The following is a 57671-nucleotide window of genomic DNA, read 5'->3' as shown; positions in this document are numbered from 1 at the left end:
TTGAGTCTTTATTTTTGTAGCACTAAATCTAGAACTACAAAATTATTCTATCAAATATCAACACTTTTCTTTGTTGTTGCATTGTATTTAACAGGATCTCGTGGTGCTTTTATTGGCCTATTATTTGGGCTTTTCATTTATTATCTTCTTAAAGGTAATAAAAAAGATATATGGCTGTTTATAATAATATTTACACTTACAGCTTTAGTTACGTTTATGCCATCACAGATTTTAGAAAATGTAATTGGACATAACCTTGATGGTTCATTTACTAGTCGCTTTGGAATATGGAATGGATGCTTAAAAATGATAAAGCTTAAACCTATTACAGGGTGGGGGCTTATGGGGATTACTGACCATGGAGCATATTTTATGAAAGATTTCTATTATGAAACATTATATCATGGCCATAATATTTGGATTACTATTATGACTTCATTGGGAGTTATTGGGATGCTTATATATGCTTATATAAAGATTAATTTATTCAGAGATTTAAAAACACTTTACCTGCAAAATTGTAGGCTGGTTCCAATGCTAGCGGGTATTCAATTTGTGATAATAGGGCATGGGTTAGTTGATTTTACAATGATTGCACCACAAACTGGGTTATTATTTATAGCTAGCTCGGCTATAATAAGTACTCTTGCAAAACAACATAAGAGGCTATAGGCATATGTACTATTCACCTTTTTATTATTGTCAATAGAAGGAGATATTTTATTTGCCTTCACTGGTGCGTTAGTATATAATTGTGCTATATTCTTATACAAGGAAGTGATGTTATGCCAGAAGATAGACTAAATAAAGTTAGTTGCAGTTCCTATAGGTGTGAGATTGAGGTAACCCTGGAAATATTAAGTGGCAAATGGAAAGCTCTTATTATTTGGAATCTCAACATACATAAAGTTATAAGATATAATGAACTTAAAAGATTAATTCCAGAAATAACTCAAAAAATGTTAAGTCAACAATTAAAATATTTAGAACAAAATGGACTAGTTCATAGAACTGTTTATTCTCAAGTACCCCCCATGGTTGAATATTCACTTACTGAAATGGCGGAGGACTTAATTCCTATTTTGGAATCGATGGATAAATGGGGAAAGCATTTTGTAGATAATTTTAGACAACCCAATCATACAACTTAAAATCTATCTTTCCATATAAAAATCAAAAGGTATAGCTAGTTATTAATTAGCTATACCTTTTGTATAAACTTAGAAGTTTACTTCTGTTCCATAATAAGTAGCTTCAAATAATTTCTTCATTTCTTCTACAGATATTTCTCTTGGGTTTGTGCCTGTACAAGCATCACCTACTGCGCCCACAGAAATTTTATCTAAGTTAGACTTGAAGTCTTCTTCTGATACTCCAAATTCTTTTAAAGTAGTAGGCATATTCATGGAAACTCTAAAATCTTTAACTAGCTCTATTAATGATTGAACTAGTTCATCTGTTGTTTCTCCTTTTAATCCTAATCGCTTAGCTATATCAGCATAATCAGCTGCAGCTCTAGCTGTTTTAGCATTAAATTGCATAGCATATGATAAGTATATTGCATTTGCACATCCATGAGGAATGTTGAATATTTTACCTGTTTTATGAGCCATAGAATGAACTATTCCTAGTATTGCATTTGAGAAAGCCATTCCAGCTAAAGACTGAGCTATATGCATGTCTTTTCTAGCTTGTTCTTCTCCTTCAAATGATTTAACTAAATTATCAACAGTCATTTCTATTGATTTCATAGCTACTGCATCAGTTATTTGATTTTTAGCTTTTGAAACATAAGCTTCAAAGGCATGAGTTAAAGCATCCATTCCAGTATTAGCAACTAATGTTTGAGTCATGCTTTGTACTAAATTAGTATCAACTATAGCAACATCAGGAGTTATGTTATAGTCAGCTATTGGGTATTTAACACCTGTTTCATTATCAGTTATTATTGAAAATGAAGTAACTTCTGAACCAGTACCACTTGTAGTAGGTATAGCTATAAATTTAGCTTTTTGTCTTAACTCTGGTAAGTTAAATGGTTTAGCAGCCTCTTCAAAAGTGAATTCTGGATACTCATAAAATATCCACATTGCTTTAGCAGCATCTATTGGTGATCCACCACCGATACCAACTATTAAATCAGGATTGAATTGATTCATAGCTTCAACCCCTCTCATAACTGTTGCAACTGAAGGGTCATTTTCAATTCCTGAAAATATTGAAGTCTCAATATTAGCTTGTTTCAATAATTCTTGTATTTTTGGAACTGTTCCATCTTGTATTAATCTTTGAGAACCAATGACAAGCATTGCCTTAGTTCCTTTTACTGATTTTAAATGATCTATTGCATTATCACCGAAATAAATATCTCTTGGTATAGTAAATCTTTGCATTTGTAGTTCCTCCTCTAAGTAATTGTTTTTAATTATTAACAAATTTATTTTTTAAATTTTGTTTTTTTGTTTAATTCCTTGCTACGAGTATTAGTATAAACCTACTAAGTTCAAAAAAAAAGAAGCCACTTTTCGGTAGGGCAGTTACAAAAGGGTAGGAAATATGGTGATTCCAATGAAAAAATTATCAATTATATTTTAACATCCATGTATTTTAGAATATAACATAAGGATATGTTACGAAGAATTCAGGTTGGTTCCAATGGAAGAACGGCAAGGTTACTTATGAATTTAATCTTAATGAGCAATGGATACCCGTTACGGTTATAAAAACAGAGAATAATGATAAATAGGGTGTCCTAAAAGATAGTTTTAGGACACCCTATTTGTTTAAATCTTTCCGTCTTCTATAATTTGATTTGCTACCCATCCTGCAACTTTTCCAGTAATTTTTATGCAGTGATTTTTTCTTTCAGGACTTTTAAAGTTATCTCCAGTCCACTCTCTTGTTATTACTCTGCAGCAGGTCGAATTGTATTCATCCTTAATGTAATCATGCAGTTCTTTAGACACTTCAAACATCTTATCCTGCATAGGCTCACCTTCTACTCTTCCATAGACCATGCCAAGTGCCATTTGGCCACCTGAAACTGCACCGCATAAACAACCTGATTTGCCCATTCCTATAGGGAAGCCACTTGCTAGCTTGACCACATTTTCTTCATATGGTTTGCCTAGGAATTCATTAATAACTTGAACTACAGCTTCACTGCAAAAAAAAGTTCCACTTCTAAACAGCTCTTCTGCATTAGCTTGTATTTTAGCAATAAGTTTTTCTTTTTCAAATTTATTTGTATTAATTGATTCCATCAGTTACCTCCATAAATTAAATAATTTTGTAATTTTATTATAAGTTATGTATTTCCAACAATCCAATTAAAAAATCAAATACTCAATGATTTAACTATAGAAAAAATCAATAGAAGCAATTGTTATATAAATCTTTTAGTATGTTATAATTTTCATTGTAATCTTATATATTAATTAAACTTTTGAGTATATTTTATTTATGTAAATGGAGGAATTATTTATGGGACAGATCTTAAAAAAATATCCCGTTCCTGCAGCAGGTCTTATGCTTGGATTAGCAGCAGTGGGAAACCTAGTTCAATCTTATGGGGAAGTTTATCACAGTATGTTTGGTGCGCTATCTGCAGTATTGTTTGTTTTAATGATAGCGAAGATTATTAAATATCCTAAAGGTGTTACGGAAGCTTTGGACAACCCTGTGGTAGCTAGCGTATTCCCTACATTTTCTATGGCAATTATGTTATTATCAACTTATTTAAAGTCATATTCACAAACATCTGCATTCATAGTGTGGATTATTGGTTTTGCTTTTCATGTTGCACTGATTATATGGTTTACCAAAAAGTATGTGTTGAATTTTAAGATTAAGCAGGTATTTCCATCCTGGTTTATAGTTTATGTTGGTATAGTTGTTGCCAGCGTAACAGGTCCTGCGTTTAAGATGAATGCTATAGGACAATTAGCTTTCTGGTTTGGACTTGCAACTTATCTAGTACTTTTAGTAACAGTTCTTTATAGAGTTATAAAGATTAAGGAAATAGCAGAGCCAGCTCGGCCAACTCTTGCAATATTTGCAGCACCTGCAAGCTTGCTTTTGGCAGGATACATTAACTCATTTCAAACAAAAAATATGGCAATAGTTTGGGTTTTAATGGTACTATCACTTGTTATGTATATAGGAGTTGTTATTACTATGTTTAAACTTTTAAGGTTGGAGTTCTATCCGAGCTATTCAGCATTTACATTTCCATTTGTTATAAGTGGTATAGCGATGAAACTTACTAATGGATTTTTAACTAAATCTGGTCAGGGAATTTCAGTATTAAGATACTTAATAAAGTTTCAAGAAGCTGTAGCTGTTGTTTTAACTCTATATGTATTAGTAAGGTATATTCAATTTGTATTTGCAACGGAAAAGGAGGTAATAAATACAAATTTAAAAACATAATAAGTTATATCTTTAAATATATAGAGAGGAGGAGGTTGTCTAAAAGTAGATGACCTCTTCTCATTTTTGAAGACTCGCCACTAACTCGTGACTTCAGTCATGAGTTAGTGGCGAGGTATTGATAATGTAATAAGAGAGCTTTAACTAAAGTACCTTTATTACATTGAATAATGAATTTTGAACGAGCCATGCCTGAGGGAAGTACCTTCCAATAGTCCAATAGCTAACTCCACCTAAACCATATTGGTGAGCAGTACGAAGCTTAGCGTTCATGCTTCTAGCATCTTCGAACCAAACCTCATGTTTTTTTCCAGCAGAGTCATAATAGTTAAAAAACGGTGCTTGAGCAGTATAATCATACTTAATAGATGCGTGTACTTTTCTTGCAAGATCTACAGCTGCTACATTACCAAGTGCAACTGCTTTGCTTCCTTGCACAAATGGCAAAGTCCAATCATACCCATAGTTAGGGATTCCCATAAAGATTTTTTTTCTTGGAATTACTGTTACAGCATAATCAAGTACTTTTTTTACTAAATTGAGTGGAGCTACTGCCATTGCTGGGCCAGCAGTATACCCCCACTCATAAGTCATTAGTATAACATGAGAAGCAAGGACTCCATGGACTGGATAATCGTGAGCTTCGTAAAGTAATCCCTTTATGTCAGCAGAAGGCTTAGGAGCTAGGGCTGTAGTAACAATATAGCCTAAAGGTTCTAGTCTATTTACAGTTTTGCGTAAAAAGTTATTATAATTTTGTCTATCTTCGGGGAAGATATATTCTAGGTCAAGAGCTAAACCATAATAGTTTTTGCTTTTTAATATATTAATTATGTTATCTAATAATGTGTCTTGAAGGGTTTCATTTGCAAGTATTGTGTGAGCTAAGTTACTATCAAAGCCCCCACCTGTCCTTAAGTTTGTAACCACCATCATTGGAGCTACTTTAGCTTTTCTTGCAGCTTCTATTAAGGGAACGTCATTAATACCTGTTAAGGTTCCGTTAGGCAATATTTGATAACTAAATATACTAAGGTAAGTTAGGTTTGGAAGAGTCTTTGCAAGAACCTCCATATTTGTACCAGGGAAAGCATAGCCATTAACTTCGATAGAACCTAATTTTTGCGAAGATGATGGTATATTTATAATTTGGCCAGCATAAATTGGCGTAGAACTGCTAAGTCCTGGATTTGCAGCATATAAACTTGCGAGAGTTATACCATACATTCTAGCTATGCCGTATAGAGATTGGCCTGGAAGAACTCTATGTTGTCTTGTTCCTTGTAGGATTACAAGTGTTTGACCTACAACAAGTTCCGATGGGTTTGTAAGTTCATTATCAGAAGCAATTTTATTGTATGAAACACCGTATAATTTAGCAATTTCATATAGGCTTTCACCACTTTTTACAACATGAATAATCAAAAAAATCACACCTCTTATAGTAATATAATTCAGTATATGCAACACAATGACAGGGAGTACATAATATATTTTAAAACTTGATTTATTTAACTCTATAAACTAAAATTATCCTATATTGATTTATTAGGGTGACATGCAAAGGGTTAAGGGTTCATAACTTTTATTTACAGAAGGGTATAAACAAGGAGGGTATTATTAATGAGAAAGACTTTATCATTAGATCTAAGCAAAGTAGTCCCATATTTAGGAGAGCATGAAGTTTCTTATTTTGAGCCAATGGTAGCTACGGCTCACAAGATGCTTAAAGATAGAACAGGTGCGGGTAATGAGTTTTTAGGATGGGTGGACCTCCCTTTAAATTACGATAAATTAGAATTTGATAGGATTAAAAAGGCCGCAGAAAAGATAAGAAGTAATTCACAGGTCTTAATTGTTATTGGAATTGGGGGATCATACCTTGGTGCTAGGGCAGCTATAGAAATGTTATGCCATAGCTTTTATAATAGTCTCTCAAGTGAGAAGAGAAAATCTCCAGCAATATTTTTTGTTGGAAACAATATAAGTTCTACATATATGGCAGATTTAATTGATGCTATAGAAGGAAAGGACTTTTCTGTAAATGTAATATCAAAATCAGGAACTACTACTGAACCAGCCATTGCTTTTAGAATATTTAAGGATTTATTGGAAAAGAAATATGGAAAAGAAGGAGCAACTGAGAGGATTTTTGCCACTACAGATAAGTCGAGGGGTGCACTGAAAAAATCAGCAGATGCAAAAGGCTATGAAACTTTCGTGATATCTGATGATATAGGAGGAAGATACTCAGTTCTAACTGCTGTAGGACTACTTCCAATAGCAGTCGCAGGCATTGATATTGAAGAAGTTATGAAGGGCGCAGCAGATGCAAGAGAGACCTATAGCAAAGAAGATTTAAATAGCAATGATTGCTATAAATATGCAGCGGCTAGAAATGCACTATATAGAAAAGGTAAAGTTACAGAGATTTTAGTCAATTATGAACCAGCACTTCAGTATTTTGGAGAGTGGTGGAAACAATTATATGGTGAAAGTGAAGGAAAAGACCAAAAGGGAATATTCCCAGCAGCGGTTAATTTCTCTACTGATTTGCACTCTATGGGGCAATATATTCAAGAGGGAGTACGAAACATATTTGAAACTGTTATAAATGTTGAAAAACCAAGAAAAGAAATTATAGTAAAAGAAGAAGCAGAAGATTTAGATGGATTAAACTTTTTAGCAGGCAAAACTATGGATTTTGTTAATAAAAAAGCTTTCCAAGGTACCGTTCTTGCACATAATGATGGAGGAGTGCCAAACATCATTTTAAATGTACCAGAATTAACACCATATTATTTTGGCTATATGGTTTACTTTTTTGAAAAAGCTTGTGCAATAAGTGGATATTTATTAGGTGTAAACCCATTTGATCAGCCTGGAGTTGAGGAATACAAGAAAAATATGTTTGCGCTTCTTGGTAAAGCAGGATATGAAGAAATAAAAGCAAAACTCGAAAAGAGAATTTAAAGAAATGAGAAAGATTATATGAGAATTATTGTTGATGCAGATGGGTGCCCTGGAAAACACCTAATAGAAAAAGCAGCTAAGGAAAATTCTATAGAACTTATTATGTATTGCGACATTAATCATGTTTTAAATAGTAATTATGCATCAATAAAATATGTAGATAGTGGGTTCCAAACAGTTGACATGAAAGTAGCCAATGAGGCGAAACTTAAGGATATAGTAATTACCCAAGACTTTGGCGTGGCTGCAATGGTTTTAGCTAAAGGCGCGTATGCTATTGGCACTAAAGGCCATATATACGATGATGACAATATAGATAAACTATTATTTGAGCGCCATATATCTGGTAAAGCAAGACGTAGTGGAGGAAAAACCTTTGGACCTAAAAAAAGAACAAATGAGGATGATGAAAGACTTTATAATAATTTAATTAAACTCATTATAAAAGCTCAATCATAACATTACCTATTAATATGTAACATGCATAACAGATAAAACAGTTAGTAATTTTTATTACTAACTGTTTTATCTTATTTTAAAGGCCTAAGCAAATATTGATTATTTAGATTTTAAACAATAACAAATTTATTACATAAAACAATATAAAGTTTGAGAAATTGTTACTTTAAGTCAAGATTATGAGAATTTATGTCTATAAATAAAGTTAAAAAAGGGTACTACAACACTATTATAGAGAATAGCACTATGGTATAATATACCATTATAGGCACATTTTTATGATCGTAGCTTATTTATAAGGGTAGGTGAGTTTAGGTGAATGAAATGAACATATTATTTAATTTAGAAGACACTGAGGAAGAATTTAAAGAAATTCAAATAAGTGTTGAAAATAAATTAGAGGATAATTTAAACTATAAATTTCTTGTTGGGCAAGAAGGAACATGGACGACTATAAAAGAACTAAGTGAAGACAGTGTTACTACATGGAAGCCAGAGGCAGAGGGCAAGTACTCTATAATGGTGCAAGCTAAGAGGAAAGAGAGCAATAGATCTTTTGACTTTATATCAAAAACGGATTATATAGTAGGTGAAGTTTGCAAAGGGTTAATAGATGGTGATTTTAATGTACAAGCCGTGCAGTCCTTAGAGATTACGGCATTTAAATGCTTGACTGAAGATTTGTTAGTGGGCAGAGAACTAGTTTTTGAGGTAGAAGCAAACCATGAGGATAACAGAATGGTTTTATACAAGTTTGTAAAAATAAATCTTCAAGGAGAGAATACCTGCATACAAGATTATTCGACTAAAAAATTAGTTAGTTATGTAGAAGAAGATAAAGGGGACTATAAGCTGCTGTGCATGGCAAAGGATATGTATTCCATTAATGAATTTGATGACAGAGCGTTAATTCATTATAGTATAGAACTTTATGAAGAAATAAAAATACATAGTTTCACTAGTGATTTGAGCTCGCCACAGCTATGTGGTACTCCTATTAGTCTAAAGTGTATTGCTAGGGGTGGAAAAGAATTATTATATAAATTTAAAATTCAAGGAAATTGCTCAGAGGATTCTAGTTATAGCACAAAGGATAATTATATATGGACACCAAAAGAAGCAGGTACATACAAGGCTATCTTATGGGTTAAGGATGAAACCTTTAAGGGGGAATATGAAAAGGAAACTTTTATAGAATTTATAATTGATAATATAAGTAATGAAAATGTAATTATAGGGGATGTAATTTTAGATAAGAAAAATCCGGTTCTATTAGGAGAGGCTATTCATGTGAAGGTTAAGGCCACCGGTGGAAATTCTCTACGGTATAGCTTTGCAGTACTTAAAGAAGGTAAAGAATTGGAAAAACTAGAGTTTGGAAAACATGATTTTGTAGATTTTACTCCAGAGGGAATTGGAAATTTCAAACTAGAGGTAAGGGTAAAAGATAAATATTCTAAAAGAGAATTTGATTGCCATGAAGTGAGATATATTGAGGTTTTAGAATGTATTCCAGCTAAAATAAACTATGTTTTAATGCCACCTAAAGAGTATTATATGGTGGGAGATACTGTTTCACTAGAGGTTATTTCTGAAAACACAAGAGAGACCCTTGTGAATTATGTTTTAAAAATAAATAATCGTCTAGTAGAGGAAACTGACTTCTTAGAACATAAAAATGCAGAACATAAAAAGTATGAGATGAAGCCTAAATGCAGTGGAACTTATTTAATAGAGATTCAAGCAAAAAATAAATTTAGTACAAAGCAATATGATTGTAAGAAGGAAATAAAAGTAGAAGTACATGATAGCTTGCCTATAACGGATACAAAAATTTTATGTGATAGGACAAGCTTTATAGTTAATGAAGCAGTAACAGTTATTGCAGAAAGTAAGGGAGGCGCTGCAGTTATGTATGAGTTCTATCTTATGGAAAATGGAGATTGGAGCCTCATGCAAAAGTTTAGCAGAAAAAATGATTATACCTTTATGCCTTTTACTAAAGGAATTTATAAGATGTTAGTGTTATCAAAAAGTTTTTATAAACGCATTTCCTATGAAGATTATGCTATAATGGACATTGAAGTAAAAGAATGAACTTAAAACAGCCTTTAAAAGCTGTTTTTTTTATGAGTAAAAAACATATTTAGCATACATACTTTACTATATAAGTTGAAGCCATTAATATTGTAGATAAGAGTAGAATAAACTGATGTGTATTTGAAACTTTAAGAAATAAATAAGGAGATGAATGTAAATGGAAAGAATAGACAAGATATTATCAAATTTAGGTCATGGAACAAGAAAAGAAGTAAAAGCTTTATTAAAGAAAGGTAAAGTTGAAATTGATGGAGTGATAGCATCAGATAGTGCAATGAAGGTTGATCCAGATAAGGCTGTAATAAAGGTATCTGGTGAAGAAATTAAATATAGAAAATATATATATTTAACAATGAATAAGCCAGCGGGTGTGATTTCAGCTACTGTAGATAACCATGACGAAACTGTAATTGGTTTATTAGATGATGAGTACCAAGCTTTTAAACCATTTCCCATAGGGAGACTAGACAAAGATACAGTAGGATTATTGCTAATAACTAATGATGGTGAATTAAACCACAAATTGATAGCACCTAAAAACCACGTAGATAAGGTATACTATGCTGAAATTAATAGACCTGTAGATGAAAAAGACGTGGATGCATTTAAAAGAGGAATTGAAATAGACGGTGGATATAAATGTATGCCAGCAATCCTAGAAGTTTTAAAGGCTGATGAAAATGGATCTGAAGTAATGGTTACAATCCAGGAAGGTAAATTTCATCAGGTAAAAAGGATGTTTGAAAGTGTAGATAAACAAGTTGTATTTTTAAGAAGAATTAGTTTTGGACCACTAAAATTAGATGAAAATTTGTCAGAAGGTCAATATAGAGAGCTCTCAGAAGAAGAGGTAAATTTATTAAAACAGATTTAATTTAATTAACAATATAATAATACAAGGGTAAGATGAACAAAATGTGAATGAAATAGCATCATGTTATAAATTAATTTACAATAAACTTTGCAAATAATACTTGCATATTTTATTTAAGTTTAATATAATTAAGGTGTTAAGATAAATAGAGAGATAAATAGCCCCCTTTTTATTTATTACGAAACAGCCCAACCCCAAGGGCTGTTTTATTTTGCATAAAAATGTCTAATTTAAAAGAAAAATGTCGAAAATCATAAGGAAATTGAATTTCGACAAAATGTCATATTAAATGATTACATTTAATATGGCATTTTTTATTGGATAATTGGAAAGTATATAACTACATAGTATATACTAGATGTGTTTTTTGGACTATAATTAAGGTGTGTAAATATAGAATCACATGAATAATTTAGTATAATATTTAGCGATAAATATGTAATATAAATATTTTCAACAATTTAGATCAAGATTTAAGCAAGAATTTGATAGGAGGGAATCTTATGGTGATAAAAGAGATTTTAATAAACTTTATGACAGAACAAGCGTATAAACCTATGAACTTAAAAGAACTATCTAGGGTATTTGATATTAAAAAAGGTGAAATGGAGAAGTTCACTAATTTATTAAAGGATATGGAAAAGAGCGGTGAAGTAGTAAAAACACGTACTGAGTTTTATGGTATTCCAGAGAGAATGGGCCTTGTAATTGGTAAATTCCAAGGGCATCAAAGAGGTTTTGGATTTGTTATAGCAGATGAAGAAAGACCAGATATATTTATTCCGGCAGACAATGTAAATGGAGCAATGAATGGTGATAAAGTTCTTGCTAAGATATTAAAAGAACAAAACAAAGGTAAGAAATGTGAAGGTGAAATTGCCAGGATAATAGAAAGATCTAATAACACAATAGTAGGAACTTACGAGGATAGCAAAAACTTTGGTTTTGTAGTGGCTGATGATAAGAGGATTGCTCAAGACATATTTATCCCTAAAGCAGAAAGAAATGGTGCGCAAACTGGCCAAATTGTAATTGTTGAAATAACTCAGTGGCCAGATCAAAGAAGAAACCCTGAAGGTAGAATTGTTGAAATTCTCGGAAATAAAGGGGATTTAGGTATTGATATATTAACTATAATTAAAAAGCACAATCTACCAGAGGAGTTCCCAACAAAGGTTGAAGCTTATGCTGAGAGCATAGTTGAAGAAATCCCAGAGGAAGAATATGCCAGAAGAAGAGATTTAAGAGATTTACGTATGGTAACTATAGATGGTGAGGATGCTAAGGACTTAGATGATGCAGTATCTATTGAGATTTTACCTAATGGAAACTATCGTTTAGGAGTTCATATAGCAGACGTTTCAAACTATGTTAAGGAAAAGAATATTTTGGACGTAGAAGCTTTAAAAAGAGCAACTTCAGTATACTTAATTGATAGAGTTATACCGATGCTTCCTAAGAAGTTATCTAATGGGGTTTGTAGCTTAAATCCAAGAGTAGATAGATTAGCACTTACTTGCTTTATGCAAATAGACAAAAACGGAAAAAGTGTAGATCATGAGATAGTAGAGAGTATTATAAAAACTAATGAAAGAATGACCTATACTGAGGTTACAAAGATACTTAGAGATAAGGATGAGGAAACAATCAAAAAGTATGAATACTTACTTGAAGATTTCAAACATATGGAAGAACTCTGTGGAATTCTTAATAAAAAGAGAATGGGTAGAGGAGCCATAAATTTTGATTTTGTTGAGGCTAAAATAAAGTTAAATGAGTTTGGAAAACCTGTAGACATAGTACCTTATGAAAGAGCTATCGCAAATGCCATTATTGAAGAATTTATGTTAACGGCTAATGAAACTGTAGCTGAGCATATGTTCTGGCTAAATGTACCTTTTGTATATAGAATTCATGAAGACCCAGACGAGGAAAAGTTAATGCATTTTAGTGAATTTGCACATAACTTAGGATATCCAATAAAGTGGGGAAATGAAATACATCCTAGAATGCTTCAAGAAATAATAGAAAGAGTAAAAGGTAAGAAGGAAGAAATAGTTGTTAGTACATTATTACTTCGTTCTATGATGAAAGCAAAGTATTCTCCAGAATGTAGCGGACATTTTGGTCTGGCAGCTAAGTATTATTGCCACTTTACCTCACCAATTAGAAGATATCCTGACCTTATGATCCATAGAATAATTAAAGAAGTTATAAATGGAGGATTAAGTGAGAAGAGAACAGAGAAATTAGTAAAAGAAGTAGAAATAGCATCAAAACAATCATCAGATATGGAAAGAGTAGCTATGGAAGCTGAGAGAGAAGTGGATGATTTAAAGAAAGCAGAGTATATGAGCGAAAGAATTGGCCTAGAATTCCAAGGTATTATTTCTTCAGTAACCAATTTTGGGTTATTTGTAGAATTACCAAATACAATAGAAGGTTTAGTTCATATGAGCAGCTTGGATGATGATTATTATATATTTGATGAAAGACACTTAACTCTTATTGGTGAGAGAACCAAAAAGATGTATAAATTAGGTGAAGAAGTTAAGATTATAGTTAGTAAAGTTGATTTGACTTCTCATGAGGTTTATTTTGATATAATTAAAGAAGATGAAGATATAGAAGAAGACATAAAAGAATATTCAACTTCTGACTTGAATCAGCTTATTATAGACGATGTGGAAAAAGAATAAGGTCACGGAGTAGAATAATTTAAGGCTAAGATTAGGTGGAGCTAAAGCATAAGTGCTTTTATGCTAATATTAAAAAAAACAGAAGGATATCACTTTGAAGTGTCCTTCTGTTTATATTGCAGCATCGCAGGTGATGATTTAGTGATAACGGGAGATAAGAAAGCATGTATCATTGAAAGGGAATAAATTGTATAGTATAATTATAGTAATATATTATATACTTTTGTAATACCTTAATAAGAATGAAGTAGGTGAAGTTATGGCAAAGGAAAAAACAAATAAAACATTAGTAGAAAATAGAAAAGCAAGGCATGATTATTTTATAGAAGATGCAATGGAAGCTGGAATAGAGCTTGTTGGTACAGAAGTGAAGTCCATTAGAGCTGGAAAAGCAAACTTAAAAGATAGTTATGCAGAGGTTAGAAATGGTGAAATTTTTATTCGTAATATGCATATAAGCCACTATGAACAAGGAAACCAATTTAATGTAGATCCACTAAGGAGCAGAAAGTTATTGCTTCATAAAGAGCAAATAAACAAGCTAATAGGATTTACAGCTCAAAAGGGATTTACTCTAGTTCCGTTATCTTTATATCTTAAAAATACAAGAGTGAAAGTTAATCTTGGTATTGTTAGAGGTAAAAAGGATTACGATAAGAGAGATTCAATGCTTGAAAGAGATGCTAAGAGAGATATGGATAGACAGATGAAGGATAGAATGAATATCTAGATAAGGTTATAGCAATATAAATATATTATATATTTATATTACTATAACCTTTGTTGTTTCTACGTTTATGTATATCTATAACTTTATTACGAAGGTATAGAAAAGGGATGTAGAGTGATACATAATAGAAGATAATAAGTACTGATGCTAAAAGTGAAAAAGAGAAGGACTGGAATGCTTATCAGATAAGGTTAAATATATCTATAACTTTATTACAAAGGCATAGAAAAAGAGATGTAGAGTGATATATAATAGAGGATTATAAGTACTGGTATTTAAAGTGAAAAAGGGTAGGTCTTGGATGGTTAGCAGAGGTATAGTTAGAAGTGGAGTATGTAAGGGAAAATAGAGCGAGTTCAATGGCTAGCAATATGGGTAAAAATACATAAATGTCCCTATGGTGTTGACAGTAAGGCAATAATTATTCGTAAATATTTTAATAAAAACTGTGAGTTTTGAGTTCGATAGAAATACTTAATGAATGATAGTGAGGGAAATAAAATGATTGTTTATATGCCAAAGATAGTATCTATGGTTGACTTTGAGGGAAGAGAGCCAAAGAGAATAAAGAACATACTGATAGTTCAAAGAAATAGCGATAATAAAAATGTTTGGATCCCTAGTTCTATGACCCATTACCTGTATAATTATCATGCAAATGACTCCAATAATACTAGGATTAAGAGTGCTCGTGCAATATGTGGATTTCTAAATTACTTAAATAATCAAGTAGAGCTAGGTGAGGATGAATGCTTTAATAATCTTAAACAGGAAGGTTTATTTGGCTTGGGACATATACATTTAGCAAGGTATATTAACTATATATCTAACAAAGCAGAAATAAAGAACAATTTTACTACAGTAAAAGAAAAAGAAGCTATATTGCTTAACTTTTACAATTTTCTATTCGAGAAGAAAATAATTGGTAAAAATGGGGAAATACAAAAGAAGCTGGCATATGTAAATTCTAAACATAAACTCGGAAGAAAGTCCAAGAAAAGGGGGAGGATGGTTATGATATCACCCTTGGATGATAAGACTAGGTTTCGTATTAAATATCCATATAAGAATAATGAGCCAAGCACTCTCCTTAAGGATATGGAACAGGATGTATGGGAATCATTTATCGAATTTGCTGAGGAACATTATCCTAATATTGCTTTAGGAGTAGCATTTCAATGTATGGGAGGGATTAGGTTAGGAGAAGTTGTAAATTTATTAATTGATTCAGTAGAGGTTTATAGAAAAAAGAAGCACATGCTTTTACATATAAAAGATAGACAATCTGAATTATTTATAGCACGAGGTGTAAACACATTAAAATCGGAAGTTAAGGTCCCGCGAACAGATCAGCCAGTGTTTGATTTTAATGCAGAATTATTTAATCTATGGGACAGGCATCTTAATATGTTAGCTAAAAACCCTAAAATAAAGTATAGATCAGCTCTATTTGTTAATAGTTATGGCGAGCCAATGACTGGTGAAGTGTATGAAAAAGAATTCTATAGTTTAAAAGAAAAATTCCTACAGTATATAGGCCAAACGAAACCGACTTTGGAGATGCATTTAAGAAATCATAGATGGGGAACGCATATAGGAAGACATATATTTACGAACCACTTAATTAAAAGGGGATATATTAGCAATGACGAAGGGAAGGTAAATTCCAAACTTTTGATGGTTCTTAGGGGCGATGGAAGCGAACAGTCCGCAAATGAATACTTGGATACGAAAGCTGTAGTTGAAACAGTAATTCAGCATTTAAATGTAATTAGTGAGGTTGCTATGAGCATCAAATAAAAAAGGAGGATATTAATTGGACAATTCTGAGAGTATAGATAAACTGTCTATTGAAGAAAAGAAGAATTACGTGAGTAGAGGAGATTATATAAGTAATATAGAAGCTTGCAGGTTGCTTTGTATTTTATTTACAAAAAGAGCAGTTAATAAGCTTCATGTTATGAATGATAGTGGTTATCTTAGACTCATAAAAATTTCTTACAATTGTTTTTATAATCGAGAGGATTTATACAACCTAATCAAAGAAGCAGAGAGTTTTTATGACGAACACTATACAAGAGAGGAAGCACTTAAACTCATATCTATGACTAATTTTAAAAAGCTTATAGCAATTAAAGTCCCAAGTAAATATGTAAGCATATCAAAAAAACAAGCATTTGTTTACAATAAGAATGATATTATGGAATTCATTTCTTTGCCAGGGAAAATTAAAAATGAGACACAGGTGGATTACAACCTTGAAGATTACATGAATAGAGAAGAACTCATTAAATATCTTGAGATGCCAACTTCCGAAATAAAACAGAGTGCTTCAACAAACATATTACGAGAGGAATGGAATGTTAGAATTGTAACAGTTAGAAAGCGTATACTTTTCAATAAAGAAGATATTAAAAGGGTTAAGGAAGAAACTGATAGGTTTTACAATTCTCACTATTCAGTGAAAGAAACAGCAAAACTTGTAGGTGAATTTTATACGATGTACCATAAAGGAATGCGAATACCACGAAAATACTATAGTTTTCTTTCCATGACTTATAATTTAAATCTTATAAACAAGGTTGTGTATAGTAAGGAAGAAATTGATTATATAGTGAAAGAACAGAATAAAAGTTCAAAATTAATAAGGGATAAGTTATATATTTCTAATAATCCAGCGAGGAAAATTTTAAACTTGAGTCCACCCATTTTTGAAAAGCTTATAAAAGGTTATGAGATAAGACAAATAATTTATCATAAATCAGTTTATTATTACCGGGAAGATTTAGAGAAAATACAGGAAAAGCAGAGCAAATATTTTGAAGTGTACATAGACCATGCTTCTTGTACACGCATTTATTTCGGTGGTTACAATTCTTGGAATGATGCTAAGGTTGTAGCATGCCATGAAGTCCCTTTGTATGCATATATAAGTAGTAAAAGTAAGAGTATCACGGCTGCCAATGGGTGCTATAAGATACTTGATGTGGAAAAGTTTGTAGCAAGTATGAATGGTTACGTGAGAAAGTCGAGAGTAAATTCAGATTTAACAGGAAGGGATGCCTTTGAAACCTTTAAAGTTAGATTAAATAGTTATCAAGATTGGGATGAGTTTGACAAGGAATCGAAATATACCGAAAAAAAATGGTTTGACTTTGTTAATAATACATTGACTAAAACTATATCTAAAGAATCGGTTCTTTCGGACTTGATTAATAGATATGTAAGAAGCACTATTCTTGTTAAGGAAATCTTGATTAGAAATAATAAATCAGAGATATACTTAGTTACAGCAAGTGAAATAAATTTATTTTTTAGAACTATTGATTCGAAAATGAGAGCAATCGACATATATAATTTCTTAAGAAGTGTAGATATAGATATTAGAACTATTGCACCAACAAAAAGAAGTGGATTTAAAATGTTGGAGATAGAGCACCCAAATGATTTCTGGGTGTCAAAGGAAACATTAGAAGATGAAGAAAAAGGAGACGTAATCTATGACTTTAATGTTTATTCAAAAGTATTTCAATACTGTACAAACATAGAATTACATATTGTAAAATCAATGGAGGAAATCCAAACGAACTTTACAGCTACTTATGCATCGTCTTGGCTATATATTTTGCTTCATATGAATAATGCATGGAGACATGGTGATGTACAAGGATTTCCAGAATTGGAGCTGAATGACCTTTTAGAGAAACTCAAGATTTGTGATATTGACTGGTTTAAGGTTAATAGAATAGACCTTCCAGTTTCTAGGGCTATCATATTTAGAATAAACCAATGGGAACTCAAGATATCCAAAACGCAAATGCGTGGTTCATTTTTCTGTTCAGATGAACTTGCTCCAGCAATAGCTACAGCAATAGTATTATTGACTCTGTTTAATAATAGGTATGGTATAGTTGCTAACGAGAAGTTAATGAGATTTGAAACAAAATATAATGAAATAAGCAACAATCAAGTGAGGGATTTCTTTGATGAGTTTGAAATGAAAAACTTCAAGTTTTACTCGAGAAAATTCAATAAGACTATAATGACATATTTGTATTATATGGCTAACATATCGGGGGATTCAAAAGCATTATTATATGCGCAAAAGATGAGGGAGCATGCATCGACATCTTCAACACTTTATTATATAGATTTAAATGTGGAAGAAATTGAATCGTTAAGTAGACAACTATTTTCAAGAGGAGAATTCGGATTTATCCCAGCTCTTTTGGTACAGAAGATAAACGGTGGAACTTTAACCTTTCAGGAAACAACAGAGCAAATATGTGCTGCGAATCAAATTTTTGGTGATAATATGAAGATTAATGCAACAGTAGGTTTTTTAAATACAGTTAGGATTGATAGAGAGTCTGTTGTGCAGATGATTTCTGAGAAAAGTTTAGAAGAATGTCAGATGCTTCTGACAGACATATTTACAAGAAAACTTCCTTCTAAGAATGGGACCGATATTCAGTGTATCTACAGTAAATTAGGATGCCAAAGAACAGATCTGAATAGTTGCTTTGAGTGTTCTTACCATATTCCAACGATTTATGTATTGTCGAGGTTGTGTGATAGTATTCTAGATGATATGGATATGTATTTGAGTACTATAAATAAAGCTAATAAGTTCAAATTATCATTAAGAATATCACGAAAAAAAATTGTGGTTCTTGAAGCAATTAAAAAGTTCGGAAAGGATTATGTGTATGGGTGCATAGGGATGCCAAGAGAAGACTTTATAGAGCGGTTAGCTTTAATTGATAATCCAATTTAGATAAAGTATTAGTGTCATTTAAAAAAGTATCTTTAAATGTTAAAATATAATCTTAAATTAATATTAAGAATGAGGTTTATAAATGGAAAACTTACAACTAATCGATATAAATTTAATATCAGAAGTGAAGGTTGATATTGGCAAATACATTGATGAATATAAATGTTGGATAGATGATAGCGAGTTACTTCATAAGGAAGGGATTAGATGTACCTCTGAAGGTGAATTTGAATCTGATACTTGGATGTTTTTCGGTGATCTTGAACAAAATTTCTTTAATTTGGACTTTTCAAAGTATCAAGAGTTGTTAAACACTGAGATTATTTCCAAGGATGATATTGCCTTGGTTAAGTGTTTTATTGCAGATTGCCTAATGGATGGTTATGCTCCTGCAACAACAAAAACAATATTTAATTCAATTTTGCGCATTATCCAATTAACGAATAATTTTGATAAGAATATAGTCAAAGGCAGAAGAGGAGATACTATAAGAACATTTGTCAATGAGGTGAAGGAAGGCAAAAAAATCTCCAAAGGTTATGTTATACAATACCTTGAATTCTTGGATAGCATAGGTTTAGCTAATGATTGCCACTTGAAAGTACTATCAACTCTAACGACTATCGGTGAATTAAAAGGCAGAGAAGTTCGTCAATTGCCAGAAAATAAAGATATACTAGCTTTTCATTACTATTTAAAAAAGTTTTATAACGAGGAAAGAGATGAATTTACTAAAAATTTATTCAAACCTGTGTTATTGTGGTGGAAAATTACGAATATAATTCCTATGAGGCCGTCAGAATTTGCAAATAAAATTAAGAGAGACTGTATAAGATATGAAAATGATAGATACTATTTATATATCAACAGGGTTAAAGTGATAAAGGAATCAACAAAAGCAAAAAAAAATCCAACAATTCCAATTTTAAATAGAGTAGAAATAACAAAAGAAATATTTAATTTGATAGAAGATTATAAGAAGGTAACTGAATTTGACTCAGAGAGTTTGACTTTAATTTCATATAAGGCATATATTAAATATTATCATGAGTTTATTTCAAAATATAGGCCTGAAGTTATATCTACATTACATGAGAATAATAACAAAAAGTATACGAAAATGTTTACTAGAAGTACACTTAGTGGTATTCTCAAGGCTTTTTATAGAGAAATTATTAAAGGTATATATAAGGATAGTAGTATTACGAAAGAATTAAAACTTGGTGATACAAGACATTTAGCATTCTGCTCACTATTGTTGCAAGGTGTATCACCTATTGAAATCGCTATGTTGGGTGGACATACAACATTAGAAGCTCAATGCCATTACATGGGACATGCTAGTTATTATATTGATTCAGAAATAGTTGATTATGTTGGAAATGGGAATGTGAATAAAAGTATATCATCAAAGCGATTAAAAGAAATTATATTCAATATGCCACTGACTCCAAACAGGTACATAGGCGAATGCATTGCTACGGATGATGGTGTTGGATACTGCACTTTAAATTTAGAAAAAGATAAAAGCTTATGTGATAATGTTCTGCAATGCATTTATTGCTCAAAATGGTGGTGTGAGCCATCAAATGACAACTTCATTAAAATAAGATTATTCTTAGAGAATAATGCTATAGCACCCCTTCAACAAAGTATAAAAGAAGAAGAACAATTTTTAAAAAAATTGCTTTTACAAGCAAAGGTTGTAAATATTAGTGGGTTAATGGAATTGGATAAATTTATTGATGAAAAAATCAGGCAAACTGTCTTAGATATAAAAAGCAATGCTGATAGGATTATATTTTATAAGACATCACTAAGCGAAGCATTTGATTCAAGTACTCCAAAAATACGTTAAGGGAGTGTTTATAATGGCAAGACAAAAGAGAGAAGTAGATGAGGAAGAAATAGATGAAATTATTTCATTAAAGTTGAAGGAACTAAATGGCATTAAGCGAAAATTAACTTATAATTCAGTATGTACTTTTAATGAGAGGATAGCTAACAATCCTGAGTATAAGCGATTAGATGGGAAATTATTCAACAAGTATGGATATGATTTTTGGGCAACTTCATATAAAGGTGAAGACTATTTCGGTAAAAAGAAAATTGATGAAGTGAAGAATAGCAGGGATGTGATACTTGCTGGTGAAGTATTCAATCCTGAAATTCAAGATTTACTTGTTTTGGTGGATAATTATCACAAAAATCCTCATGAATTATCAAAAAGGTTAGTTAAGCTAATGGAAAGAGACAGGAAAAATATTGCTATGTTAAGGGAGCAGAACGAAAGATTAAATATTAGTTTAGCTAAAGCTAAGAAAAATTTGGAATTGTTTGAAGAAGGATTCGCCACAATGTTTTATAGCAGCTCTTCTGCAGATAACTCTTTATATGATGTAATGAGTCTTAAGCGCTCTGCAGATTCATTTGTATATGATGAACTTAGGAATATGTTTAACAGAGATGAAAGCAGATTGGGTAAGATTCTTAATCCTAAAGAAACAGAAGAAGGGGAAGATTCTAAAGTAGTTGATATGCAGGATAAACTGAGGAAAATTGAGGAATTGGAAGATAGCGGATTTTAGGAGCTTGCTGGTAGCAGTTAAGCATAGATAAAACACATAAATAACCTAATGACAGTTCTAAGGTGTTGTTGCAAGAAATTTCACATGCATGAATTTTTTCATTCAGGGTTAGTATAACATAGCGATTAAGACAAGAGAATTACATAAAAACGCTCCCCATTTGTAAAAGTAATATATGTCGAAAGATAACAGAAGGAAAAAGTAATCATGGAGATTACAAGTAATATAATAAGAAAAACTAATATCAGATGACTATATCGAGTCTTTTGCCAGAGAAAGTTTCTCGTATTTTAACAAGTGTAGTGATACAGCAAAAGTGTCTTAGATAAAAAGGCTACTAGTAGATTCCTGAATTAGAGAATAACAATTCCATTAGAAAATAAATAATACTACGTTAAATTTTTAGCTTAGCTAATCTAAGATAATAAAAACTAACACAATGCATAAGTGTTTTTACGCGTTGTGTTAGTTTTATTCTTTGAACAAATCTTCAATTGTAACACCTAAGGCAATAGCAATTGCTTTAATTTCATAATCTAATATTTCTCTTGTTTGTCTTTCAATCTTTGAAATCATAGGTCTATCAATTTCAATACCTTGGACATTTAATCTAGCAGTTAGTTGTTCTTGAGTGATTTCCTTACGCTTTCGTATTAAGTTAATATTTTTCCCGATTATATTTCTATTACCCAAATTAATCAACCTCAATTTATATATATTATGTATAGATTTTATAGGAAAGAAAATAATATAATGTGTGATAACCACACAAGTTAGTATTTTCTTCAAAAATATTTGAAGGCTGGTGTAATAAATGGAAGTATATAAACCACAGGTAAAAGATATATCACTTTTCAAAGAAATTGCTCAGAATATTGTAAATCCATTAGAAATTTTGCGTGAAGCTTTAAGTAATTCTAATGATGCTGGTGCAAAAAACATTTCAATTATTGTTTATAGAAACACTTATGGCAATTTTGTTATAGAAGTTCAGGATGATGGTAATGGTATGAATATCGAAGGTATACATAGATTTTTTAATTTAGGTGATTCAAACAAAGGGGTTATCGGCATAGGTGAGAAAGGATTAGGTACAAAAACTTATCTTAAAAGTAAAAAAGTAACTATGTGCACACAAACTAAGGACAATGTGGCATATAAAGTTACAATGGAAAATCCATGGGAATCACTATGTAGCAACATTCTACCAGAGTATACTGTTGAGAGAAATACTTCAAGGTCTGGAAATGTTGGAACATCTGTATTGATTGAGGATTATGCAATTAATAACCCGGAGAAATATTTTAATTTTGAAATTATAAAGGATTATATATTATGGTTTACTGCAGCTGGAAGCTTTAAGACCTATTTTGCAAATTATATGGAATTACATAAATATATAAATAATATGCAAATAGCACCAAGGATTTTTATTGAGGATAAAATCTTAAATATAAAAGAAGAAATTGCAGGGGTACATGAATTTTATCCACCACAAGAAAATCCAAAAGAATATTATGGAGAGCTAATTTATAAAAAGTCAGTAAATTATTGCAGACATTTTGGACCATATCACAAAGCTACAAATATTGATGGTCAATACGTATCATTTCAAATATATGGTACGGTATCAGGTGTTAATTGTAGGAAAAAGATTGCAAAGTTGAAGCAGGGCGAAAGCCTAAAATCAAGATTTGGAATATATCTAGCTAAAGATTTTATACCTTTTACAAAGAAAATAAGTTTGCTGGCAGATCCAAAATTTCATCATTTTCACTTATTGGTTAATTCACAGGCTTTTGAGTTAACTGCAGATAGAAATAATTTATCTAATTCTAATGATCCAAAAGTTAAATGGGTTTTGCAAGAGGCTAGAAAAATAATAGAAGAAAACATCCTTCCTCTAGCTAATGAATGTTATTTCAAACTAAGGAAAATTGAAGAGTTAAACTATCAAATAAAGGAAAAACACAAAAAAAATCTTGAGAGACTAGAAAAATTTAATGATTTAAATAACTTATCAATAAATGAAATCCCTATTGTTAAAAAACCTGACAATGAATCACAGGTTGCTTTACTATTTGTTGCAATAATATCTAATGAAAAAACAAAACATTTAATAAGAAGTATTAATAAAATTGGACATTATTCAAACCAAGCTACTACCGATATGATATGTTTAGATTGTGATAATAAGATAGTATTAGTTGAGATAGAGTATAAATTAAGTAGTTTGTTTAAACATGATCATCCATATGAAACTTTTGATTATGTTGTATGTTGGACTGTTGACCTAGACGTTAATGAGAAGAGAACATTAGGAGATGGCAATACTTTATGCCTAAAAAGAGAGAATGAAGAATGGTTACTAAAGTATGGCACTAGAAAGGTAGTTCCAATAATAGAGTTAAAGAGTATTCTCACAAGCACTAACAATATAAATAAAGTTAATGTGTAGAATTGATGTAATTATTTGCCTTCATGAGAATTTAGTTTGGTTTATGTAAATAAATCTAGCTAAATTCTTTTTTTTTCATAGATGTATGGTAAATTGAAATACCTGCCATTGATTTAGATGTAGATGTTAAAAATGTAAGGCCATGGAGGAGTTGGTTGGTAAAAATGGATTAATGTTAAGCGGCATCCTAAGCATTGCTCTAATCCATGCAATAAAAAATCCTATATTATTTTTACTAACAACTAAATTCAAATGAGTAAACATTAAAAAACTCCTCAAATATTTTAAAATGATACTATAATTAAGCCAATGCAAGATAAAGAGTTGGTTAGAATATAGAACAATAACTGGATCGAAAATATGACCAAAAATGACTGGCATTTTTGGTCGAATAACCATTTGAAATCGCGGTAACTTTATAAAAATTGTCAGAGAAAACTATTGTAAAAGTAAAAAAATGAATTTCAATGCATTTTTGAAAAGTATTAAAAAATACTCATAAATTATAGAAAGGAAAACAAAAGTATAGTATAATTAACTCACGATTAAACCCACAATTTACATCCATACTTAAAATAACCTAAATAATGATATAAATAATTAAATATGAAAACTATGACGGCTTAGGAGGGCTTATATGAAAAATATCTTTAAAGCATTTATAATTATGATTTTAGCTTTTGTATTATGTATACCTATGCAAATAATTGTAAAGGCTAGTACCTATACAAATTTGGGTTCTAAAAAAGATGTGGTAGTTACTAAACCTTGGACAGTAAGTTTTAATAAACCTTTAAGTGCTACTACCGTAAACACCACGAATATTAAAGTGATTGGGGAAAATAATAAATACGTAGATATTAAAGTTAGTTTAGCTAATAACAATAAAGACGTAATAGTACAAGCTATAAAAAATTATGAATATAGTAAACCATATACTTTGATAGTGACGGAAAAGGTTAGGTCTGTAGATGGAAAACCTCTGACAAGTGAAGTTAGAATGAATTTTAATACTCAAAGTGCACCTGTTTTAAAAATAGCTTCAGTACAAGATATAATGACTAATTTAGAAGAGGGTAGCAAATATACATTCCCTAAAACTGTACAAGCCACAATGAGCGATAATTCGAAAAAAGAAGTACAAGTGGAATGGCTTCAAGATTTCGTAAATCTAGATAAATCAGGTGCTTATACCTATGAAGGAACCATAAAAAATTATGATAAGAAAGTTAAAGCTATAATTCAGGTAAGCAAAAAACAAGCTTCAAAATTCATTGTATGTATAAATGCAGCAAGAGGCGGTAGTGACAGTGGTAGTGTTGGACCTACTGGATTAAAAGAAAAAGATGTTAATTTAGATGTGGCTTTAAGACTAGGAAAGCTTTTGCAAAAAGAAAATGTGCAAGTTGTTTACACTAGGTCGGGAGATAGTGTAACTTGGAATAGTAGCAATGAGATACAAGAAAGAATTAATATTGCAAATAATGCTAAGGCAGATTTGCTTATAACAATTAGTTGTAATAGCTACACTTCTGAAGCTACTAATGGTATAGAGACTTTTTACTTAAAAGGCAATGCAAAAGGCAAGCAATTAGCTGAATATATCCAATCGCAATTAATAAGTAAAACTGCAGCACTAGATAGAGGAATTAAAGAAAGTGATTTTAATAGTTTGAAACTCTCTAATGCACCAGGAGCTATGGCGGCATTAGGTTTTATAACTAATAAAAGTGAAGAAAGCAAACTAAAAACTAGCGAATATAAAGATAAGTTAGCTTTAGCTTTTACAGAAGCAGTTAAAAAATACATAAGTCTAAATCCCCAAAATGGCAGTGGAGATGGAAATACAAGTCCAGGTAACATATATATAAATGATATTACGGAAAACGTAAAAAAAAATGATAAATACACTTTGCCTTTAATAATTAAGGTAACTACAGATAGTGGCACTGAAAAAGAAGTAGATGTAGTTTGGGATATTAAATCACTAGATACAAACAAAGTTGGAGTGTATGCGTTTCAAGGAACTATTAAAGAGAGCACTAAAAAAGTTAGTTTGGTAGTAAATGTAATAGAAACTACTAAAACAAACTATAAAGTAGTTTTAGATGCAGGGCATGGAGGATTTGATCCGGGAGCAGCAGGACCAACAGGCATTAATGAAAAGTCTGTAACACTAGCAGTTACTTTAAAAGTAGGGAGTATATTAGCTAAGAATGGTGTTGAAACCATATACACAAGAACAAGTGACAATATAACTTGGTCCACTAATGAAACTCAAAATCTTCAAGCAAGATGTGATATTTCTAATAAAGCTAAACCAGATTATTTTGTAAGCATTCATGCGAATAGCGCTACGGCGGCAGCAGTTGGCATCGAAACTTATTATTACGGGGGTAATCAATCTGGAGCAAAGTTAGCTCAGGCTGTCCAAACTGAATTAATCAAAGAAACTGGAAAGTCGAATAGGGGAATTAAAACAGCAAATTTCTATGTTTTAAGAAATATGGATGCTACGGCTATATTGGTTGAAACATCATTTATTTCTAATCCGGTAGAAGAAAAGCTATTAGCTTCAGAAGATTACCAAAATAAATTAGCTAAGGCGATTTCAACGGGCATTCTTAAGAGTTTAGGTATAAGTAATATAGTATTTTAAAACTGAGAACGCTTTTAAAGAATGCGATTTGGGCATTTTAAAAGCCTGATCAATATAGTTTTTATAGTTATTTAAATTGCAAAAAAACCACTGTTAAAATTTTTTAACAGTGGTTTTTTGCACTAAAATTATCAAGTGTAATTTTAGTGTTTTTGTAAACAATAAGTATATGAAAAAATACTGAAAAGGAAGTAGATAATATGAGTCAAGGATTAATTTCGTTGTTTATACCTATTATAGTCATTATTTTAGCTATGACTACAAAGAGAATTATAGCTGCACTAGTAGTAGGAGTTTTAGCTGGAGGTATACTACTTGCTGGGGGGAATATAATTAATGGGTGTATTTTAGCTATTGAACATTTAGTAAAGTCTGCTGCAAATGAAGAAAGTGTATATATAATAATGTTTTTATTTTTATTTGGAGCCTTTGGAGAAATAATGAAGATGTCAGGAGGTATAAAAGGTTTTTCAGAATTAGCTAACAAATATGTTAAATCAGAAAAGGGTGCTTTAGGTACAGTATGGTTAGTTAGTATATTCACTTTCATTGATTGTTGATTTCATGTAATATCTACAGGTACAATAGGTAAAGCACTGATAGAAAAGACTAAAGGAAGTAAGGAGAAATTAGCTGTAGTAGTTAACGTAACTTCATGTCTTTTAATTATTCTAATACCATTTGGAACTACTTATGTAGGTTATATTATTGGGGTAATTAATTCTTCCTTAAGTAAGGCAGGTGTTAAAGAGTCAGCCTACAATCTATATTTAAGAAGTATTCCATTTAATTTTTATGCCATCATTATGATACTTATAAGTATAGGTATCATACTTTTTAATCTTAAATTTGATAAAGTAGTTAATAAGATAAAAGATTCAAAAGAAACTGATGAAGAGAGTGGTGATGAACATGGACATGAAGCTCATGAACAATGTGAATTTGAAGAAAAAGCACCACCACGTCCATTTAATTTGATTTTTCCTCTTGCACTACTTATTGTAACTACCTTCTTCTTCTTTTGGTATACAGGAAGAGGTAAAGGTCAAGGATTTTTAGGAGCAATAATGAATGCAGAATTTGAAAAATCAATTTTAATTTCAGGTGTAGTTTCTGTTGTAATCACTACAATATTTTACTTAATACAAAAAATACCTATGAAAGAAATTGAAGGTCATTTTCTATCAGGTGGAAATGAAATGATGCCTCCTATTATTGTTTTAGTTCTAAGCTGGGGATTATCAAGTATCATGGGAGATTTAGGCTTTGTAAAATTTATTACAAATGCTATTGGACCACAAGTCCCCACTATATTAATACCTGTTGTAATATTCTTAATAGGATGTGCAGCATCATACTTTATGGGTTCTGCTTGGGGTACATGGGCATTATTAATGCCAATTGCTGTTCCTCTTGCAGTAACTACAAATTCAAATCTGCCTTTAGTTATAGGAGCTGTGCTTGCTGGTGGTTCATTAGGAGATAATGCATCTCCGCTTGGAGAAACAGCAATACTTTCATCTACCATAGCTGAAGTCCCATTAATGAAACATGTTAAGACAATCTTACCCTATAGCATTGTTTCTATAATAATTTCTTCAATTTTGTTTATAGTATTTGCGTTTATAATTTAAAATTATCAGACAAAACTCCTATTAATTTTAATATTAATAGGAGTTTAATTGTATTAACGCAAGAATGATACTATTAGTATTCCAGCAATCATGCCTATCACATTTCCTATAGTAGATAATCTTCCTTTCCAAGTATCGCGCGCAGAAGGAAGTGTTTCTCTACAAATGATATATAAAATCATTCCACCAGCAAATGCAAGACTTATACAGATTATAATAGGTGATATTTTACTTATTATACCTCCTAGCAAGGACCCTAAGCCCATTGGTATAGATGTGAGCACTGAGATAAGTATAAGAGTAAAGGTCCTAGTGTTACATTCTCTCAAAAAAATTCCAACTGCTAGTCCTTCAGGAATCCCATGAAGAATTAAGGCAATAGCAAGGTGAAAGCCTTTTATTGGTGAAGTTGAAAAAAGTGAACCTAGAGCTATACCACTAGGGATATTATGAATACCTATTGCAATCGCCATAAAGATAGCAGCTTTTAAAAACCTATGATTTTCGTTATTTGATACAGTTATTTTATCATGATCTAATCGGCCATCAAGAATTACTGCTAAAATAAGTCCAAAAGTAATTCCAACCGTTGCTATGTAAATACTGCCTGCTTCAAAGGATTCAGGCAATAAATCAAAGCATACAATTGCAAGCATTAATCCCCCAATAAAACCTAATGTAGTACCTTTAAATCGCCTTCCTCTTCGTTTAATAAAAAAAGAAAATAAGATACCAATAAGAATACCTACCCAACCTGTGAGAAAGCCTAAAATTCCTGTAGCTATTATATTATTTAAAATCCCATTCATAATTTCTCCTAACATAATTGATATATATTATTAGTATTTTTAATACAAATAAAAAAGAACATTAATATATGAGTTATTATTACAATAAGATATTTACAATTATGAAGAGGGTATATATACTAATGTATATACATTTATATATTGAGGATTGATATTGATATTAAAACTACATTTGATATGAATATTTAATACATAGATTTAAAAACAATATATGATAAATAGTCTATCTACTATTTATCCTATATTGTTTTGCTATCCTAAAATATTTATTATGTGTTTTTATGTTTATAATATTATCCTGAAAAAGTAATGAAATTTAATCATATTAGTTAATTTCTATCCATGTAATGTTTTCCAATTGCGTAAAGGTGGACAATCTTCATAATAACTACATAAGTTTTTGATATATTTAATCTATGTTTTATAAAGTCGAAATAAGTAAAGGAGATATATTTATGAAGTATGCCTTGAGAAATTTCGCAGTTGTGATAACTTTAATTTTCACTTTAAATGTAACTGCATTGGCAGTTCCAACAAATGAGAAATTACAACAGCAAAAGAATTCACTAACGAAAATTCAAGCGGAGAGAGAAGAACTTGAAACGAAAATAGAACACTTTGATAATGAAATTGTAAAAATCATGGCTAAAACAGAAGAGAATAAAGGCAAAATATCTGAAACTGAAAAGGCAATTGAAAGCGCTACAGCGGAGGTTAAGCAGGTTGAAAAGGAGTCCCAAAAGGAACAAGAATTATTTAATAGTAGAATGAGAACCATGTACATAAACGGATTTGATGGGTATATGAGTATTATCCTTAATGCAGAGAGTTTTGGAGACTTTGTATCAAGAGTAGAAAACATAAAAACCATTATAGACTTTGATAAAAAAGTAATGGGTGGCTTTGAAGCAACTAAGAAAGAATTAGATGAAAAGCAGCAAAGCTTAAATAAGACAAAGGAAACATTACTAACTTTGCAAGTGGAAAATAAGGCGAAGCTAGCTACGATAATTGTCACTAAAGAGTCACAAAATAAATTGATAATGGAACTAAAGAGCAAAGAAAATCTTCTTGCAGGACAGATAAGTGATTCTCAACTATTAGTAAATAAAAGCATAACGAAAATAAATCAAATAAGAAAATCAGTGCCTAAATATACACCTTCAAGAGGTTCAGCGGCTATATCAGAAGATGCTATAATAGCCTATGCTTCTAACTTTCTTGGCACACCATATTTATGGGGCGGAACATCACCTTCTACAGGCTTTGATTGCTCAGGATTTACGCAATATGTATATAGGCATTTTGGAATATCTGTAGGAAGAACAACCTATGATCAGATAAATGATGGTGTACAAGTATCTAGAGATAACCTTAAACCAGGAGATTTGGTCTTCTTCGGAAGTGCTGGTAATCCTCATCACATGGGTATTTACGTTGGGGATAATACTTATATCCATTCTCCTCGTACAGGAGATGTACTTAAAATTTCACCTATGACAAGACCAGATTATCTAACAGGTCGACGGGTAAAATAAAAAGTAAATATATTGTTATAAGTACTGTTCTATAGTTTGTTCGATGCACACTCTACAATATAAGTTATTTAGGCACATATCATGTGACTAAATAACTTATATTTATATATTACGCTAAACCTTAGGGGAATATAATAGTAAGGAGAATTAAAAACAATATGGACAATCAGCTGGAACCAGTTTAACGGATAAAGACATATGTTCAGATTTATTAATGACAGAAAAATATGTTTCAGGAGCATATGATACTACAGTTTTTGAATTTAGAGATACCAGAGTGCGGGATGTATTAAATCATATACAAAAGGAAGAGAAAAAACACGGAGAAGCTATATTTCAATATATGGAGAGCAAAGGAATGTACAATGTTCAATAATGTTAATTAGTACATATTGAATATAAAGTAAAATAAACGGTAAAGCCTTGATTAAATGTTTAAAACGTTTTTTTTTTTTTTGAAAAAATTTCTTATATTAGTTGACAAAATTAAGCTATCTTCATATAATGAATATATGAACAGATATTCACATGTTCAGATGAAGGAGAGCGATATTATGGAAGAAAATAATAATATAGATAATTGTAGTTGTATTATTATACATGAAGACGTAGTTAACAAAGTTAAAGAATACATACCGAAAGAGGAAATACTTTATGACTTAGCTGATTTATTTAAGGTGTTTGGAGATACTACTAGGATAAAAATACTATGTGCTTTATTTCAAGCAGAAATGTGCGTCTGTGATATAGCTGCATTACTTGGAATGACTCAATCAGCTATTTCACATCAATTAAGAGTATTGAAACAAGCTAGACTCGTAAAGTATAGAAAAGATGGGAAAGTAGTTTATTATTCATTGGATGATGAACATGTTAAGGGTATTTTTGACCAAGGCTTAATTCATATATCTGAGAAAAAATAAATTTTATAGGGGGAAGAAAAATAATGGACAATGAAGTAAAAAAATCTAATGCAAAAGGTAATATTAAAGTATCAGCAAAAAATATTAAATCAATTAATGCTAATATGAAACCATTAGAAAGTAGTATTAAACCAAGTGCTAAACTTAGTGTAAAAAAAGAATTTATATTAGAAGGACTTGGATGTGCTAACTGTGCTGCTAAAATGGAACAAAAACTTAGTCAATTAAAAGGCATTAAATCAGCAAATATAAGCTTTGTAACTAAAACATTATTTTTAGAAATTGAAGAAATTAATAATACAAAGGAATTAATTGCAGCAACAAAAGAGGTTGTTAAAAGTATAGAAAGTCATGTAGAAGTGAAAGAAAAGGAATCTAAGAAAGCAATTAAAATGGAACTATTACTAAAAGGCCTTTGCTGTGGTAATTGTGCAGCAAAGATTGAAAGAGAAGCTAATAATATTGATGGGGTAAAATCTGCTATTGTGGATTTTGTAGCTACAAAACTAATTATGGAAATTGATAGTTTATCTAAAAAAAATAGCATAATTGAAAAGGTTAAAGAAATAGTAAAAAGAATAGAACCTGATGTAAATGTTATTGAAGTTGAAAAAAAGAGTAAAGCATCAAAAAATGAAAAACATGACCATGACCACGCACATGACCATGAGCACGAAGATGACCATGGACACAATCATGACCATGGCGAAAGCAACAAAAAAGATTTAATTAGATTAGGTATAGGTGCAGCAATATTTGCAGTTGCATCGATAATGACATTTTCTAATACTATAGAGTTTATTCTTTATCTTATAAGTTATGTTCTTGTAGGTGGTGAAGTAGTTCTAAGAGCAATAAAGAATATAAGTAGAGGTCAAGTATTTGATGAAAATTTCCTAATGGCTATAGCAACAATTGGTGCTTTTGCTATCGGTGAATATCCTGAAGGTGTAGCGGTTATGCTTTTCTACCAAGTGGGAGAGATATTCCAAGGTATAGCTGTCAATCGTTCAAGAAAGTCTATAACAGCACTAATGGATATAAGACCTGATTTTGCTAATCTTAAAATAGGGGATGAGCTTAAAAAAGTTGACCCTGAAGAAGTCAGCATTGGAGATATTATAGTAGTAAAACCAGGAGAGAAGGTTCCATTAGATGGTAAAGTAATTGAAGGGAACTCCATGGTAGATACCTCTGCTTTAACTGGAGAATCTGTTCCTAGAAAAGTAGGAGCAGGAGATAATATACTAGGCGGAGTTATTAATAAAAATGGTCTTTTAACCATTGAGGTAGAAAAAGAATTTGGAGATTCAACAATTGCAAAAATACTAGAACTAGTCCAAAATGCAAGTAGCAAGAAAGCTCCAACAGAGAAATTTATAACAAAGTTTGCTAGATACTATACACCAGCTGTTGTTTTTTCAGCATTAACACTCGCTGTAATACCACCACTTGTTATAGAAGGTGCGACATTTTCACAGTGGATATATAGAGCATTGGCATTTCTAGTAGTATCTTGTCCTTGTGCTTTAGTAGTATCTATACCACTTGGTTTCTTTGGAGGTATAGGTGGTGCTTCAAAAAATGGTATTCTTGTTAAAGGTGGTAACTACCTTGAGGCATTAAACAACGTTGAAATTGTAGTGTTTGATAAAACTGGAACACTTACAAAAGGTGTATTTAAGGTAACCCAAATAGAATCACAAAATAATATTTCAAAGGATGAACTTCTAACTTATGCTGCCTATGCTGAAAGCTATTCAAATCACCCAATAGCTACTTCAATAGTAAATGCTTATGGCAAGGAAATAGCTAAGGGATCAGTAGAAAATTATGAAGAAATATCAGGCCATGGTATAAAGGTTATTGTAGAAGGTAAAGAAGTATTTGCTGGTAACTACAAATTAATGGACAAAGAAAATATTGCTTATAATGCAGTAGAAACTATAGGTACAGTAGTTCATGTTGCTGTAGATAACGTATATGCTGGATATATAGTAATATCTGATGAGGTTAAAGAGGATTCAGCAAAGGCAATTAAAACTTTAAAAGCAATAGGTGTTAAGAAGACAGTTATGCTTACAGGAGATAATAAAACTGTTGGAACTAAAGTTGCGAATGAATTAGGACTAGACCAAGTTTATGCAGAATTACTTCCTGACCAAAAGGTTGAAATGTTAGAATTGCTGTATAAAGAAAAATCAGCAAAAGGTAAGTTAGTATTCGTAGGTGATGGAATAAATGATGCACCTGTTCTAGCAAGAGCTGATATAGGCATAGCCATGGGTGGAATAGGCTCTGATGCCGCAATTGAAGCCGCTGACATAGTAATAATGACTGATGAGCCTTCAAAGATTGCTACTGCAATAAAAATAGCAAAGAAAACAAGAACTATAGTTATGCAAAATATAGTCTTCGCTTTAGGTATTAAACTTATTTTATTAGTTCTTGTTGCATCAGGACTGGGTACTATGTGGGAAGCAGTATTTGGTGATGTTGGAGTTACACTAATTGCAGTGTTAAATTCCATGAGAGCTATGAAAACAGAAAATATATAATCATTCTTAGTGCAGCCATTAATATTGTGGTTGCACTTTTTTATAGGAGGTAATAGTTATGAATAATTCAAATAACAAGAGTTTTGTAAGTTTTTATTTAGTTTCTAAATGGCGGTTAGATGGAAACGCTTTGAAATGATCTATTGGTTATTATACTATAAATAGTAAATATAAGGGGGATGGGAAAATGTTTTTAGAAGTAAAAGCAATTGAAAAAAGCTATGGAAGTGGGGAAGGATATACTAAGGTATTAAACGAGATTTCAACCACTATTGAAAAAGGGAAAATATGTGTTATTTTGGGTCCAAGTGGTTCTGGTAAATCAACACTTCTGAATGTAATAGGTGGTTTGGATAGTGTGGATAAGGGCTCGATTGTGGTTGATGACTTAAATATATCAAAGCTAAAGCAAAACGAATTAGCTCTTTATAGAAGAAACTGTCTTGGTTTTATATTTCAGTTCTATAATCTGGTTCCTAACCTTACAGTAAAGGAAAACATTCAGGTATGTGAATATTTAACTGATTCGGCATTAAACATTAATGAATTGCTAGACACCCTAGGACTCACAGAGCACCAAAATAAGTTTCCGTCTCAATTGTCTGGTGGACAACAACAAAGATGTGCCATTGCAAGAGCACTGATTAAAAATCCTAAGCTTTTGCTTTGTGATGAACCCACGGGAGCACTTGATTATAAGATGTCAAAGGAAATATTGATACTTTTAGAGGAAATAAATCAAAAATACGGAACAACTATACTTATGGTAACACATAATACTGCCATTAAGGATATGGTGCATAGAGTCATCATTATTAGAGATGGAAGCATATACAAGGATTATAGTAATGAGATCGTAATTCCTGCCAAAGACTTGGAATGGTAGGTGATTGTAATGATATTAAATAAAAGAATTAAACGAGAATTAAAGGAAAATTGGTTTCGATACGGTGCACTTTTTTTTCTGATTGTGCTTAGTATTAGTCTTGTGGTGAGCATGGCATCAGCTACGGATTCTATTTTCTATACCATAGATATAAACCATGATAAAAATCATGTAGAGGACGGAGAATTTACGGTTTTTGTACCATATTCAGCAAAGCAGATAAAGGAAATAGACCAGTTCGGTACAATGCTTGAAGAAAATTTCTATGTGGATGTGGATATGGAGGATGGAAGTGCACTTCGTATTTTTAAGAACAGAGAATTTATTAATACCGTAGATTTAGACAAAGGCACATTGGCAAATGATTCTAATGAGATAGTGATAGAAAAACTCTATGCAATCAGCCATGATTTAAAATTAGGAGACACTATTGTAATAAAAGAGAAGGAGTATACTGTATCAGGTATCGGATCTGCACCAGATTATGGTTCAGTGAAAAAAAATCCATTTGATGTAGCAGCCGATACAGATAAATTCAGTATAGCATTTATTTCTCGTGATGCATTTGAGGAGTTGCTGAAAAAAAATGTAGATGTAGAATTGTGCTACAGTTATCGATTAAATGGAGATATTACAGATAAAAAATTGAAGGATTTTTTAGTAGATATGGACTTTGATGAATCCATGATTAAAAATCCATATATGAAGGAAATCGTCGACAAGGTAGAAGGCGAGAAGAATATGGATATGAAATATGTAAATATATCTTATTTTATTCCTAATGCAGAAAATCCAAGAATTAATGATGCAGAGGCTGATTCAAAAATTAATAAGCTCAGTGCACTTATTGCTGGAGTTATTATTTTGTTATTGCTTGCATATATGATTTCAGTATTTATTATCCATAATATTGATAAGGAAAGTGCAGTAATTGGAGCCCTGTATTCCCTAGGATACTTAAAAAAGGATCTATTAAAACATTTTATGATATTACCAATTGCACTTGTAACAGTAGCATCTATGGTTGGAACTACACTTGGATATTGTATGATTCCTTATATGGAATCAGCATCAACGTATTATTCATTTCCAGAACTTCAAACTGTTATAAAACCGTATATTATTTTATATGGACTTGTAGTACCTATGGTAATAGCTGTATTTATAAATTTCTTTGTTATTAATAAGAAGCTATCTTTGTCGCCATTAAAATTATTACGTAAGGAAAAAAGGCAGAATCGAATTGCAAATATTGATTTAGGTAACTTGAGCTTTATAAATCGTTATCGTATTCGTCAGCTTTTAAGGGAAATTCGAGGGAATATTACAATTGTTTTTGGTTTATTCCTAGCAATTCTGTTAATGGTATTTGGTTTTGGGATAAAAGGTACTATAGATAATTATGTGAAACACACAACAGATGATGCAAAATATAGGAATATGTATGTTTTACAGTATCCAGAGAATAAAATTCCAGCAGGTGGTGAGGAAGCTTACAGTGAATCCTTATATGCACACCTTGACATTATTGATACTGATTTAGAAGTTAGCATTCTTGGAATAAAAGAAGATAATCCTTATTTTGATTTTAAGGTAAAAAGGGATATCGATGATGTGTATATATCCAACTCTGTGGCTTATAAATTTGGTTATAAAGTTGGAGAAAATATTGTGTTAAGTGATCATATTGAAAATAGAAATTATAGCTTCCATGTTGCAGGTATTGTACCGTATTCCAATGGGTTATATATTTTCGCTGATATGGATAATATGCGCAAGGTATTTGGAAAAGATAAGAATTACTATAATACAATATTATCTGATAAGAAATTAAATATAGAACCTGGAAGGATTGCTTCTGTTGTTACTATAAATGACATCGCAGAATCAGCTTCTAAATTTAATGACTTAATGGCGGAATTAATTATCATGCTTATTGCAGTATCTGTTATTGTATTCATTCTGGTATTGTATCTTTTATTGAAGATGATGGTAGATAAATCAACCTTTAGTATATCTCTGATTAAAGTATTTGGATACAATGAAAAAGAAGTAAAGAAATTGTATCTTGGAAGTGCGTTTTATACAGTTTTAGTATCTTCCATGATAGGAATACCTATTAGTACACTTATAGTCAGAGCAATATGGCCATATATGATTTCCAATGTGGCTGCTGGATTTGAAAGTTACATTCCGTTAAGCTTATATTTTACTATAACTGGGATTATATTGGCATCTTATCTTGTAGTAAACTTCTTGGTGGGTAGACATTTGAAAAAAGTATCGCTGGTTGAGATATTGAAAAATAGAGAGTAATTTTGTAGAAATCCTGAAACTACAATGATGAGGTTGAAAAGATGGAATTACAGGATAAGGGAAAAACACCAAAGAGTAAATTAATTCATCTTTAGTGGATTCATTAATATTATGGCTGCACTTTTCATAGGAGGTAATCATTATGAATAATTCAAATAACAAGAAAATATATAAACGTTGGGCTGGTATTTATGATAAATTTTTGGGTAGTAAATATATTAATAAGCAAAGAGAACTAGAAATTTCTATGCTTAATTTTAGAAGAGGAGATAGCGTATTATTTATCGGTATTGGAACTGGAGAAGATTTAAAATTTATTCCAGAAGGGGTATGTGTAACAGGAATTGACATAACTGAAGAAATGCTTAATGTAGCTAGGAAGAAAGCAGAAAACTTAGATATAAAAAATTTAACAATATTAAATATGGATGGACAAAATTTAGAGTTTAATAATAATGAATTTGATTATGTAGTTTTGAATCTAATCCTTTCAGTTATTCCAGATGGACACAAATGCTTAAGTGAAGCTCACAGAGTTTTGAAAAAAGATGGTAAGATAGCGATATTTGATAAGTTCTTAGAAGATAAATCAAAAGCTAATCTTTTAAGAAAACTGTTGAATAAAATTACAACTTCTTTAGGTACAGATATAAATAGACAGTTTATTGATATACTTGGAAATATAAAATTAAGAATTGTAGAGGAACAGCGGAGTATTTTAGGAGGCATGTATAGAATAATAATTTTAAAAAAGTGAGGTGGGGAATTTGAAAGTAAGCGTATTAATTGAAAACCAGAGTTGTAATAAAAATTTAAAACAGGAGTTTGGATTATCTTTGCATATAAATTATGAGGGAAAGAATATTTTGTTTGATACTGGAGCAACTGGGATATTTATAGAAAACGCTGAAGCCATGGGAATAAATATAGAAGATGTTGATTTTGTAGTGATATCTCATGCACATTCAGATCATGCAGGTGGATTGGTTAAATTCTTAGAAAGAAACAAGAAGGCTAAAGTGTATATGAGTAAACATTCAAAATACAATTACTATGTCAAGGTGTTCTTTCTTAAGATGGAGGTTGGCATACCAAAGGAAGTGTTTAGTCAGTATGAGGAAAGAATTATTTTTGTAAATGACTTCTGCCAGATAACTAAGAATGTTTATGTTATACCTAACTCCACTGAGCGCTCATTTCCGCTAGGTAATTCCAATAAACGACTTTTTGTAAGAAAGGGAGATAAGCTGGAAAGGGACAATTTTAATCATGAAATCTCTCTAGTCATAGATAATAACAATGGGTTGGAGATATTTACAGCATGCAGTCATAATGGTATATCGAATATGATAGAGCATGCAAGGAGTTTTTTTTCTTCAACACCCATTCACACTGTAGTCGGTGGATTTCATCTTATGGATATACTTTTTAAAAATAGATTAGGGGAAACAAAGCAGTTTGTAGAAGACCTTGCCAGTAGTATGTTAGATTTTAATATTAAGAAAGTATACACCGCACATTGCACTGGAAAAAAGGCATACGAGATTTTAAAGGAAACAATGGGAGAGACAATTACTTACATCCACACCGGTACGGAGCTGGAATTATAAAAGAAATATAAAGACGAGGAGAAAATAAGGTGGGGATTTATTCAAAATTTATATATCCAACACTGTTGGAGAAATCTATGACAAAACCTTAAATTATGAAGCTTAGGAAGAAGCTATTGTCTGATGTGAAAGGAGAAATATTGGAGGCTGGCTTTGTAACAGGTCTAAATCTTGGCTGTTATCCGAAGCATGTGTCTAAGATAACTGTAATTGACGTTAACGAGGTTTTAGGAGAAATGGCAAGAAAGAGGATTTAAGAGTATTCAATTAGAGTTGATTATAGGCATATTAGCGCAGAGAAACTTCCCTTTAATGACAATTGCTTTGACATTGTAGTTAGCACTTTTACCTTCAGTAGTATCCCAGATATAGAAAGCGCATTGTCAGAGTTTTATAGAGTTTTAAAACCAGGTGGAAGGTTATTTTTCCTAGAATACGGCATTAGTACGGACAAGCCAATTAGTTATATTCAAAACTTGATAAATCCTCTTTTTAAAGAAGCCTCCTGCAGCTTAATCAGAGACATGAAAGCTATTGTTGAAACCACAAATTTTGAAGTAATTAAATTAGAACAATTCTATCAAGAGGATGCTATAAAAATTTTAGGGTTTTTATATATGGGTGTTGTCCAAAAGACTAAAGAGGGAATCAAATCTTAATTTAAAATAGAAAAGGAGTGGTATTTAAATGAACTTATTGATAGAAAGCATCGTTGTAAATATATTGCTTACGGCATTTGTGTGGATTGGCACAAAAGATGATAAAACGAAGCTCAAAGGTTTTTATTATTATCCGAAAGAGATACGGGAGAGGATTTTGGCAATACCTGAATATAAGAAATATATACCAAAGGAATCTGCAAGAAAAGTAAATTTTATATCCAGCTTTTTATTATTTATTGTTATATTTCTTGTCTGCAGTATTTTTAATGGAACAAATTCTTTTTGGGCCTCCTTTGAAAATTCAATTGTTTTAGGTGTTGTAATGAACTTATATGATTTACTAATTCTTGATATTTTATGGTTCTCAAATGCAAAGCGGCCCAAAATAACTGGAACGGAAGATATGACAAAGGAATATCACAATCCCAAAGTACACGTTGAAGCTTTTTTTAGAGGTGTAGCTATGACTTTTGTGGGAGCATTTTTGGTTGGGGCTATTTTTACTATTTTGTAGGGAAAGATAAATAGAGAGAGTCAAGCGGGAAAGGTATAAAGCCAACAAGTAGGATGTTTCTAATGATATTGAGTAAAAGTATAAGTTTTAAGAATTCCACTTTAGGTAACATCTGTAACGATATTCCTTTTTTTCTTCGCTCATTGAATTCTTTTTTGCCATAAAAACAGCTTCCTATGATAATTTAATTGATATATCCACATTGTGGTCGATCATTATTAAATGTATAGTCATTGGTTTATCTTATGTAACTAAAGAGGTTGTGTAATTAGAAGTGTAAGTAGAGTTTTGATACCCTAATTTAGAGCGTCAAAATAAAGAATTAACCCAAAATAATCTATTACATGATTTATGAATATGAGTTTTCTCTTGTTTACTTATTGCAGTATTAACTAAGTAGCAATTTCCCATATCTAAATAAATTTACATTTCTTTTTTATAAAAAAACAAGCCAAGAGCAATGGACACATTGTAAATTAAAATTTTGTAAGTTATTTAATATGTTATGATCACTTCCATTGCTTTTGAACTGTAATTCTTATAAAATACTTCCTATGATTGAGTTTATATTATTATATTCTCTTATTACATTGTCATATCTAATTTTATCTATACGTATTGCATATAATATATTTGTTAGTTCATTGTTAAATTGTTGAGTTGGGTGACTAGGTGTTTTTAAAAAATCATCGCTAATTTTAAATTTTTCTTCATTACCAGTATTATCATCAATCCTTAATAAAAATTTTTCATCATCGGATGCAATCCATAGATTATTAGGGTTACTAAATTTATATGGCATTAGTACAAAATACAAGTCTTTTTTTATGTTGCATGATAAATGTAGTAACATATAAGGTATATACTTTAAATAAAGATTTCGATAGTCCCATATGTTATGCTTAGTAAAACATTCAAGCATATCTATAAACTCTTTTATAGATAACTTATCATCACACATATTCATACACTTTAAGAAAATTTTATAGGAATTTGATGCTACCTCAATTTTAAAATTATTAATTGCATCTTTATCATCATGAGTTTCTCCTAAGCCTAAATATTGTAAGTTATTTTCCTTTACTGTGGGACAATCTGTATTCTTTGTACTATGCCAAAAATGTCGAGTTCGTACTCCATCGGCTTTAGGTCTTATAGATAATGCTGTTTTACAAACTGGACATCTTGGTTCAACTAGGAATTTTCTATCCTTACTATTCTTATCTATAAAAGCAGGGTTCATGATCCATTCATCTAATGTATAATTTTTTTTATGACCTGAATGATATGCTTTGTACATAATCCACCATATTATATTACTATCTTAATATATATGGTAATTTAATTCACAAATATTCCGTTTATAACAATTTTGTTACGAAAAAGTTTACTGGCATCGTAAAATTTGTAAATACAATTATATTATATTTATGTTAGGGAAAAAGTTAAAAAAATAGTCATAAAACTTTTGATAAAAAAGTTTTATGACTACCGAAGAGTGGAATATAAGATTGAAAAATTGGATAGTAATAAATTAAGAATAATTATTGAAAATATTTTAGATTTTCAATTATCGAAAACAAGATTCTCAAATAATAAGCTTTATATTTAATAATATAAAGGTATGATATTAAAAAGCCAAAGGCAATAATTATTTTTAAATTTACATGGTGATAATATATTGATAAGCTGAAAATATATTTTTTCTCTGCGTTTTCTATAAAATTTTAAACTATAAGTTATAGAAAACAAGGATATGTTAGTAAAATCAAAGCATCATATGATTTATATAACATTAATCATAGAGATATCTTGGAGATAACAAGGAGTAATACACTAGATTACCATAATATTAGCACTTGATAAAGCATATAATATAGTGTATTATTAGGATATAGTCAATGATGTAGTAATATGTTAAAGACTAGGGTATAATTTGATTATAAGATATCAAAAAGTTAATAAATATAAATTTGCGTTATTACATTCAATAACTTTTATAGGTTATTGATATGCAAAAGATTTGAATGAAATCTTTTGACAATAAGGGGGCGTACTTGGTTTCGACGGGGGTACGTTGCATTTAGGAAGCGAGTCGAGGGAACCTATGGGCCCGCGTTAAAAAACTATAGGAATAATTATAAACGCAAACGATAATTTAGCACTAGCAGCTTAGTTCTGCTACGTCTTACCTTTGAGTACCGCGGCTTAGGATAGGGCGCCGACAGCGGTGAACCGAGTCTAGGAAAGCTTTGACTTAGAAACGGAATTTATGAAGCTACCAAAACCTAAATCCCGTCAATAGGAGTTAGGAAAAGGGAAATTTAAAGTATTGACTACGCTCGTAGATGCCTAGGTGTTATGGCTTTCGGACAGGGGTTCGACACCCCTCGCCTCCACCATACATAAACAACAATTTTGATACAATGGGAAACCCTTGAATTCAGGGGTTTTCGTTGTTTTTTGGATTAAAGTGCAGTGTGGAAATTGAGCTTTGAGGCACAAAAGTTTGGATTAAATTAAAATAAATGCACACCCCTTATGAATTTTTAACAGGGGGTGTGCATAATTTAGCGATAATAAATTATTCAAAGTTTAAGCAAATAAAGACGTGTCAACCATTTTTGAAAATGTACCCAAATATTTAAAACATTAGCACCAGTTTTACTGGTGCTTTTATATTAATTTCGGCTACTTAATGAAGGCTGAACAAAGTGGCTATAAGATTATTAATCACTTTGAATTTTCTCTAAAACCTTTTCTAAATATCTTTTAGCCGTAGGCTTCTAATTTATCGTCTATTAAAGCTTAAATATCATTTTTTAAAATATATAAGAATCCTTCTATTTATATTAGCGTAGCTAGTGGGTGAGAATTCAGTTCTTTTTATTAATTTAACTTTATTATTTATGACTTCTATTGGCAAGTCTCTTAATCTATTATCAAAGTATATTTTTGGGTCACTTAATAAACCTTTGAAGTTTTTCTTTTTCAAAGATCTAAATGAGTAGGGTTTTAGTGCTCCTATGCTACATCATTCTTCCGATGGGCCTGTTTTTTAGATGCCGTTCAAATGAATCTTGTTTCCAAGGATGACTCATTGGTGGAATATATTTTTTTCTTGGATTTTTAGGCGTAGCCACAAAATCAAAATTCTTTGATGACGGAGCGTGGTCTGGGATCAGCTCTAAAGCATATACATGGTCGTGCACACAAAAGTATAGTTGTTTATCAAAAGCTTGAATTACTATACCGGAGGTTCCTTTATGGTAGTGAACTGTAATTCCGTCCTTATTTGTAGGTATATAGTACTGTTTTTTAAACTTAATACAACTTCCATTATCAATCTTACGTTTGTCTAATACAGCAAGAGTTAAATTGATTTTTTCGGCAGTTGGTTGCTTTTCAAATACAGATTTGATACTATTTATAGGTAATGCAAATTTAGCATTGAATTCTTTTATGTAGGAGTTTAAGAATTCGTTTGCTTGCTCAAGTGTAGTTACCCTAGCTAGTCTCATTTCAACGGTTAGACGCGATTGTAGAGTTTGAAACATTCGTTCAACTCTACCTTTGGCTTGGGCAACACTACTGGTTTGAATCTCAATTCCAAGTTGCTTACAAGCATAACTGAATTGAGTAAAGGTATCCTCTTCAATAGAAGGGGATTTTTTTTGTTTATACTCAAAAACTGTACGTCTATCAGTTAAAAACATATAAGGAATACCATACGTGGTAAGCACTTGGTGCAATACATTGTAATACCCATTTAAGGTTTCTTGTGCATCAAAATAAGCGCCAACAATTGCACCAGTAGCATCATCTACAGCTATGTGTAGTTGAGTTTTCTTATCACCAAACCAAAGATGAACAGAAGCATCCATTTGAAGCATTTCCCCTGCATAAGCACATCGAGGACGTCTAGGGTGAGCATCTTCGATGGCAATTATGGAACTTTGAATTTTAGCAATTTCTTTTATAGAATTAGTTGATTTTTGCAGCTCTTTTAATTCAGCATTGATCCTTTTTTTTGTAACACGCTTCGCCTTAGGGGACAGGATGAAATTCTGCATAAGGATAGAATGAATAGTGCTAGTAGAAACCGTTATATTTTCGTGTTTTTTTAGTAATTCAGAGAAGTGGGTAATATTAGCTTCAGAGTATTTGGTGCAGTATAAATCTGGGATTAACTGCTTTGTATTAGCATCAATAGTGTGTGCGGGCTTTCGCCCACGATTACCATGAATAAAGAATTCCTTTCCACTTTCTTTATACCCCTTAATCATTCTGTTAACATGCCTAACTGAACAATTGAGAACTATAGCTGCTCGCTTTTTATTGCCGTCTGTTTCTATTAGTTTTTTTATAGTAGAGTAATTATCTATTTCTTCCATAGTTAAATTCACCTTTCTCATTATCAGCACCTCATTTCTAGTCATGAGGTTTATTATACAATGTTTTAATATTTGGGACATAATCAAATGTGGTATATTAAGACATTATCATAAATTGATCAGAAAAAACTTCTGCAAAAATAGGATAATAATTGACAACATTAAATGAATATGTTAAAATCGACTTACAAATAAGTTCATACGCGAACGGATGAGGTGAAAAGATGGAATATAAGTGTATTATTAGAAAGATTAATGACATATGTAATGTTTATGACAAATATATCGTAAAGAGAATAAATGAAGAGAGATTGCCAATCTTGATGAATCATATTCCATTATTCTATATTCTTTCAGCAGATGGAACACCATTGATTTTCAATGAAATAGCAAATATTTGGAAGATTTCTAAATCCTCTTTATCAGATATTATTGTAAAGTATGAGAAGCTAGGATTAATTAAAAAGTGCTGTTGTTCTGAAGATAAAAGGAGTGTATACATAAGTTTAACTCCTGAAGCTGCTATTATTAAGGAAAAGCTGCGTGAAATTGAAGATGAAGTTCGCGATTTATTACTAAAGGATTTTGATAAAAATCAGCGAAATACTTTCGAAAATGACATAGATAAAGCTTTGAGCAATATTGAAAAAATCTTGTAAAAGATTTTTTTATCAGAATATAGTTCGTACACGTACGTAACAATTTATAATCTATATCATAAAAGAGATCGTTAAAATGAACAAAACCTTAAGAGCTATAAGCGTATGGATATTAAAACTTACGTGCGCAATATGAAAAAGATAGCATAAATAAAATAAACAATAAGAGGGGTAAAAATATGTTTAATTCTATAAGAAAAAGGTTGATTTTAAATTTTGCATTAATGGCAGTCGTAATAATATTAGTGTCCACTTCCTTTGCAACCTATCAAATGATAACAGGAATACAAAATCAAATGAAATATGATGGAATAACTTTAGCTAATAATATAAAAACAGATATAGAAAATATAGGAATTAGCAATATTGATAAGATACAGTCTTTAGTAAGTGAGGCTTATCAGCATTCAGAAGGAAATCTATATTATATAGGAGTTGTATCTCTAGATAAAATTCTTGTTGCAGGAACTACAAAGGATGCAATTGGTCAAAAAATCGACTCTGCTGAATTGGATAGTGTATTTAAAGGAAATACGGCTTCATTTATGAATGAATGGCAAGGAACACCTGCTTACAATGTAACAGTACCAATAAAGGGAGATAATGCAGTAGTTTCTAGCCTTTCAGTGGGGATTTCAGTAGCAAATATGCAAAAATACATAACTAATGGTATTAAAAAAAGTATTATTGTGGGTATTTTTATATTAATAATTGCTATTATTATAGGCACTATACTAGGAAGAAGAATAGCAAAACCAATAGAGAGTATAAAGAATACTGTAGAAAAAATAGGCAACGGGGATTTAACAGTAGAATATAGTGTTACAAGTAAAGATGAAATAGGAAGGCTTGCTACTGTAAGCAATGAGACGACGAAAAAACTTAGGGAACTTGTACGGAAAATTAAATCTATGTCAGGAAGCTTACATAATTTATCACAAGAGGTTTCAAATGGTGGAGATCGAGTATCAGAATCTAGCGAAGAGATAGCAGCTTCTGTAAGCAGCGTATCACAAGAGGGGATTAAACAAACAGAAGCTTTAGATTATGCAGTTAAACTTTTAGAAGATTTTTCATCAGATCTAAATAATGTAAATATCAAATTAGTGAAATTAGCTGAAGGTGGAGAATATATAAAAAAAGATATAAATAAAGGATCTGAAAGGATAAAAAGTTTATCTAATACTATAGAAGGAATGCAGAATTCTTTTGACATAGTAAGAAATAAAGTAGGAAATTTAGATGAAACAATATCAAAAATTAATTCTATAGTTTACGTTATAAATAGTGTAGCATCTCAAACAAATCTTTTAGCGTTAAATGCATCTATTGAGGCTGCAAGAGCAGGAGAAGCAGGAAGAGGATTTTCAGTAGTAGCCGATGAAATAAGAAAATTAGCAGAGGAGGTTTTAACATCCTCAAAAAATATAACAGAATTAGTAAATAGGGTAATGCAAGAAACACAGGATGTTTCAGGTACCACAGAAATTGCAGCTAAAAGTGTGGAAGAAATCAAGGAGGACGTTGAAGTAGTAATAACTTCTTTTAAGGATGTTATCGATAAAGTAAACAATATTCCAAAAGAAATTAATGTAGTGCATGAGGTCCTTCAAGGAACTATGGAAGGTAGAGATAAAATTTTATTAACAGTGGAAAGTATAGCAGTCAACTCACAGGAAATTTCATCCACGTCAGAAGAGGCTACAGCAGCTACAGAAGAGCAAGCAGCTATAACCAATGAAATGGCAGTAACTGCTAGGAAATTGGTTAAGATGGCCGTTGTACTAGAAAAAAGCGTTTCAAGTTTTAATGTATAATAGCAAAAATAGTATATGGGGAAAATGATATTAATGCAATTGAAGCGCAAATCAAAATAGAAGATAGAATGTAAGAAAAGCTAATACGTAAATTTTGCTTATTTTAAGTATGATTTTATAGAAAGAATAAAAATTATTAAGAAGGAGGAATTTAAATGAGTATTTTCGGAGTAATAAAAGGTACAGAACTAGAAAAAGAAGTAGATAAATATTGGAAGGGTGAGGAGCAGGGAGCCGGTATGTACGCTGCATTAGCCTGCTTAGCCAAGGAAAAAGGGCTTGATGAAGTTTACGAAGTTTTAATGAAAGTTGCTGCAGACGAAGCACGACATGCAGGGGTATATGCGGTACTAAATGGACACGTTAATGAGGATATTTTTGATGTTTTAAGAACCATGGCACCACTTGAAAGTGGTGGCGTTGATAAGCTCAATCAATTTGCTAAGCGTGTACGAGATCTTGGATTAGAAGATGCAGCAAAGCAAATCGAAGCAGCTGCATTGGATGAAGGCCGTCATGGAGAAGTGTTAAAAAAATTAGTTGAAAAATTTTATAAAGGTTAGGAGAAAATATAATGAATGCAATTTTTAATAGAAGAAGTATAAGAAAATATGAGGACAAGCCAGTTGAAAAGGAAAAAATAGATAAACTCTTGCGAGCTGCAATGCAGGCGCCATCAGCTGGAAATCAGCAACCGTGGGAATTTATGGTTGTCCAAGACAAAGAGACATTAAAAAAATTATCTAAAGCAAGTCCTTATTCAAGTATGGTTGCAAGTTCCGCAGTTACATTTGTTCTTTTGGCAAGAAAAGAAGGATTGACATTTCTAGAATGCTTACCACAGGATATGGCAGCAGCTGCAGAGAATCTTCTTCTAGAAACAGTAGAGTTAGGTCTTGGAGGAGTTTGGCTTGGTATTTCACCTGTGCAAGAAAGAATAAAGTATATAAGTGATATGTTTAATTTACCTGAAAATATTGAACCCTTTGCATTAATTCCAGTAGCGTATCCAGATGGGCAGAAGAATGAATTTGTAGATAGATTTGATGAAGCAAGAATTCATTATGAAAATTGGAAATAAATGATTAATCATAGGAGGTTTACAAAATGGAAGATATGATATTGAAAGCATTGGAAAAGATTCGTCCTACATTGCAAAGAGACGGTGGAGATGTAAAATTTGTTGATGTTAGCAATGAAGGAGTTGTCAAAGTTCAGCTTCAGGGAGCATGTGGCAATTGTCCGGGTGCATTAATGACCATTAAAATGTTTATTGAGCAAGTATTAAGGGATGAAGTACCTGGAGTTAAAGAAGTTATAGGGGTATGACATAGAAAAAATAATAAATTGAGGAGTGGGATTTTATGATAAAGGTTATAGCGAAAAACTTTGCTAAAGAAGATAAAATTGAGAGAGTTTTAGAGTTAGCAAAGATATTAGTAGAAACAACAGTAAAAGAAGAAGGCTGTATAAGCTATGAAATGTATCAGGATGAGAAAAATTCAAGTATTCTAATCATGATAGAAGAGTGGGAAACAATTGAAGCTATGAATAATCATATGTCTTCAGAGCATTTTAAAAAAATCGTTCCACAAATGAGTGAATGTATGAATCAAAAGCCTGAACTGAATATTTGCAAAAAAGTGATTTAAGAACTTCCAAATTTTGACGAAAAGTAAGATTTTACGTAATTTAAATATTAATAAAGGAGTGGATAGTAATGGAAAATGAGGTACTTAAAGCAATAAAAAATAGAAAAAGCACAAGAAAATATAAAGAAGAACAAATAAGTGAAGAAGAGCTTCAAATAATACTAGCGGCTGGTATACAAGCACCTAGCGCAAATAATTCACAATCATGGCATTTTACAGCAGTACAGGATAAAGGAATGATTAATTTTATAAGTGATAAATCAAAAGAAGAGATGCTTAAAAGTGATAATGAGGGTATGGTAAAGATGGGCAAAAGTGCGGTGAATATATTTTATGATGCGCCTACTTTGATAATAGTTTCAGGTAGAGAAGAGGATAAGTCATCTTTAGTAAATTGCTGCGCAGCAATAGAAAATATGCTAATAGCTAGTGAAAGCATTAATCTCGGAACAGTATGGGTAGGACTTTCTGGATTTTTCTTTACACTTAGTGATGAAGTTAAAAAATTAAAATTGCCTAATGGATATAAGCCATTTTATGCCATAGCAATAGGATATAAAAGTAATGAAAGTATTTTAGAGCCATCAAAAAGAAATAAAGATGTTATAAATTACATTAGATAAAAAATTAATTTTAAAATAAAGGGAGTGTAATAATGTTAAATTTTAATTATTCAATACCAACAACAATATTTTTTGGAAGAGATAAAATAGATGTACTTGCAGAACAAGTAAAGAATTATGGATCTAAGGTATTACTTGTTTATGGAGGAGGAAGTATAAAGAGAAGTGGCTTATATGGTGAAATTGTAGATATTTTCAATAAAAATGAAATAAGCTTTTTTGAGTTATCAGGTGTAGAGCCTAACCCAAGAATATCAAGTGTAAGAAAAGGAATTGAGATATGCAGAGAAAATAAAATAGACATTATACTTGCTGTAGGCGGCGGAAGTACAATTGACTGTGCAAAAGTTATAGGAGCAGGTTATTACTATGATGGAGATGCGTGGGATATAGTTGTAAATCCAATGAAAATAAATAAGGTACTTCCAATTGCAAGTATACTAACATTGGCTGCCACAGGTTCTGAAATGGATTCAGGAGCAGTAATTACAAATCTGGAAACTAGTGAGAAATTGGCAACGGGTAATGAAGATATGGCTCCAAAATTTTCAATACTAGACCCGACTTATACATTCTCAGTACCTGAAAATCAAATAGCAGCTGGTACAGCGGATATAATGAGTCATATTTTTGAAGTATATTTTAGTAATACTAACACAGCTTACGTGCAAAATAGAATGGCAGAAGCACTTCTTAAAACCTGCATAAATTATGGTAAAAAAGCTATCGCTGAACCTGAAAATTATGAAGCGAGATCAAATTTAATGTGGACCTCAAGTCTTGCTATAAATGGTCTTTTAAGCTATGGAAAAGAAACGGAGTGGAGTGTTCATGGAATGGAGCATGAGTTAAGTGCACTATATGATATTACTCATGGAGTTGGCCTTGCAATTTTAACACCACATTGGATGGAATATGCCTTAAATGATAATACAGTAAACAAATTTGTTGAATATGGGGTTAATGTTTGGGGAATTGATCCTAGTGGTGATAAATATGAAATTGCTCATAATGCAATTAAAAAGACAAGTGAGTATTTTGTTTCAATGGGAATACCTTCTACATTAAGAGAAGTTGGAATTGAAGAAGGCAAATTAGAGGAAATGGCAAGAAAAGCTACTTCACAGGGAAAACTTGGAGATTTCAAACCTTTAGATGCTCAGGATGTGTTAAATATATATATAGCTGCGCTATAATACGAGGTGATTTATATGAATATAGTTCCTTCTTTAGGAAGCGCAAGAAATTATGGTAATACATTGGTACTTCTATACTTATAAGAAAAATGAAGATAGGTCATGCGTTATTAATGATTAAATGAAGGTAAGTTGCCTAATTATGGGCCTGAAACAGTAGAAAGAGTTTTTAGAGAAGTATGTGAATATTTGAATATAGGTGTGGCAGGGGTGTTAGGTGTTTGCACTGGTACGGTTAAAACTAATAAAAACTTAAATTTTAGTAGAGATATGAATTTATAAGATAATTAGACGATCTACATCTGCCAGTAAGACGGATGTAGAGGTTGCCTATTTGGATTCCAAATTTTAAGGAGGTTAAAATGTTATATTTAATTAAACCCCTAAATAAAGGTAAGTTAACTTTAAAAAATAGATTGGTTATGCCGCCTATGGCTACTTCAAAATCTGAAAAAGATGGAAGAGTAGGCAAAGATGTGTTAGATTATTATGATGAAAAATCACAGGGTGGTTATATATCATTGGTTATTATAGAACATAGCTTTATCACACAACAAGGAAAGGCAAGTGAAGGTCAGATTTCTGTGTCGGATGATAGCCTTGTTGAAGACTTGAAAAAAGTATCCAATGTTATTCATAAAAATGGTTCCAAAACAGTAATGCAAATTAATCATGCAGGAAGCGCAGCCAGTAAAACTGTTACAGGATATGAGCCGGTTGGACCTTCTGCGATAGCAAATCCGCGTTTAGGTAATATTCCAAAGGAACTTACTAAAAGAGAAATTAAAGATATAATTGGTGAGTTTAAAGATGCTGCATTGCGTGTAAAGGAAGCTGGCTTTGATGGTGTAGAGATTCATTCTGCCCATGGATATCTTCTAAATCAATTTTTTTCGCCGCTTACGAACAAGAGAACTGATGAATATGGTGGAGATGTGCTAGCCAGAATTAAAATTCATTTGGAAGTTATTAAGGCCGTACGGGATGCCGTGGGTGATGATTTTCCAATCTTACTTCGATTGGGGGCTTCTGACTATACAGAGGGCGGGAGTACAATTGAAGACAGCAAAATCGCAGCATTAGAATTTGAAAAAGCAGGAGTAGACATTCTTGATATATCTGGCGGATTTTGTGGTTACATTATTCCCGGGCGTACTGGTCAAGGGTATTTTTCAGCATTGACTGAAGCTATCAAGGGAGTTGTCTCAGTGCCGGTTATATTGACTGGTGGAATTACTGATGTTAACGCTGCTGAAAAACTCCTCTCTGAAAATAAAGCTGATCTTATTGGTGTTGCTCGACCTATATACAAAGATTCTAAGTGGGCGAAAAAAGCTATTGAAAGCCTTAAATAAATATTTCAAAAGAACGTTCAGACTTAGAGAGTAAGAAGTGAATAAAAAATTATAAAATGATAGGGGTGTAATTATGGAATTAATTGAAACAATTCAGTCAAGAAGAAGTATAAGAAAATTTAAAACTGATCCTATTCCAGAAAAGTATATAACTGAGCTCATTGAATCAGGAAGGCTAGCACCATCAGGTAGCAACTTACAATCTACTCGCTATGTAATAATAAAAAGCCAGGAGGCAAGAGCTAAATTTGCTGAATGTACTCCTTTGCCTTTTGTAACACAAGCACCATTGATTATCGCATGCTGTATAGACAAACAAGTTTTAGATACAGCCGAGAAACGATCTAAGGAATTAATGCAATCCAATGCGTTTGCAGATACCCCACTTGAAAATATGAATAGAGATTCAAAGGATTATAATAAAAGAAGACGAGAGATGGACGCAGAAAGCTTAAAATCATATTTAAGTTTAAATGCAGCAATAGCTTTGGAGCATATTGCATTAAGAGCAGTTGACTTGGGGCTTGGAAGTTGCTGGATAATGATGTTTGATCGTGAAAAAGCAAAAAGAATTCTTGAACTTGATGAGAGATATGAGATAGTAGCATTATTACCTATAGGATATCCTGATCAAAATCCTTCCCAAAGACCACGACTTGAATTAAATGAATTGATAATTGAAACAATATAATTAATTTAATAATTAGGAGGGGGTTATTGTGTTATATAGAAAGTTTGGAAAAACAAATGAGATGGTTTCAACTCTTGGATTTGGCTGCATGAGATTGCCTATCATTGGTGAAGGAGATCCCACAAAAATTGATGAAGATAAGGCCATAAGATTAATACGTCATGCAATTGATGAAGGGGTTAACTATATAGATACTGCTTATCCTTATCATGGTACTGGAATGGGACAAGGAGGAGCAAGTGAACCTTTAGTAGGCAAAGCTTTAAAAGATGGCTATAGAAAGAAAGTAAAGATAGCTACAAAACTTCCAAGTTGGCTTATAAAAACAAGAGAAGATATGGATAAGTATTTAAATGAGCAATTACAAAGACTTAACACAAACACAATAGATTTTTATTTGGTGCATGCAATTGATAGAACAACTTGGCCTAAATTAAAGGAAGCTAGTATTAATGAATTTCTAAATGAAGCGATAAAAGATGGAAGAATTAAGTATGCAGGATTTTCATTTCACAACAAAATCGATTTGTTTAAAGAGATAGTAGACTATTATGATTGGTCATTTTGTCAAATCCAATATAATTATTTAGATGAAAACTATCAAGCTGGAACAGAAGGATTAAAGTACGCAGCAAATAAAGGTCTGGGAGTTACAATAATGGAACCGCTTAGGGGTGGTAAACTTGTTAATGTTCCAGATGACGTAAAAGATATTTTTGATCAAGCTAAAGTTAAAAGAACACCTGCGGAATGGGCATTTAGATGGATATTAAATCACCCTGAAGTATCAGTTGTTTTAAGCGGTATGAATGAAATGGAACAGGTTTCAGAGAACATAAAAATAGCAAGTGAAGCTAAAGTAAATGCATTAACTGAAAAGGAAATTGAACTCATTGAGGAAGCTAAAGGTATTTTTAAAGAAAAGATCAAAGTAAATTGTACGGCTTGTGAGTATTGTATGCCGTGTCCTCAAGGAGTAAATATACCCCGCAATTTTAGCTGTTACAATGATTATTATATGTTTGGAAAATCGGATATGTATAATTTCCTGAAGCCAGAGCAAAGGGCATCGAATTGTATTGAATGTGGAAAATGTGAAAAACATTGTCCACAAGGTATTTCTATTCGTGAAGAATTGAAGAATGTTAAAGGGATGTTTGAATAAAAACTAACGCAAATATTTTAGCATAGAAAAAGAATTTATCATGAATAGTTTATAAATTAAATGTATGTAAAGCCTAAGCGATTAGTTTGGATATAAACATTAGATATGTATGCCCAAAAATTTATAAGCTTTAACAAGTAAAAAATATGAGTTTTTATGGAGGTAATATGAAAAATTTATTTGATAACACAACTTTAAGTACTATGAATATAAAAAATAGATTCTTTAGATCTGCTACATGGGAAGCCATGGCGGATGATAAAGGCCATATGACAGAGAAACTTTATAATGTATATGAAAATCTTGCTAAAGGTGGAGTAGGTACTATAATCACAGGCTATGCCTTTGTTACAGAGGATGAACAGCCCAATCCCGGGATGATGGGGATTTATAATGATTCATTTATTGAAGAATACAAAGAGTTTACTGATAAAATCCATAAGTTAAATACAAACATAATATTACAAATTGCATATGGCGGTTCCCAAACTGACTTTAATGTAGGCGAAAGAGTCATATTGGGGCCATCAGCCGTACCACATTGCTTCTATGGTGTTACTCCTAAGGCAGCTACAAAGGAAGAAATAAAAACTCTTGTTGAAAGTTTTGCAGACGCTTCTCTAAGAGCTAAAAAATCAGGATTCGATGGAGTGGAATTTCATGCTGCCCATGGATACATTTACAGTCAGTTCTTAAGCCCTCACTACAATAAAAGAACGGATGAGTATGGTGGGAATATTGAAAACAGGGCAAGAATCATCTTTGAAACCCTGGCAGCTGTAAGAGAAAAAGTTGGGAAGGACTTCCCTGTGCTAATTAAAATTAATTGCTCGGATTTTATAGAAGATGGCTTCACTTTTGAAGAGTGCAAATATGTGTGCAAAAGATTAGATGAACTTGGCATTGATGCCATAGAAATCAGTGGGGTTGTAGGAGCTAAAACAGAGGATAGGAGTGTAAGAGAAAAGGGTCTTAAATATTTAGAAGACGACTCATATTTTAGGAAATATGCTGCAGAGATAGCAGATGAATTAAATGTGCCTATCATTTTAGTTGGTGGCAATAGATCACTTAACTTAATGGAAGATATATTGATCAATTCTAAAATTCAATATTTTTCACTATCTAGACCATTTTTGCGAGAACCCAATTTAATAAATAGATGGGGTGGAGAAGATAGTAGCAAGGCAAAGTGTATTTCTTGTGGCAAATGCAGAGATGTTCAAGGGAATTCATGTATATTTAACAGGAATAAATGAATGGATTAATATAGACACATGTTATATTAAACAGTAAGACTTATTTAGAATATAAATATTAGATTTATTTAGCTTGCAAACTTACATTAAAGTGCATACTATTTTATATTCAATAGTGTGTTATGAAAAAATCTAAAGAAACTAAAACCAAAGAATTTAATAAAGGTCCATTTTAACTTCTAGGTAAAGATTGGATGCTTATTACAGCAGAGAAAGGTAATAAGGTAAATAATATGATCGCTGCTAAGGGCGGTTTTGGGGTTATGTTTAGTAAAAATGTAGGTTATATTGCAATAAGATCTGAACGTTATACTAAAGAATTCGTGGATAATTCAGATATATTTTCTTTAATATTTTTCGATAAAAATTTCTTGAGTGAAATTAGAAAGAAGGATAAAATGGTGCTAATGGATAAATTGATTTATAAAACAATACTTAAAAGTTTATTTTATGACACTTTTGAAATCATATTTTGGGACGGAGAAGTAAAGAAGTACGGTGAAGGTGAGAGTAAATTTAAATTAATTTTAAATGAGCCTATTGCTAAAGCTGATATTGTTAATGATCCTTCTATGGCCTTTGGAGAAGCATACATGTCTAAAAAATTAGAGATACAAGGAAACATACAAGACGTTATTGAATCATTATATAATAACAAGGAAAGTTTTTTAAGTAATAGTAGTAAGTATGAGAATTTAGTTAAGAAATTAATGCATAGTGTTAAAAATAACAAAGATAATATTCAACATCATTATGATATAGGAAATGATTTCTACAAATTGTGGTTAGATGATTCAATGACGTATTCATGCGGATACTTTAAGTCCCCTGGGGATTCTTTAAATACAGCTCAAGAGAATAAGGTAGAGACCATATCTTAAAAAAATTATCGTTGAGTGAAGGAGATACATTACTCGATATTGGTTGTGGATGGGGAGAGTTAATCATCGCCGCTGCAAAAAAGTACAAAGTAAAAGCTGTGGGAATAACTTTAAGCTTGGAGCAGTTCAAAAAAGTAAATGAAAGAATAAAACTTGAAGGATTAAATGATCTTGTTGAAGTTCAGCTTCTAGATTATAGAGAAATTAAAAACAGAAAATTTGATAGGATAGTTAGTGTAGGAATGCTTGAACATGTTGGAAAAGAAAATATTAAAGATTATTTTGCTACTGTAAATGCATTATTAAATGATAAAGGTGTATCTTTAGTTCATTCCATAGCAGGAATAGATGAAGGCGGAACAAATACTTGGATAGATAAGTATATTTTCCCGGGTGGATACCTGCCTGTACTTAATGAATTAGTAACTAATATTGCAAATGAAAAGTTTGATATAATTGATTTAGAGAGTTTGAGAATGCATTATGGAAGAACATTAGAATACTGGGCAGCAAATTTCAAAAAAGCACTACCAGAAATAAGAAAAACTAAGGATGAAACTTTTATAAGAATGTGGAGACTATATTTAAATGCTTGTGCAGCATCATTTAATTGCGGAAATATTACTATATACCAAATTTTATTCACTAAAAATGCAAATAATGATTTACCATGGACTAGGGAATATATGTACAAATGATACTGTAAATAATTTTGTGTAAGCAATATAAAGTGTACTCTTTCTGTGCAATAATTGTGATAAGATTTTGTCTGAAAATTGTAAGAAAGAGTACTCCTATTTATAGAGTTTTCCAGATATACTAACCATTGCAAAAAAATATTTCCTCTACTATAAACGAGCGAATTTGAATACATAATTTCCTATAATAAATTCAAATGAGCTACCCTAGGATATTTTTAAGGTTTCAAAAATAGCTTCAAGAGAGTTTCCTATGGAAACTTGATTAAAAATCCAAGATACTTTCTTTTTTTTTAGCCTGATTCCTTGCAATTTTAAGTCCACTGATAAACTTCAATGTACTATCACTTACTTCTAATTCACAGTACACATAAGTCATCATTAGTAGCAAGAAGTATCTTTTTATGCTGCGACTACTTCTAACTTGATAATGGTTTAATCCAAGGTGCTTTTTAGTTTCTCTAAAAAATGTTTTTATTGGCCACCTGTGCTTATAGTGATTTAATAGTTCCTCTGTAGTGAGAGATGTATCTAGGGTTATAAATGCCACTAAGCAAACATCCTTAAAAAGAGCTTCTTTCGGACAACAAAGAGCAATTAAAGAGTTTTTGATATCATTAAGCGTTCCACTATATGTGTATACATAATACTCATTATTGCCAACTTTGACCAGCCTGGCATCGTCCTTAGTTAATGTATTAATCATACGGTTAAGCTTAATTCCAAGCATTTCATGACCTGGTGGATATATTACCCTATTTGTTCTTAATCCTCCAACATAGGCGTAGCCTACATCTTTAGAAAAATCAAATGAAGAACGTGAATTTAAATCAATAATTGGATTTGTTCCATAATGCATGCATAAAAGATAAAAAGCAGTAGCATCATATGCGGAATCTAAGACTACAGAATAGAAATTATTTCAGGGTATAAATCTACAAGTTCTTTAAGTTAATAAACACCAGTAGCAGGTGTATTTGTCAAGTGAAAACTCCCCCATATTCTAACCCAAAACTCCCCCACTAAAAATTATAAAAAAATAATGTTTTCTCTTAATAATTATATAGTGGAGGAAAAACTTAT

At 31.5% G+C, this 57671-nt stretch carries 48 protein-coding genes, 1 other RNA gene and 2 pseudogenes (1 of these 51 running past the window's edge); 43 read left to right on the top strand and 8 right to left on the bottom strand.

Annotation, left to right across the window (positions count from 1 at the left end; translation table 11 throughout):
* Both LGK97_RS10475 and LGK97_RS10470 read left to right on the top strand, forming a co-directional pair.
* Window positions 1-672, top strand: partial view of an O-antigen ligase family protein gene (locus tag LGK97_RS10475; RefSeq protein WP_226259714.1) — the 3' portion only. The gene continues 183 nt to the left of window position 1, outside the view; the window shows 672 of its 855 coding nt (coding positions 184-855); the start codon falls outside the window, past its left edge; its stop codon occupies window positions 670-672.
* 113 nt (window positions 673-785) lie between these two features.
* On the top strand, window positions 786-1151 hold the full coding sequence (locus LGK97_RS10470; protein WP_226259713.1) for a winged helix-turn-helix transcriptional regulator: 366 nt from the start codon (window positions 786-788) through the stop codon (window positions 1149-1151).
* Window positions 1152-1220: 69 nt separating this feature from the next.
* Here the strand turns inward: LGK97_RS10470 and LGK97_RS10465 are convergent, their stop codons facing one another.
* Both LGK97_RS10465 and LGK97_RS10460 read right to left on the bottom strand, forming a co-directional pair.
* Entirely contained in the window at window positions 1221-2393 is a 1173-nt protein-coding gene (locus LGK97_RS10465) for an iron-containing alcohol dehydrogenase (protein ID WP_226259712.1), read from the bottom strand.
* 390 nt (window positions 2394-2783) lie between these two features.
* A complete protein-coding gene (locus LGK97_RS10460) occupies window positions 2784-3263 on the bottom strand; it encodes a C-GCAxxG-C-C family protein (RefSeq protein WP_226259711.1) in 480 nt (159 codons plus the stop codon).
* 220 nt (window positions 3264-3483) lie between these two features.
* On the opposite strand from LGK97_RS10460, the gene LGK97_RS10455 reads away from it, so the two are divergent.
* Window positions 3484-4431: a TDT family transporter gene (locus LGK97_RS10455; RefSeq protein WP_226259710.1), complete on the top strand. Its 948-nt coding sequence runs from the start codon at window positions 3484-3486 to the stop codon at window positions 4429-4431.
* Window positions 4432-4575: 144 nt separating this feature from the next.
* Here LGK97_RS10455 and LGK97_RS10450 read toward each other — a convergent pair whose 3' ends face one another.
* Window positions 4576-5856, bottom strand: a complete 1281-nt coding sequence (locus LGK97_RS10450; protein WP_226259709.1) for a LysM peptidoglycan-binding domain-containing protein — start codon at window positions 5854-5856, stop codon at window positions 4576-4578.
* 198 nt (window positions 5857-6054) lie between these two features.
* On the opposite strand from LGK97_RS10450, the gene LGK97_RS10445 reads away from it, so the two are divergent.
* The 10 genes from LGK97_RS10445 (at window position 6055) to LGK97_RS10400 (ending at window position 21631) form a co-directional block, all read left to right on the top strand.
* Entirely contained in the window at window positions 6055-7404 is a 1350-nt protein-coding gene (locus LGK97_RS10445) for a glucose-6-phosphate isomerase (protein ID WP_226259708.1), read from the top strand.
* An 18-nt stretch (window positions 7405-7422) separates the two neighbouring features.
* A complete protein-coding gene (locus LGK97_RS10440) occupies window positions 7423-7863 on the top strand; it encodes a YaiI/YqxD family protein (protein WP_226259707.1) in 441 nt (146 codons plus the stop codon).
* Between the two features lie 324 nt (window positions 7864-8187).
* The gene (locus LGK97_RS10435) at window positions 8188-9960 is read left to right on the top strand and encodes a triple tyrosine motif-containing protein (RefSeq protein WP_226259752.1); all 1773 of its coding nucleotides are present in this window, start codon (window positions 8188-8190) and stop codon (window positions 9958-9960) included.
* 160 nt (window positions 9961-10120) lie between these two features.
* Window positions 10121-10837 (top strand): pseudouridine synthase, encoded by a 717-nt coding sequence (locus LGK97_RS10430; protein ID WP_226259706.1) that lies wholly within the window; start codon window positions 10121-10123, stop codon window positions 10835-10837.
* 503 nt (window positions 10838-11340) lie between these two features.
* A complete protein-coding gene (gene rnr / locus LGK97_RS10425) occupies window positions 11341-13536 on the top strand; it encodes a ribonuclease R (RefSeq protein ID WP_226259705.1) in 2196 nt (731 codons plus the stop codon).
* A 259-nt stretch (window positions 13537-13795) separates the two neighbouring features.
* On the top strand, window positions 13796-14266 hold the full coding sequence (gene smpB / locus LGK97_RS10420) for an SsrA-binding protein SmpB (RefSeq protein WP_226259704.1): 471 nt from the start codon (window positions 13796-13798) through the stop codon (window positions 14264-14266).
* 501 nt (window positions 14267-14767) lie between these two features.
* Complete coding sequence (locus LGK97_RS10415; RefSeq protein WP_226259703.1) at window positions 14768-16066, top strand: site-specific integrase; 1299 nt, start codon at window positions 14768-14770, stop codon at window positions 16064-16066.
* Window positions 16067-16082: 16 nt separating this feature from the next.
* Window positions 16083-19043, top strand: coding sequence for a hypothetical protein (locus tag LGK97_RS10410; protein ID WP_226259702.1), 2961 nt, complete (start codon window positions 16083-16085; stop codon window positions 19041-19043).
* Between the two features lie 82 nt (window positions 19044-19125).
* Entirely contained in the window at window positions 19126-20901 is a 1776-nt protein-coding gene (locus LGK97_RS10405) for a hypothetical protein (RefSeq protein ID WP_226259701.1), read from the top strand.
* 13 nt (window positions 20902-20914) lie between these two features.
* Window positions 20915-21631 carry a hypothetical protein gene (locus LGK97_RS10400; RefSeq protein ID WP_226259700.1) on the top strand — a complete coding sequence of 239 codons (717 nt, stop codon included), beginning with the start codon at window positions 20915-20917 and terminating at the stop codon, window positions 21629-21631.
* 471 nt (window positions 21632-22102) lie between these two features.
* Here the strand turns inward: LGK97_RS10400 and LGK97_RS10395 are convergent, their stop codons facing one another.
* On the bottom strand, window positions 22103-22324 hold the full coding sequence (locus LGK97_RS10395; RefSeq protein ID WP_226259699.1) for a helix-turn-helix domain-containing protein: 222 nt from the start codon (window positions 22322-22324) through the stop codon (window positions 22103-22105).
* 121 nt (window positions 22325-22445) lie between these two features.
* Here LGK97_RS10395 and LGK97_RS10390 point away from each other — a divergent pair, with 121 nt between their 5' ends.
* From LGK97_RS10390 to LGK97_RS10375, 4 genes are all read left to right on the top strand, one after another.
* Window positions 22446-24089, top strand: a complete 1644-nt coding sequence (locus LGK97_RS10390; protein WP_226259698.1) for an ATP-binding protein — start codon at window positions 22446-22448, stop codon at window positions 24087-24089.
* A gap of 637 nt (window positions 24090-24726) precedes the next feature.
* Complete coding sequence (locus LGK97_RS10385) at window positions 24727-26748, top strand: N-acetylmuramoyl-L-alanine amidase (protein WP_226259697.1); 2022 nt, start codon at window positions 24727-24729, stop codon at window positions 26746-26748.
* Window positions 26749-26948: 200 nt separating this feature from the next.
* Window positions 26949-27308 carry a hypothetical protein gene (locus tag LGK97_RS10380; protein WP_226259696.1) on the top strand — a complete coding sequence of 120 codons (360 nt, stop codon included), beginning with the start codon at window positions 26949-26951 and terminating at the stop codon, window positions 27306-27308.
* 9 nt (window positions 27309-27317) lie between these two features.
* Window positions 27318-28382 (top strand): Na+/H+ antiporter NhaC family protein, encoded by a 1065-nt coding sequence (locus LGK97_RS10375; RefSeq protein ID WP_319001561.1) that lies wholly within the window; start codon window positions 27318-27320, stop codon window positions 28380-28382.
* 53 nt (window positions 28383-28435) lie between these two features.
* Here LGK97_RS10375 and LGK97_RS10370 read toward each other — a convergent pair whose 3' ends face one another.
* On the bottom strand, window positions 28436-29191 hold the full coding sequence (locus tag LGK97_RS10370; protein ID WP_226259695.1) for a ZIP family metal transporter: 756 nt from the start codon (window positions 29189-29191) through the stop codon (window positions 28436-28438).
* A gap of 455 nt (window positions 29192-29646) precedes the next feature.
* Between LGK97_RS10370 and LGK97_RS10365 the strand changes: the two genes are divergently transcribed.
* From LGK97_RS10365 to LGK97_RS10315, 11 genes and pseudogenes are all read left to right on the top strand, one after another.
* Entirely contained in the window at window positions 29647-30729 is a 1083-nt protein-coding gene (locus tag LGK97_RS10365; RefSeq protein WP_226259694.1) for an NlpC/P60 family protein, read from the top strand.
* 178 nt (window positions 30730-30907) lie between these two features.
* Window positions 30908-31105: pseudogene (locus LGK97_RS10360) on the top strand (spore coat protein); the annotation flags it as partial.
* Between the two features lie 178 nt (window positions 31106-31283).
* Window positions 31284-31652, top strand: a complete 369-nt coding sequence (locus tag LGK97_RS10355; protein WP_226259693.1) for an ArsR/SmtB family transcription factor — start codon at window positions 31284-31286, stop codon at window positions 31650-31652.
* Window positions 31653-31756: 104 nt separating this feature from the next.
* Entirely contained in the window at window positions 31757-34210 is a 2454-nt protein-coding gene (locus tag LGK97_RS10350; RefSeq protein ID WP_226259750.1) for a heavy metal translocating P-type ATPase, read from the top strand.
* A gap of 187 nt (window positions 34211-34397) precedes the next feature.
* Window positions 34398-35096, top strand: coding sequence for an ABC transporter ATP-binding protein (locus LGK97_RS10345; RefSeq protein WP_226259692.1), 699 nt, complete (start codon window positions 34398-34400; stop codon window positions 35094-35096).
* 9 nt (window positions 35097-35105) lie between these two features.
* Complete coding sequence (locus LGK97_RS10340; RefSeq protein WP_226259691.1) at window positions 35106-37412, top strand: ABC transporter permease; 2307 nt, start codon at window positions 35106-35108, stop codon at window positions 37410-37412.
* A gap of 142 nt (window positions 37413-37554) precedes the next feature.
* The gene (locus LGK97_RS10335; protein WP_226259690.1) at window positions 37555-38169 is read left to right on the top strand and encodes a class I SAM-dependent methyltransferase; all 615 of its coding nucleotides are present in this window, start codon (window positions 37555-37557) and stop codon (window positions 38167-38169) included.
* Between the two features lie 10 nt (window positions 38170-38179).
* Window positions 38180-39022 (top strand): MBL fold metallo-hydrolase, encoded by an 843-nt coding sequence (locus tag LGK97_RS10330; protein ID WP_226259689.1) that lies wholly within the window; start codon window positions 38180-38182, stop codon window positions 39020-39022.
* A 116-nt stretch (window positions 39023-39138) separates the two neighbouring features.
* Window positions 39139-39279: a hypothetical protein gene (locus tag LGK97_RS10325; RefSeq protein ID WP_226259688.1), complete on the top strand. Its 141-nt coding sequence runs from the start codon at window positions 39139-39141 to the stop codon at window positions 39277-39279.
* 9 nt (window positions 39280-39288) lie between these two features.
* The gene (locus LGK97_RS10320; protein ID WP_226259749.1) at window positions 39289-39681 is read left to right on the top strand and encodes a class I SAM-dependent methyltransferase; all 393 of its coding nucleotides are present in this window, start codon (window positions 39289-39291) and stop codon (window positions 39679-39681) included.
* A 28-nt stretch (window positions 39682-39709) separates the two neighbouring features.
* The gene (locus LGK97_RS10315) at window positions 39710-40198 is read left to right on the top strand and encodes a hypothetical protein (RefSeq protein WP_226259687.1); all 489 of its coding nucleotides are present in this window, start codon (window positions 39710-39712) and stop codon (window positions 40196-40198) included.
* A 538-nt stretch (window positions 40199-40736) separates the two neighbouring features.
* Here the strand turns inward: LGK97_RS10315 and LGK97_RS10310 are convergent.
* The gene (locus LGK97_RS10310) at window positions 40737-41498 is read right to left on the bottom strand and encodes a hypothetical protein (RefSeq protein ID WP_226259686.1); all 762 of its coding nucleotides are present in this window, start codon (window positions 41496-41498) and stop codon (window positions 40737-40739) included.
* A 747-nt stretch (window positions 41499-42245) separates the two neighbouring features.
* On the opposite strand from LGK97_RS10310, the gene ssrA reads away from it, so the two are divergent.
* Window positions 42246-42600: a transfer-messenger RNA gene (ssrA, locus tag LGK97_RS10305) on the top strand.
* Between the two features lie 627 nt (window positions 42601-43227).
* Here the strand turns inward: ssrA and LGK97_RS10300 are convergent.
* A complete protein-coding gene (locus LGK97_RS10300; RefSeq protein WP_226259748.1) occupies window positions 43228-44613 on the bottom strand; it encodes an ISNCY family transposase in 1386 nt (461 codons plus the stop codon).
* A gap of 203 nt (window positions 44614-44816) precedes the next feature.
* On the opposite strand from LGK97_RS10300, the gene LGK97_RS10295 reads away from it, so the two are divergent.
* From LGK97_RS10295 to LGK97_RS10230, 14 genes and pseudogenes are all read left to right on the top strand, one after another.
* Window positions 44817-45251 (top strand): MarR family transcriptional regulator, encoded by a 435-nt coding sequence (locus LGK97_RS10295; protein ID WP_226259685.1) that lies wholly within the window; start codon window positions 44817-44819, stop codon window positions 45249-45251.
* Between the two features lie 179 nt (window positions 45252-45430).
* Window positions 45431-47068 (top strand): methyl-accepting chemotaxis protein, encoded by a 1638-nt coding sequence (locus LGK97_RS10290; RefSeq protein ID WP_226259684.1) that lies wholly within the window; start codon window positions 45431-45433, stop codon window positions 47066-47068.
* A gap of 155 nt (window positions 47069-47223) precedes the next feature.
* Window positions 47224-47631 carry a ferritin family protein gene (locus LGK97_RS10285; protein WP_226259683.1) on the top strand — a complete coding sequence of 136 codons (408 nt, stop codon included), beginning with the start codon at window positions 47224-47226 and terminating at the stop codon, window positions 47629-47631.
* An 11-nt stretch (window positions 47632-47642) separates the two neighbouring features.
* Window positions 47643-48149, top strand: coding sequence for a nitroreductase family protein (locus LGK97_RS10280; protein ID WP_226259682.1), 507 nt, complete (start codon window positions 47643-47645; stop codon window positions 48147-48149).
* A 26-nt stretch (window positions 48150-48175) separates the two neighbouring features.
* Window positions 48176-48397 (top strand): NifU family protein, encoded by a 222-nt coding sequence (locus tag LGK97_RS10275; RefSeq protein WP_226259681.1) that lies wholly within the window; start codon window positions 48176-48178, stop codon window positions 48395-48397.
* A gap of 35 nt (window positions 48398-48432) precedes the next feature.
* Window positions 48433-48720 (top strand): putative quinol monooxygenase, encoded by a 288-nt coding sequence (locus LGK97_RS10270; RefSeq protein ID WP_226259680.1) that lies wholly within the window; start codon window positions 48433-48435, stop codon window positions 48718-48720.
* Between the two features lie 68 nt (window positions 48721-48788).
* Window positions 48789-49343, top strand: a complete 555-nt coding sequence (locus tag LGK97_RS10265) for a nitroreductase family protein (RefSeq protein WP_226259679.1) — start codon at window positions 48789-48791, stop codon at window positions 49341-49343.
* Between the two features lie 32 nt (window positions 49344-49375).
* Entirely contained in the window at window positions 49376-50539 is a 1164-nt protein-coding gene (locus tag LGK97_RS10260; protein ID WP_226259678.1) for an iron-containing alcohol dehydrogenase, read from the top strand.
* Between the two features lie 132 nt (window positions 50540-50671).
* Window positions 50672-50821, top strand: coding sequence for a hypothetical protein (locus tag LGK97_RS10255; protein ID WP_226259677.1), 150 nt, complete (start codon window positions 50672-50674; stop codon window positions 50819-50821).
* 80 nt (window positions 50822-50901) lie between these two features.
* On the top strand, window positions 50902-51894 hold the full coding sequence (locus LGK97_RS10250; RefSeq protein ID WP_226259676.1) for an NADH:flavin oxidoreductase: 993 nt from the start codon (window positions 50902-50904) through the stop codon (window positions 51892-51894).
* Window positions 51895-51967: 73 nt separating this feature from the next.
* Window positions 51968-52585 carry a nitroreductase family protein gene (locus tag LGK97_RS10245; protein WP_226259675.1) on the top strand — a complete coding sequence of 206 codons (618 nt, stop codon included), beginning with the start codon at window positions 51968-51970 and terminating at the stop codon, window positions 52583-52585.
* A gap of 28 nt (window positions 52586-52613) precedes the next feature.
* Window positions 52614-53750, top strand: coding sequence for an aldo/keto reductase (locus tag LGK97_RS10240; RefSeq protein WP_226259674.1), 1137 nt, complete (start codon window positions 52614-52616; stop codon window positions 53748-53750).
* 167 nt (window positions 53751-53917) lie between these two features.
* Entirely contained in the window at window positions 53918-55009 is a 1092-nt protein-coding gene (locus tag LGK97_RS10235; protein ID WP_226259673.1) for an NADH:flavin oxidoreductase, read from the top strand.
* Between the two features lie 407 nt (window positions 55010-55416).
* Window positions 55417-56588 (top strand): annotated as a pseudogene (locus tag LGK97_RS10230) (class I SAM-dependent methyltransferase).
* Between the two features lie 265 nt (window positions 56589-56853).
* Here the strand turns inward: LGK97_RS10230 and LGK97_RS10225 are convergent.
* The gene (locus LGK97_RS10225; RefSeq protein ID WP_226259672.1) at window positions 56854-57447 is read right to left on the bottom strand and encodes a transposase; all 594 of its coding nucleotides are present in this window, start codon (window positions 57445-57447) and stop codon (window positions 56854-56856) included.
* Window positions 57448-57671 lie beyond the last annotated feature (224 nt).

The organism is Clostridium sp. CS001, assembly GCF_020443565.1.
GTDB lineage: Bacteria > Bacillota > Clostridia > Clostridiales > Clostridiaceae > Clostridium_AD.
This window is presented reverse-complemented; position numbering and strand designations above follow the sequence as displayed.

What these genes read in the sequence shown, in the direction of transcription:
- LGK97_RS10470 (WP_226259713.1), top strand. Translation starts at nt 786, where the DNA reads ATGCCAGAAGATAGACTAAATAAAGTTAGTTGCAGTTCCTATAGGTGT.
- LGK97_RS10465 (WP_226259712.1), bottom strand. Translation starts at nt 2,393, where the DNA reads ATGCAAAGATTTACTATACCAAGAGATATTTATTTCGGTGATAATGCA.
- LGK97_RS10460 (WP_226259711.1), bottom strand. Translation starts at nt 3,263, where the DNA reads ATGGAATCAATTAATACAAATAAATTTGAAAAAGAAAAACTTATTGCT.
- LGK97_RS10455 (WP_226259710.1), top strand. Translation starts at nt 3,484, where the DNA reads ATGGGACAGATCTTAAAAAAATATCCCGTTCCTGCAGCAGGTCTTATG.
- LGK97_RS10445 (WP_226259708.1), top strand. Translation starts at nt 6,055, where the DNA reads ATGAGAAAGACTTTATCATTAGATCTAAGCAAAGTAGTCCCATATTTA.
- LGK97_RS10440 (WP_226259707.1), top strand. Translation starts at nt 7,423, where the DNA reads ATGAGAATTATTGTTGATGCAGATGGGTGCCCTGGAAAACACCTAATA.
- LGK97_RS10435 (WP_226259752.1), top strand. Translation starts at nt 8,188, where the DNA reads ATGAACATATTATTTAATTTAGAAGACACTGAGGAAGAATTTAAAGAA.
- LGK97_RS10430 (WP_226259706.1), top strand. Translation starts at nt 10,121, where the DNA reads ATGGAAAGAATAGACAAGATATTATCAAATTTAGGTCATGGAACAAGA.
- rnr (WP_226259705.1), top strand. Translation starts at nt 11,341, where the DNA reads ATGGTGATAAAAGAGATTTTAATAAACTTTATGACAGAACAAGCGTAT.
- smpB (WP_226259704.1), top strand. Translation starts at nt 13,796, where the DNA reads ATGGCAAAGGAAAAAACAAATAAAACATTAGTAGAAAATAGAAAAGCA.
- LGK97_RS10415 (WP_226259703.1), top strand. Translation starts at nt 14,768, where the DNA reads ATGATTGTTTATATGCCAAAGATAGTATCTATGGTTGACTTTGAGGGA.
- LGK97_RS10405 (WP_226259701.1), top strand. Translation starts at nt 19,126, where the DNA reads ATGGAAAACTTACAACTAATCGATATAAATTTAATATCAGAAGTGAAG.
- LGK97_RS10400 (WP_226259700.1), top strand. Translation starts at nt 20,915, where the DNA reads ATGGCAAGACAAAAGAGAGAAGTAGATGAGGAAGAAATAGATGAAATT.
- LGK97_RS10390 (WP_226259698.1), top strand. Translation starts at nt 22,446, where the DNA reads ATGGAAGTATATAAACCACAGGTAAAAGATATATCACTTTTCAAAGAA.
- LGK97_RS10385 (WP_226259697.1), top strand. Translation starts at nt 24,727, where the DNA reads ATGAAAAATATCTTTAAAGCATTTATAATTATGATTTTAGCTTTTGTA.
- LGK97_RS10380 (WP_226259696.1), top strand. Translation starts at nt 26,949, where the DNA reads ATGAGTCAAGGATTAATTTCGTTGTTTATACCTATTATAGTCATTATT.
- LGK97_RS10370 (WP_226259695.1), bottom strand. Translation starts at nt 29,191, where the DNA reads ATGAATGGGATTTTAAATAATATAATAGCTACAGGAATTTTAGGCTTT.
- LGK97_RS10365 (WP_226259694.1), top strand. Translation starts at nt 29,647, where the DNA reads ATGAAGTATGCCTTGAGAAATTTCGCAGTTGTGATAACTTTAATTTTC.
- LGK97_RS10355 (WP_226259693.1), top strand. Translation starts at nt 31,284, where the DNA reads ATGGAAGAAAATAATAATATAGATAATTGTAGTTGTATTATTATACAT.
- LGK97_RS10350 (WP_226259750.1), top strand. Translation starts at nt 31,757, where the DNA reads ATGAAACCATTAGAAAGTAGTATTAAACCAAGTGCTAAACTTAGTGTA.
- LGK97_RS10345 (WP_226259692.1), top strand. Translation starts at nt 34,398, where the DNA reads ATGTTTTTAGAAGTAAAAGCAATTGAAAAAAGCTATGGAAGTGGGGAA.
- LGK97_RS10340 (WP_226259691.1), top strand. Translation starts at nt 35,106, where the DNA reads ATGATATTAAATAAAAGAATTAAACGAGAATTAAAGGAAAATTGGTTT.
- LGK97_RS10335 (WP_226259690.1), top strand. Translation starts at nt 37,555, where the DNA reads ATGAATAATTCAAATAACAAGAAAATATATAAACGTTGGGCTGGTATT.
- LGK97_RS10315 (WP_226259687.1), top strand. Translation starts at nt 39,710, where the DNA reads ATGAACTTATTGATAGAAAGCATCGTTGTAAATATATTGCTTACGGCA.
- LGK97_RS10310 (WP_226259686.1), bottom strand. Translation starts at nt 41,498, where the DNA reads ATGTACAAAGCATATCATTCAGGTCATAAAAAAAATTATACATTAGAT.
- LGK97_RS10300 (WP_226259748.1), bottom strand. Translation starts at nt 44,613, where the DNA reads ATGAGAAAGGTGAATTTAACTATGGAAGAAATAGATAATTACTCTACT.
- LGK97_RS10295 (WP_226259685.1), top strand. Translation starts at nt 44,817, where the DNA reads ATGGAATATAAGTGTATTATTAGAAAGATTAATGACATATGTAATGTT.
- LGK97_RS10290 (WP_226259684.1), top strand. Translation starts at nt 45,431, where the DNA reads ATGTTTAATTCTATAAGAAAAAGGTTGATTTTAAATTTTGCATTAATG.
- LGK97_RS10285 (WP_226259683.1), top strand. Translation starts at nt 47,224, where the DNA reads ATGAGTATTTTCGGAGTAATAAAAGGTACAGAACTAGAAAAAGAAGTA.
- LGK97_RS10280 (WP_226259682.1), top strand. Translation starts at nt 47,643, where the DNA reads ATGAATGCAATTTTTAATAGAAGAAGTATAAGAAAATATGAGGACAAG.
- LGK97_RS10275 (WP_226259681.1), top strand. Translation starts at nt 48,176, where the DNA reads ATGGAAGATATGATATTGAAAGCATTGGAAAAGATTCGTCCTACATTG.
- LGK97_RS10270 (WP_226259680.1), top strand. Translation starts at nt 48,433, where the DNA reads ATGATAAAGGTTATAGCGAAAAACTTTGCTAAAGAAGATAAAATTGAG.
- LGK97_RS10265 (WP_226259679.1), top strand. Translation starts at nt 48,789, where the DNA reads ATGGAAAATGAGGTACTTAAAGCAATAAAAAATAGAAAAAGCACAAGA.
- LGK97_RS10260 (WP_226259678.1), top strand. Translation starts at nt 49,376, where the DNA reads ATGTTAAATTTTAATTATTCAATACCAACAACAATATTTTTTGGAAGA.
- LGK97_RS10250 (WP_226259676.1), top strand. Translation starts at nt 50,902, where the DNA reads ATGTTATATTTAATTAAACCCCTAAATAAAGGTAAGTTAACTTTAAAA.
- LGK97_RS10245 (WP_226259675.1), top strand. Translation starts at nt 51,968, where the DNA reads ATGGAATTAATTGAAACAATTCAGTCAAGAAGAAGTATAAGAAAATTT.
- LGK97_RS10235 (WP_226259673.1), top strand. Translation starts at nt 53,918, where the DNA reads ATGAAAAATTTATTTGATAACACAACTTTAAGTACTATGAATATAAAA.
- LGK97_RS10225 (WP_226259672.1), bottom strand. Translation starts at nt 57,447, where the DNA reads ATGCATTATGGAACAAATCCAATTATTGATTTAAATTCACGTTCTTCA.